This window comes from Streptomyces sp. NPDC029164 (assembly GCF_055563995.1).
This window is the reverse complement of record NZ_JBVHWW010000025.1, coordinates 1-55,671: the sequence shown is the minus strand read 5'-3', so window position 1 is coordinate 55,671 and position 55,671 is coordinate 1. Positions and strand designations below refer to the sequence as shown.

Below are 55,671 nucleotides of genomic sequence, written 5' to 3'. Positions count from 1 at the left end.
GCTGGAGCGCTACCGCGAGGTCATGGACGCGTACCTGGCGGGCCTGGAGAAGGCCAAAGCCGCCGGCCTGGACCTGTCCCTGATCCACTCGGTCGCCTCCTTCTTCGTGTCCCGCGTGGACTCGGAGATCGACAAGCGCCTGGACGCGGTCGGCACCGACGAGGCGAAGGCCCTCAAGGGCAAGGCGGCGCTCGCCAACGCCCGTCTGGCCTACGAGGCCTACGAGGAGGTCTTCTCCTCGGACCGCTGGACCGCCCTGGAGCGCGTCGGAGCCAACAAGCAGCGTCCGCTGTGGGCCTCGACGGGCGTCAAGGACCCGGCGTACAAGGACACCCTGTACGTGGACGACCTGGTCGCCCCGAACACGGTGAACACCATGCCGGAGGCCACCCTGGAGGCCGCCGCCGACCACGGCCGGATCACGGGTGACACCGTGCGCGGCACCTACGAGCAGGCCCGCGCCGAGCTCGATGCGGTCGCGGCGCTGGGTATTTCGTACGACGATGTGGTGCAGCTGCTCGAGGACGAGGGCGTCGAGAAGTTCGAGGCGTCCTGGAACGACCTGCTGAAGTCGACCGAGGCGGAGCTTGAGCGCCTTGCCCCCACGGAGGCCTGAACACCTTGTCTGTGAACGGAGCGAACCCGCTTCGTGACGCACAGGACCGGCGGCTCCCGCGCATCGCGGGGCCGTCCGGCCTGGTCATTTTCGGCGTTACGGGTGACCTGTCGCGCAAGAAGCTGATGCCTGCCATCTACGACCTGGCCAATCGCGGCCTGCTCCCGCCGGGCTTCTCGCTGATCGGGTTCGCCCGCCGCGAGTGGGAGCACGAGGACTTCGCCCAGGAGGTGTACGAGGCCGTCAAGCAGCACTCGCGCACCCCCTTCCGGGAGGAGGTCTGGCAGCAGCTGGTGCAGGGCTGCCGGTTCGTGCAGGGCGATTTCGACGACGACGCGGCCTTCGAGACCCTGAAGGCGACGATCGACGACCTGGACAAGGCGCAGGGCACGGGCGGCAACTTCGCCTTCTACCTGTCGGTCCCGCCGAAGTTCTTCCCCAAGGTGGTCCAGCAGCTCAAGAACCACGGGCTGGCGCAGAAGGAGGGCTCCTGGCGGCGTGCCGTCATCGAGAAGCCCTTCGGCCACGACCTGAAGAGCGCCGAGGAGCTCAACAAGGTCGTTCACGAGGTCTTCCCCCGTGACGAGGTCTTCCGGATCGACCACTACCTCGGCAAGGAGACCGTCCAGAACATCCTGGCGCTCCGCTTCGCCAACACCATGTTCGAGCCGATCTGGAACCGGTCGTACGTCGACCACGTGCAGATCACCATGGCCGAGGACATCGGCATCGGCGGCCGGGCCGGGTACTACGACGGCATCGGCGCGGCCCGTGACGTCATCCAGAACCACCTGCTGCAGCTGCTGGCGCTCACCGCGATGGAGGAGCCCGGCTCCTTCCACCCCAAGGCGCTGGTGGCGGAGAAGCTCAAGGTCCTCACGGCCGTCGAGCTCCCCGAGGACCTGGGCAAGCACACCGTGCGCGGCCAGTACTCGGGCGCGTGGCAGGGCGGCGAGAAGGTCGTCGGGTACCTCGAAGAGGACGGCATCGACCCCAAGTCGAAGACCGACACCTACGCGGCCGTCCGGCTGGAGATCAACAACCGCCGCTGGGCGGGCGTTCCCTTCTACCTGCGGACGGGCAAGCGCCTGGGCCGCCGGGTGACCGAGATCGCCGTGGTCTTCAAGCGTGCCCCGTACCTGCCGTTCGAGTCGGGCGCGACCGAGGAGCTGGGGCAGAACGCGCTGGTCATCCGGGTCCAGCCGGACGAGGGCGTCACGGTCCGCTTCGGTTCCAAGGTTCCGGGCACCTCCATGGAGGTCCGGGACGTCACGATGGACTTCGCCTACGGCGAGTCCTTCACGGAGTCGAGCCCCGAGGCGTACGAGCGGCTCATCCTCGACGTGCTCCTCGGCGACGCGAACCTCTTCCCGCGTCACCAGGAAGTCGAGCTGTCCTGGAACATCCTCGACCCGATCGAGGAGTACTGGGACAAGCACGGCAAGCCCGCGCAGTACCCGGCGGGCACCTGGGGTCCGGTCGAGGCGGACGAGATGCTCGCACGAGACGGACGGAGCTGGCGCCGGCCATGAAGATCGACCTCACGGAGACCAACTCCAGCAAGATCAATGCCGCGATGGTGCAGGCACGCCGGGACATCGGCACGCCGGCCATCGGCATGGTCCTCACGCTGGTGATCGTGACCGACGAGGAGAACGCGTACGACGCGCTCAAGTCGGCGAACGACGCGTCCCACGAACACCCCTCGCGGATCGTCGTCGTCATCAAGCGGGCCAGCCGCTCGCCGCGCAGCCGCCGCGACGCCCGGCTCGACGCGGAGATCCGCGTCGGGGCGGACTCCGGCAGCGGTGAGACGGTCGTGCTCCGCCTTCACGGCGAACTGGTCGACCACGCCCAGTCGGTGGTTCTCCCGCTGCTCCTGCCGGACGCCCCGGTGGTCGTCTGGTGGCCGGACGGTGCACCCCAGGACCTGGCGGGCGATCCGCTGGGGACGCTGGGCCAGCGCCGGATCTCGGACACGTACTCGTGCGAGAACCCGATCCGGGAACTCAGCGCCCGGGGGGCGTCGTACGCCCCGGGGGACACGGACCTGTCCTGGACCCGCATCACCCCGTGGCGCTCCATGCTGGCCGCCGCACTGGACCAGCAGAACCTCTCGGTCGCCTCGGCGACCGTCGAGGGCGAGGACGAGAACCCGAGCTGCGAGCTGCTGGCCATGTGGCTGGCGGACCGGCTCAACGTCCCGGTCACGCGCACGCTGTCCTCGGGCCCCGGCCTGACGGCGGTACGCCTGTCGACCAAGGACGGCGACATCGTCCTGGACCGCGCGGACGGGGCCCTGGCCACGCTGTGCATGCCGGGGCAGCCCGACCGTGCGGTGGCGCTCAAGCGCCGCGACACGGCCGAGCTCCTGGCGGAGGAGCTGCGCCGGCTGGACCCGGACAACACGTACGAGTCCGCACTGAAGTTCGGCGTGGCGAAGCTGCAGCCGTCGGCTGCGCCGGCTCCCCCGGCCCAGGCCGAAGCCCCCGCCAAGGCGGAGGCCGAGGCCAAGCCGGAGGCCCCGAAGCCGGCGGCCAAGCCGTCGAAGAAGGCCGCGAACAAGTAACCGGGCCCTGCGGGGCTCTCCCCCACCCCGCCCTTTCACCGTTTCCCGGTGCTCCGCCCCAGACCCCGGTCCTCAAACGCCGGACGGCTGGAAGATTCAGCCTCGCCGGCGTTTGAGGCGCGGGGGTCCGGGGCGGAGCCCCCGGTTTCGGGAAGGGGCGGGGTGGGGGAAAGGCTCCGCGCAGCGGCACCCCGCCCCGCCCACCCGCACTACCAAAGAAGGCGGCAGCACATGGGTATGACGACTCCCCAGGTCGTCGTCCACCGGGACAAGGAACTGATGGCCCAGGCCACCGCGGCCCGGCTCATCACGAAGATCGTGGACGCGCAGGCGGCCCGCGGCACGGCGTCCGTGGTCCTCACCGGCGGGCGCAACGGCAACGGCCTCCTCGCCGCACTGGCCGCCGCCCCCGCCCGCGACGCCGTCGACTGGGCGCGCCTGGACCTCTGGTGGGGCGACGAGCGGTACGTCCCCGCCGACGACCCCGAGCGCAATCACACGCAGGCCCGCGAGGCCCTCCTGGACTCGGTCCCGGTGGACCCCGCCCGCGTGCACGTGATGCCGGCCTCGGACGGCCCGTACGGGGCCGACGTCGACGCGGCCGCGGCCGCCTACGCGGCCGAGCTGGCGAAGGCGGCAGGCCCCGAGGACCACGGCCCGGTGCCGCGCTTCGACGTGCTGATGCTGGGCGTGGGCCCGGACACGCACGTGGCCTCGCTCTTCCCGGAGCACCCGGCGGCCCGCGAGAGCGAGCGGACGGTGGTCGGCGTCCACGGCGCCCCGAAGCCCCCGCCCACCCGCATCTCGCTGACGCTCCCGGCGATCCGGGCGGCCCGTGAGGTCTGGCTGCTGGCGGCCGGCGAGGACAAGGCCGGCGCGGTGTCCATCGCCCTCGGCGGGGCCGGCGGGGTGCAGGCCCCGGCCGCGGAGGCGTACGGCCGCTCCCGCACCCTGTGGCTCCTGGACCGCGCGGCGGCGGCGAAGCTCCCGACCGGGATGTACCCCCCGGCCTCTTCCTGACCCCGTACGACCCGAAGGGCCCGCCTCTAAGGCGGGCCCTTCGGTCGTCCGGCCGTCAGCTGCGGCCGCGCAGCTTCCGGTACGTGGCCACGAGGGCCTTCGTCGAGGCGTCGAGACCCTCGACGTCCACGCCCTCGGTCAGGGCGGGCTCGACGCGCTTGGCGAGCACCTTGCCGAGCTCGACGCCCCACTGGTCGAAGGAGTCGATGTTCCACACCGCGCCCTGGACGAACACCTTGTGCTCGTAGAGCGCGATCAGCTGGCCCAGCACCCCGGGGGTGAGCTCGGTCGCCAGGATGGTGGTCGTCGGGTGGTTCCCGTGGAAGGTCTTGTGCGGGACCAGCGATTCCGGGGTCCCTTCGGCGCGCACCTCGTCCGCCGTCTTGCCGAAGGCCAGCGCCTGGGTCTGCGCGAAGAAGTTGGCCATCAGCAGGTCGTGCTGGGCCGCCGGGGCGGCCGCCAGCTCGGCCACCGGCTTCGCGAAGCCGATGAAGTCGGCGGGGATCACCTTCGTGCCCTGGTGGAGCAGCTGGTAGTAGGCGTGCTGCCCGTTGGTGCCCGGCGTGCCCCAGACCACCGGGCCCGTCTGCCACTCCACCGGATTGCCGTCGCGGTCCACGGACTTGCCGTTTGACTCCATGTCCAACTGCTGCAAGTACGCGGTGAAGCGCGAGAGGTAGTGGCTGTACGGGAGCACGGCGTGCGACTGCGCGTCGAAGAAGGCGCCGTACCAGATCCCCAACAGGCCCATCAGGAGCGGCGCGTTCTCCTCCGGCGGCGCCGTGCGGAAGTGCTGGTCCATCAGGCGGAAGCCGGCCAGCAGGTCGCGGAAGGCGCCGGGACCGATCGCGATCATCAGGGAGAGGCCGATGGCCGAGTCGAAGGAGTAGCGGCCGCCGACCCAGTCCCAGAACTCGAACATGTTGGCCGGATCGATGCCGAAGTCGGTGACCTTCTCGGCGTTGGTCGACAGCGCCACGAAGTGCCGTGCCACGGCCGCCTGGTCGCCGCCGAGGCCGGCCAGCAGCCAGCCGCGCGCGGAAGTGGCGTTGGTGATGGTCTCGATGGTGGTGAAGGTCTTGGAGGCGATGATGAACAGCGTCTCGGCCGGGTCCAGGTCCCGCACGGCCTCGTGCAGGTCGGCGCCGTCGACGTTGGACACGAAGCGCACGGTCAGCGCGCGGTCGGCGAAGGCGCGCAGGGCCTCGTACGCCATGGCCGGACCGAGGTCGGAGCCGCCGATGCCGATGTTGACGACGTTCCTGATGCGCTTGCCGGTGAAGCCGGTCCACTCCCCCGACCTGACCTGGTCGGCGAAGGCCGCCATCTTGTCCAGGACGGCGTGCACGCCGGGGACCACGTCCTCGCCGTCCACCTCGACGACGACGTCCCTGGGCGCGCGCAGGGCGGTGTGCAGGACCGCCCGGTCCTCGGTCGTGTTGATCTTCTCGCCGCGGAACATCGCCTCGCGCAGCTCGGCCACGCCGGTGGCCGCGGCCAGTTCGCGCAGGAGCGCGAGCGTCTCGTCGGTCACGAGGTGCTTCGAGTAGTCGATGTGCAGGTCCCCGACCCGCAGGGTGTAGTCGGCGCCGCGGCCGGGATTCTCCTCGAACAGCTCCCGCAGATGCGTCTGCCCGAATTCCTCCCGGTGCTTGCCGAGTGCCAGCCACTCCGGCGTCCGGTTGAGCTTCGTCCTGCTGTCTGCGTTCATCTCGGACATCAACCCGTTTCTTCCGTCCTGTCGTGCCCCGCCGTTCTCCAACCTAAGGGATCAGAAGCGGCGCAACGCACACAAAGAGGCCCGGCTCCGCAGGAGATGATTCCTGGGGGCCGGGCCTCACGTCACACATTCGGGGCGGTGTCAGATCTCGCCGCGGAGTTTGGCGAGCGCCTCGGCGAGGATCGCCTCGCCGTCGGCGTCGGAGCGCCGTTCCCGTACGTACGCCAGGTGCGTCTTGTACGGTTCGGTGCGCGGCGGCGCGGGCGGGTTGTCCCGGTCCTGGCCGGCCGGGAACCCGCAGCGCGGGCAATCCCAGGTGTCCGGCACCTGCGCGTCGCTGGCGAAGCTCGGCTGCGTCTCGTGCCCGTTCGAGCACCAGAAGGAGATGCGCAGGCGGGGCGCGGACTCGCCGCGCTCTGCCTCACCCATCGGCCCCGCTCCGACCCGGCTACCACGGATCGCGTTGCCACTTGCCACGGTCGTAACTCCCTGCGTGATGGTGCCGCGGAGTGTGAGTGGAATTTCCGCCGCGGAGCGCCCAAGTCTACGTAAGGCCCAACGCACGTCCAGTGAGCGGAGTTACTGATTCCGCGCTATGAACGCCGGACCTCATGATAGGCCGGGCACCACCGACAGGACTGCCGGAATGGCCAGAACGGTCAGCTGCTCGACTTCATCAGCAGACCGAGCGCGACGATGCACGCGAACCACAGCAGACCCACGACGACGGTGATGCGGTCCAGGTTGCGCTCCGCGACGGAGGAACCGCCGACCGACGACTGCATTCCGCCGCCGAACATGTCGGAGAGGCCGCCGCCCTTGCCCTTGTGCATCAGCACGAGCAGCATCAGCAGGGCGCTGAAGACGATCAGGGCGATCGAGAACCCCATAATCACGGCTGATTCCTACTTTCTGGCTTTTTCAGGCTTTCCGGCTTTGCGGGATGTGCGCGGGGGCCAGTGGCTGATGGTTCAGCCTCTGGCCCCCGCAAGGGTACGACGGATCCGCCCTACCGCATACTCACTGGTCGCGGAAGCGGACGATCTTGACGAACTCCTCCGCGTCCAGCGCCGCGCCGCCGATCAGGGCGCCGTCGACGTCGGGCTGCGCCATGATCGCCGCGATGTTCCCGGCCTTCACCGAGCCGCCGTACTGGATGCGGACCTTGTCGGCCAGCTCCTGCGAGTACAGCTCCGCGAGGCGGGTGCGGATCGCCCCGCAGACCTCCTGGGCGTCGTCGGGGGTGGCGACCTCGCCGGTGCCGATGGCCCAGACGGGCTCGTAGGCGATCACGATGGACTCGACCTGCTCGGCCGGGACGTCCTTGAGGCCGCCGTCGAGCTGGCTCAGCGTGTACGGGACCTGCCGGCCGGCCTTGCGGACGTCCAGGCCCTCGCCGACGCACAGGATCGGGGTGATCCCGTGCCGGTAGGCGGCCTTGACCTTGGCGTTGCAGATCTCGTCGGACTCGCCGTGGTACTGGCGGCGCTCGCTGTGGCCGACGGCCACGTACGTGCACTTCAGCTTCGCCAGCATGGAGCCGGAGATCTCGCCGGTGTAGGCGCCGGAGTCGTGCGCGGACAGGTCCTGGGCACCGTACTTGATCTTCAGCTTGTCGCCGTCGACCAGGGTCTGGACCGAGCGCAGGTCGACGAAGGGCGGCAGGACCGCGACCTCGACGGCGTCGTAGTCCTTGTCGGCGAGGGCGAAGGCGAGCTTCTGGACGTGGGCGATGGCCTCGAGGTGGTTGAGGTTCATCTTCCAGTTGCCCGCCATCAGCGGGGTACGGCCGTTTACGGCGTCAGACATAAGGGGTCAGCCCTCCAGGGCGGCGAGGCCGGGGAGCGTCTTGCCCTCGAGGTATTCGAGGGAGGCGCCGCCACCGGTCGAGATGTGGCCGAAAGCATTCTCGTCGAAGCCGAGGATGCGGACCGCGGCGGCGCTGTCTCCGCCGCCGACGACGGTGAAGGCACTGCTGTCGAGCAGGGCCTGGGCGATGGCCGTGGTACCGCCGGCGTAGGCGGGGTGCTCGAACACGCCGACCGGGCCGTTCCAGAAGACGGTCTTGGCGTCGGCGATCTTCGACGCGTACAGCTCGCGCGTCCTGGGACCGATGTCCAGGCCCTCCTTGTCGGCGGGGATCTTGTCCGCGTCGACGGTCTCGAAGGTCGCCGGAGCCTTGGTCTTCAGGTCCGGGAAGTCCGCGGAGACCAGCACGTCGACGGGGAGGACCAGCTCGACGCCGGTGTCCTCTGCGCGCTGCATGTACTCCTTGACGACGTCCACCTGGTCCTTCTGGAGCAGGGAGATGCCGACCTCGTAGCCCTTGGCGTACAGGAAGGTGTAGGCCATGCCGCCGCCGATGAGGATGCGGTCGGCCTTGCCGAGCAGCTCGTCGATCACGTCCAGCTTGTCGGAGACCTTGGCACCGCCGAGGACCACGACGTACGGGCGCTCGACCTCGGCGGTGAGCTTCTTCAGGACGCCGATCTCGGTGGCGATGAGGTAACCGGCCGCGTGCGGGAGGCGCGCGGGCAGGTCGAAGACCGAGGCGTGCTTGCGGTGGACGGCGCCGAAGCCGTCGCCGACGTAGACGTCGGCGAGCTCGGCGAGCTGGTCCGCGAAGGCGCCGCGCTCGGCGTCGTCCTTCGAGGTCTCACCGGCGTTGAAGCGCAGGTTCTCGATGACGGCCACCCGGCCGTCGGCGAGGGCCGCGATGGTCTCCTTGGCGGAGGCCCCGACGGTGTCGGTGGCGAAGGCGACGTCCGCGCCGAGCAGTTCGCCGAGGCGGGTGGCGGCGGGGGCCAGCGAGAAGGCCGGCTCGACGCCGGTGCCCTTCGGGCGGCCCAGGTGCGAGGCCACGATGACGCGGGCGCCGGCGGCGGCGAGCTTCGCGATCGTGGGCTGGACGGCGCGGATGCGGCCGTCGTCGGTGATGGTGCCTTCGGCCAGCGGGACGTTCAGGTCCGCGCGGACGAAGACCCGCTTGCCCTTGACGCCCTCGGCGAGGAGTTCATCGATCGTCTTCATGTGTACCTACTCCTTTGTGCCCTTCGCTCGAAGGGCGAGGAAGGGAGAACGAGGCAAGCAACAGGGCCCGTGCGGCGCTTCGTCGCGCTGCTCGGACCCTGTGCTCACATCGTGGTGCCTTGCCTATGTGCTTAGAGCTGACCGCCGACGAAGACGGTGAGGTCGACGAGACGGTTGGAGTAGCCCCACTCGTTGTCGTACCAGCCGACGACCTTAACCTGCGTGCCTTCCTGGACCATGGTCAGGGAGGAGTCGAAGGTGCAGGACGCGGGCCAGTTCACGATGTCGGAGGAGACGATCGCGTCCTCGGTGTAGTCGAGGATGCCCTTCAGCTGCCCCTCGGCGGCCTTCTGGAAGGCCGCGTTGATCTCTTCCACCGTGGTCTCGCGGGAGAGCTCCAGGACCAGGTCGGTGACCGAACCGGTCGGAACCGGGACGCGCATGGCGATGCCGTCCAGCTTGCCCTTGAGCTGCGGCAGGACCAGGGCGGTGGCCTTGGCGGCGCCGGTGGAGGTCGGGATGATGTTCTCGGCGGCGGCGCGGGCGCGACGCAGGTCCGAGTGCGGGAAGTCCAGGATGCGCTGGTCGTTCGTGTACGCGTGGACCGTCGTCATCATGCCCTTGACGATGCCGAAGTTCTCGTCGAGGACCTTGGCCATCGGCGCCACGCAGTTGGTGGTGCAGGAGGCGTTGGAGATGACGTGGTGGTTGGCCGCGTCGTACTTGTCCTGGTTGACGCCCATGACGATGGTGATGTCCTCGTCCTTGGCCGGAGCCGAGATGAGGACCTTCTTCGCGCCGGCCGCGATGTGCTTGGCGGCGTCGGCCTTCTTGGTGAAGATGCCGGTCGACTCGATGACGATGTCGGCGCCCAGTTCACCCCAGGGGAGGTTCGCGGGGTCGCGCTCGGCGAAGGTCTTGAAGGTCTGGCCACCGACGGTGATGCTGCTGTCGGTGTGGCTGACCTCGTGCTTCAGCCGGCCCAGGATGGTGTCGTACTTGAGAAGGTGCACCAGGGTGGCGTTGTCAGTCAGGTCGTTGACACCGACGATCTCGATGTCCGCTCCCTGCTCCAGGAGCGCCCGGAAATAGTTGCGGCCAATGCGGCCAAAACCGTTGATGCCTACGCGGATCGTCACGAACCGATCTCCTCGTTGGTGCGCCGGTTAGTGCGCCGGCGAGCTGAAATGGGATGTCCCCGACCGCTTACGACCCTACCTCTCCGTGAGCTTTTGGGTGACATCGGTCGGAGCCTGACACTCCCCCCACTTCGTGGGGGACCCCCGCTCCGGTCCCGTTCCTGACGCTCCGGAACGGGACCGGGGGACTTTGGTCCCGGTCACTCAGGGTGAGTGACGAACGGGCCTTCGATCAGCGGTTCAGCGTGCGCAGCGCCTTACCGACGAGTAGGGCGCGGTCCGCCGCGGCGGGCACGTGCTCCAGCCCGAAGCCCAGCAGGACGGTGTCACGGGTAGTGACCGCCGCATAGGACTTGAACAGCTCGCCGGACCGGGACCAATCGCCGGGAACATCGGGACTTCCGGCGGGTGCGCCCTGTGCCGTCCAGACACCGAGGGACGACTCGAAGCCCTCGACGGCCTGTTCCGCGCCGCCGACGGACAGCCGCGCCTCGTCCGCGAAGACGCCGCGGCCGCCCGAGCCCGGGTCGGTGATGTAGGAGAGCGAGACCTCGACGGTCTTGCCCGCGTACGCGCTCAGGTCGAAGGAGACCTGCTTCCAGCCGCCGGAGGAACCGGTGAAGCTGTTCCACGCGCCGCTGGTGCCCTGGGCGGTGCAGCCGCCGGAGTCCAGGGTGAGGTAGCGCCGCAGGAAGGGGTGGCCGTTCATGAAGAACCCGGCCGCGCACTCCTCCGGCACCGTGGTGCTGCTCAGGCCGCCCTTGTCGGGCAGCGTGGTCCAGTCGTCGCCGCCGGCCGTACGGGCCTCCAGCGCGGCGTGGTCGTAGCCCTCCTCGGTGTGCCAGTTGAGGGCGAGCTTCAGCTGCGGCTGGTCGGCCGCGGTGACCCCGGTGAGGTCGATCGTGCGGACGAGGCGCTTCCAGTCGTCGTCCGCGTGCAGGGCCGAGGCCATCCCGGTGCCCGCGTAGGGGGCGTACGGGTTCACGACCCCGGTGAACCGGCCGGCCTGGACGCTCGTGAACTGCGGGAACTGCGCGGGGGCCAGGCTCTCGGAGGTGACGGTGTAGGCGCCGGGGGCGTTCAGCGGGTTGCCCTCGGCGTCGCCGAGGCCGCCCTGCGCCCCGGTCAGGGAGCCGGCGCCGGTGAAGCCGCTCGCTCCGGGCGTACTGATCCGGCTGTACGCGCCGAGCCAGTACTGGCTGAAGTCGTTGGTCACGGCGCGGCCGACCTGGGCGTTGCCTCCCGCCAGCTCACCGGCCTCGATCAGCTTGCCGCCCTCGTTCAGGAAGTCGCGCACCGCGAGCTGGGTGTCACCGCCGGGGGTCTTGGCCCCGGTGTAGTGAACGGCCGTACGGAAGTGCGAGAGCACGCCCAGATGGTGCGGGGCGCCCTGCGTCGCCACGTCCCAGACCGCCGCGGACTTCCCGTTGGCGCGCAGGGCGTCGACGTAGCTCTGGGCGTGCTGGGCCTTGGCCCCCTCCTCGGCGATCACCAGGACGTCCGCGCGCGGCCGCTCGGCCACGGTGTACGTGAAGTGCTCACTGGAGACCTGCTTGCCGGAGCGGTCGCGGCCGGTGAACCAGACCTCCACCTTGTCGCCGGGCCTGGCGCCGTCCACCTTGGCGCGGTACTCGTCGAACCAGTTGTTGTCCTCGCCGCCGTAGGTCTCGCCGCCCTTCCAGGCCTTGAGCTCCTCGTCGTGCGTGCGGCCGCCGTTGATCCGGAAGTTGAGCTCCTTGTCCTTCAGCGCCTTGCGGGCCGTGACGGAGACCGTCTGGTCCTCGCCGCGGGCGACGTAGGAGGTGGTGAAGGGGTCGACGGTGAAGTCGGCGGCCTTCAGGCCCAACGAGGACTTCGGCTGGTCGGGGTGCTCGGCGCTCTCGGCCACGGACAGGGCGAAGGGGACGTTCTTGGCGAACTCCGCCTGGATGAGCTTCTCGTCGTCCGGGAAGTTGAAGCCGGAGGCGCAGTCCTCGGGCTTCCACTGGTCGTTCGGGTCGGCCGCCGAAGCGGTCTGACAGGTGGTCATCTCCGGCGTGAACATCATGACGCCGTTGACGTTGGAGGCGTGGCCGTCGGCCTCGCCGTTCGTGGTGTAGAGCTCGGAGGAGAGCTGCGGGTAGTAGCCGGGGACCGCGGGGTTCTCCGGGGTGCCGGCGAGCGCCTCGTAGGCGACGTCGTCGGGGGTGGGCGTGGCCACCTGCCAGCCCACGCCGTAGAGCAGCAGCTCGGCGGCGGAGTGGTAGTTGATGGCGTAGTCGAAGCCGATGCGCCTCTCGAAGGCGTCGAGGGCGGTGGTCTCGGGCTCGGAGGAGGCCTTCGGGCCGCGGTAGGTCTCGCTCGCCTGGTTCGGCGAGGAGCCCTCGTTGTCGTAGCCCCACTTGAAGGCGAAGTTGCGGTTGAGGTCGATCCCGTCGCCGGCGGTGATCTTGCCGTCGCCGTTGTTGTCGCGCAGGTTCTTGCGCCACAGCCGCTCGCCGTCCGGCGCGTGCGTGAAGTCGTACCCGTCCGGGTTGGCCGAGAGCAGGAACCACAGCTCGGTGGAGTCCACCAGCCGGGTGATCCGCTGGTCCTTGCCGTAGTTGTCGATCGTGTGGTGCATCAGCCGCCGGGTCATCTCGGGGGTGATCCACTCACGGGCGTGCTGGTTGGACATGTAGAGCACGGAGGGCTTGGCGCCGTCCTTGGTCCTCTTGGCGTTCTTGCTGACCTTGAGGGCGAGGATGTCCTTGCCCTGGACGGTCTTGCCGATGGAGACGACCTTGGTGAGCGCCGGGTTCTCCTGCGCCGTGCGCAGGATCTCCTCCTGGAGACCGCCCTTGCCGCTGTACGGACGGAACACGCCCTCGCCGGCGGCCTTGGCACGGGCCAGCCCCTGGGCGCCGATCTTCCGCTCGGCGAGCTTGACGCCCTGGGCGGCGAGCTCCCTGGCCTGGCCGCCGGTGAGGAAGAGCTCGACCCGGGCGGTCCCGCTCTCCGGGGCGCGCTCGCTGAGCTCGTGGGCGTCCTGGCCGGCGGCGAGGACGAGCGGGACCTGTTCGCGGGTGATGTCGGCGTCGTAGACCCGCACCTCGTCGGCCCCGGACGCGGTGCCGGAACCGGGCTGGGCCTGGGCCGCCGCGGGCAGCGCGGCGAGTGTGGTTGCGAAGACGAGTGCGCTTGCGGCGAGGATCGATCTCGCACGGTGCCTCATATGCCCCCCTGGGCGTCGTCTGCCACGAAAGCGTTTGGACGCCAGACTCAAGACCGGCCCATGCTCATGTCAATGGGGCCTACGGCAAAGGGGCCCGCACGAGTGATCGCGCGGGCCCCTTTGCCGTACGGGGAGCGTCGGCTAACCGGCCATGTTGTCGGCCATCTCCTCGCTGAGGTCGAGGTTCGACTCGGTGCCCGGGATGCCGAGGTCCTGGGCCCGCTTGTCGGCCATCGCCAGGAGGCGGCGGATCCGGCCCGCGACGGCGTCCTTGGTCAGCGGCGGATCGGCGAGCGCGCCCAGCTCCTCCAGGGAGGCCTGCTTGTGCTCCATGCGCAGCCGGCCGGCCGCGGCGAGGTGCTCGGGGACCTCCTCGCCGAGGATCTCCAGAGCGCGCTGCACGCGGGCTCCGGCGGCCACCGCGGCCCGCGCCGAGCGGCGCAGGTTCGCGTCGTCGAAGTTGGCGAGGCGGTTGGCGGTGGCGCGCACCTCGCGCCGCATCCGCCGCTCCTCCCAGGCCAGCACGGACTCGTGGGCGCCGAGGCGGGTCAGCAGGGCGCCGATCGCGTCGCCGTCGCGGACGACGACCCTGTCGACCCCGCGCACCTCGCGCGCCTTGGCGGCGATGGAGAGCCTGCGTGCGGCGCCCACCAGGGCCAGGGCGGCCTCCGGGCCGGGGCAGGTGACCTCCAGGGAGGAGGACCGGCCCGGCTCGGTGAGCGAGCCGTGGGCCAGGAAGGCGCCGCGCCACGCCGCCTCGGCGTCACAGGTGGCCCCCGAGACCACCTGCGGCGGAAGGCCCCGGATGGGGCGCCCGCGGCCGTCCACGAGGCCCGTCTGGCGCGCCAGCTGGTCGCCGCCGGCCACGACGCGGACCACGTAGCGGCTGCCGCGGCGCAGTCCGCCGGGGGCCATCACCACCAGGTCCGAGGAATGGCCGAAGATCTCCAGGATGTCCTTGCGCAGGCGTCTGGCCGCGATCCCGGTGTCGAGCTCCGCCTCGATGACGATGCGGCCGCTCACCAGGTGCAGGCCGCCCGCGAACCGAAGGATCGCCGAGACCTCCGCCTTCCTGCAGCAGGTCCGGGTGACGGGGAGGCGGGAGATCTCATCCTTCACCGCGGGCGTCATCGCCATGGGCCGATCCTTCCATGCATCCGAAAAATACGGTCGTACGCGGCGGCCAGCAGCTCCGGATCGTGCTTCGGAGAACCGTCCTGCCTGGCCACGGGCGCCAGCTCGACCGCGGCACCGAACCGTTTCGCGGCATCGGCGAGGGACTCGCGGTCGGGCACGGCGGCCTCGTCGGCCAGCACCACGTCCAGGGCGAGTTTAGGGGCGTGTCGGGCCAAAACCTCCAAATGACGCTGCGGAGAGAAGCCCTCTGTTTCGCCGGGCTGCGGCGCGAGGTTCAGCGAGAGGACCCGCCGGGCCTTCGTCTCGACCAGCGCGTCGAGCAGTTCCGGCACCAGCAGGTGCGGAATGACGGACGAGAACCAGGACCCCGGGCCGAGAACCACCCAGTCGGCGTCCAGGACCGCCGCGACGGCCTCCGGCACGGCCGGCGGGTCGCTGGGCACCACCTGTACGGAGAGCACCTCGCCCGGGGTCAGGGCCACGGTGGCCTGCCCGCGGACGGTGTCCACGTCCTCGGGTCTGGCCGGATCGTGGCCCCTGACCAGGGCCTGGAGCTCCAGCGGCACCGCCGACATCGGCAGCACCCGGCCCTGGGCACCGAGCAGCCTGCCCACCAGGTCGAGGGCCTGGACGGGGTCGCCGAGCTGTTCCCACAGGGCGACGATCAGCAGGTTGCCGACGGCGTGCCCGTGCAGGTCGCCCTCGGACTGGAAGCGGTGCTGGATGACACGGGCCCAGGTCTGGCCCCAGTCGTCGTCCCCGCACAGCGCGGCCAGCGCCTTGCGCAGGTCCCCGGGTGGCAGCACGTCGAGCTCCTCCCGGAGCCGGCCGCTGGAGCCTCCGTCGTCGGCGACGGTGACCACCGCGGTGAGGTCACCGGTGATCCGGCGCAGGGCGGCGAGGGAGGCCGACAGGCCCTGGCCGCCGCCGAGCGCCACCACCTTGGGAGTGGCGCCGCGCCGGCGGCCGGAACGGCCGGAACGGCCCGCGCCGTCCTCGCCCCGCGGGGTGAGGCGGCGCAGACGGCTCAGCCGCGGGGTCCGTGCGGTCACTCGCGCCCCATGTCCCGGTGGACGACGACGGTCTCGACTCCCTCGGAGGCGAGGCGGGCGGCGAGCTTCTCGGACATGGCCACGCTGCGGTGCTTGCCGCCCGTGCAGCCGACCGCGATGGTCACGTACCGCTTGCCCTCGCGGCGGTAGCCGGTGGCGATGAGCTGGAGCAGCTCGGTGTAGCGGTCGAGGAACTCCTTGGCGCCGGGCTGGCTGAAGACGTACCCCGACACCTCCTCGTTGAGCCCGGTGAAGGGGCGCAGCTCCGGGACCCAGTGCGGGTTCGGGATGAAGCGGCAGTCGACGACGAGGTCGGCGTCGACGGGGAGGCCGTACTTGTAGCCGAAGGACATGACGGTGGCCCGCAGCTCGGGCTCCTCGTCCCCGGCGAACTGGGCGTCCATCTTGGCGCGCAGCTCGTGCACGTTCAGGCTGGAGGTGTCGATCACCAGGTCGGCGTCGCCGCGCAGCTCGCGCAGCAGGTCGCGCTCGGCTGCGATGCCGTCGGTGATGCGCCCGTCGCCCTGGAGCGGGTGCGGACGGCGGACCGACTCGAAGCGGCGGACCAGTGCGTCGTCGGAGGACTCCAGGAAGACGATGCGGCGGGTGACGCCCTTGCTGTCGAGGTCGGCGAGGGACTCGCGCAGGGCGTCGAAGAACTGGCGGCCGCGGACGTCGACGACGACGGCGATGCGCGCCACGTTGCCCTGGGAGCGGGCGCCGAGCTCCACCATGGTCGGGATCAGCGCCGGCGGGAGGTTGTCGACGACGAACCAGCCGAGGTCCTCCAGACACTTGGCCGCCGTGCTGCGGCCGGCCCCGGACATGCCGGAGATGATCACCAGCTCGGGGATGGCCGCCTCGGCGGTCTCGCCGGGCTCCACTGTCGTGCCCGTACTCACCTGTGCTCCGTCTCGGTCGTGCGTGGTCTCGTGCTCGGTCATTGCTCGGTCCCCCGTTCGGACGATGGCTCCCGGCTGCCGCCGGGAGGTGCCCCCACCCGCGGGGGCGGGGTCTCATCCTCAATGATCTCTCCTGTCGCCGTGTTGACGGCAGGGCCGGCGGGGACCGCCCCGGCGAGGGCCGCGGCCACGGTCTCGGCCGTCTTGCGTCCTATGCCCGGGACCTCGCAGATCTGGTCGATTGTCGCCTGTCTCAGCTTCTTCACCGAACCGAAGTGCTTGACCAGGGCTTGTTTGCGACTCTCGCCGAGGCCGGGCACCTCGTCGAGGGGGCTCGACTTCAGGCGCTTGCCGCGCTTGTTGCGCTGGTACTGGATGGCGAAACGGTGGGCTTCGTCACGCACCCGCTGGAGCAGGTAGAGGCCCTCGCTGGTGCGGGGCAGCACGACCGGGTCGTCCTCGCCGGGCAGCCAGACCTCCTCCAGCCGCTTGGCCAGGCCGCACACGGCGACGTCGTCCACCCCGAGCTCCTCCAGGGCCCGCTTGGCGGCGGCGACCTGCGGCTGCCCGCCGTCGACGACGACGAGCTGCGGCGGGTACGCGAAGCGCTTGGGCCGCCCGTCGTCCTCGGGCACCGCGCCCTCGCCCTCCTCGGCCTCCCACTCGCCGGTCTTCAGCTTCTCCTGGAGGTAGCGGCGGAAGCGCCGCGAGACCACCTCGTGCATGGAGCGGACGTCGTCCTGCCCCAGATGCGACTTGATCTGGAAGCGCCGGTACTCGCTCTTGCGGGCCAGCCCGTCCTCGAACACCACCATCGACGCGACGACGTCGTCCCCTTGCAGGTGGGAGACGTCGAAGCACTCGATGCGCAGCGGGGCGCTGTCGAGCTCCAGGGCCTCGGCGATCTCCTCCAGGGCCCGCGAGCGGGTGGTGAGGTCGCTGGCACGCTTGGTCTTGTGCAGGGCGAGGGACTGGAGCGCGTTGCGGTGGACGGTCTCCATGAGGGCCTTCTTGTCGCCGCGCTGCGGTATCCGCAGGCTGACCTGGGAGCCGCGGCGGTCGGCGAGCCACTGGCTCAGCACCGGCGTGTCCTCGGGGAGCGCCGGGACCAGCACCTCCTTGGGGACGGCCTCGCCCTTCTCCTCGCCGTACAGCTGCTGGAGGGCGTGCTCGACGAGCCCGGCGGTGTCGACGGCCTCCACCTTGTCGGTGACCCAGCCGCGCTGGCCGCGGACGCGGCCGCCGCGCACGTGGAAGATCTGCACCGCCGCTTCGAGCTCGTCCTCGGCGACCGCGATCAGGTCGGCGTCGGTGGCGTCGGCCAGCACGACGGCGTTCTTCTCCATGGCCCGGCGCAGCGCCCCGATGTCGTCGCGCAGCCGGGCGGCCTTCTCGTACTCCATCTCCTCGGCGGCCTCGTGCATCTCCTTCTCCAGGCGGGAGAGGTACGTCCCCGTCCGCCCGGCCATGAAGTCGCAGAAGTCCTCGGCCAGTTCGCGGTGCTCATCGGGGGTGACCCGGCCGACGCAGGGCGCGGAGCACTTGCCGATGTAGCCGAGCAGGCAGGGGCGGCCGATCTGGGCGGAGCGCTTGAACACTCCGGCGGAGCAGGTCCGCACCGGGAACACCCGGAGCATCAGGTCGACGGTCTCGCGGATGGCCCAGGCGTGCCCGTACGGACCGAAGTAGCGCACGCCCTTCTTCTTGGGCCCGCGCATGACCTGGACCCGGGGGTACTCCTCGTTCATGGTCACGGCGAGGGAGGGGTAGCTCTTGTCGTCCCGGTACTTGACGTTGAACCGGGGGTCGAACTCCTTGATCCACGAGTACTCCAGCTGGAGCGCCTCGACCTCGGTGGACACCACGGTCCACTCGACGGAGGCGGCCGTGGTCACCATGGTGGCGGTACGGGGGTGCAGGCCGGCGACGTCCTGGAAGTAGCTGGCCAGGCGCTGGCGCAGGCTCTTGGCCTTCCCGACGTAGATCACCCGGCGGTGTTCGTCGCGGAACTTGTAGACCCCGGGGGAGTCGGGGATCTGCCCCGGCTGGGGGCGATAGCTGGAAGGGTCGGCCATGCCAACCACCCTACTGGCGCGGTCCGACAACCCGCCGTAGCCCTCCGGGCCCGGTCTGCGGCTCCGGGTGATCCGCTGCGCGCGGCTCCCCGGGCTCCGCCCGGACCCGAAAGACCGGGACTCCGCCCCGGACCCGCGCCTCAAACGCCGGCGGGGCTGACTTCAGCCCGTCCGGCGTTTGAGGACCGGGGTCCGGGGCAGAGCCCCGGGAGCTACGCCACGACGGCGCGACGGCGGCGGAGGGCCAGCACCCCGGTTCCGCCCAGCGCCAGCGCCGCGGCGCCTCCGGCGAGCACCTCCACCGGGGTGCCGGCGGCCTCGGCCACGGCCGGCTCGGCGTAGCCGCCCGCCACGCCCCGCGCGGCATACGCGGAGCCCGGCAGCTTGTCCCCGTACGCGGCGGCCACCCGGGCCCGGTACCCGTCCAGGCTGGCACCCCCCGCGCCCACGGCCCGCACCCCGTCCTCGTCCAGCGGCAGCACCCGACCGCCCCCGGCCACGTACCACGCGTCGATCTGCGGCTCCCGGAACACCGTCCCGCCGGGCAGTTTCTCCGCGCCCTGCCGCGCGTAGCGGAATTCGTCGTCGCCGGTGGCGATGTTCACCACCTGCCAGCCCGCCTCCGTCCGCGCCGTCCACAGCGCGGCCTGCCGGCCGTCGGAGGAGACCGCCTTGCTGGCGAGGAACTCCAGGCGGGCGACGGACGCCCCCGCCCGGCCCGCGACGAAGTCCGGGGAGAGGTGGTTGACCGGTATCGCCTCGCCCTCGATCCGGGGCTGCGCGGCCGCGAGGGAGACCTTGCCCTCGCGGGCGAAGAAGCGGGAGAGGATGGCGAGGGTGTCGGGTGCGGCTGCCGCCTTCGTGGCGGCGGCCCGGTTCTCGGCGGTGGCGGCCTCGGGCTGCGGTACGGGTCCCCCGGGGGCCGCGGCTGCGAGCGGGGCGAGCCCGAGGAGGGCGGTGGCGGCGAGGACCGCGGCGGCGGTGGCGGTGACGCGAAGGGTCATGGCGGTCACGTCCCGATCCGGTAGAGCGAGTGGGTCCAGGAGAAGGTGCTGTTGTTCACGTACCAGGCGTGCGAGGCCCAGTTGTAGCGGTCGCTGGAGGGCCAGGGGTCGCCCCAGTACACCCAGTTGCTCGCGGTGTCGTAGCCGTAGACGACGTGCATGTGGCCGCCGCCGTTCGACCACTGGATCCGGGTCTCGATCGGCCGGTTGGCGTTGATCTCGGTCTGGACGGTGGAGTACTGGAGCCAGCCGTTGACGTACGAGCCGGGGTTGATGCCGGCCCAGCGCAGTCCGGTCTGGACGTTGCCGAGGGTGGCCTGGTTGTTGGGGCATTCGCTGCCCTGCTGGCGGTTGAAGGCGGCGTTGCAGAACTGGTTCTGGGTGTGGTTCCGGCCGAACCACGTGGCGATGGTGTTGCCGCCCGCGGCCCAGCACCAGTTGGTCTTCTGCTGCGCCTGCATGGTGATGTTCAGGCGCTTGTAGGCAAGGGCGGATTCGGTGCCGGTCTCGGCTGCCGTGGCGGTGGCGGTGCCGACGGGCAGGGTGAACAGCACGGTGGTGAGGAGGGCGGCCAGGGAAAGCCGCCCGTTTCGGTTGCGCATCGCGTTCCTCCCAGTGTGGGGATTGGGGGGTGGAGGAGCGCGTCCGGACGCTGTTCAGGAGCATCAAGCAGTTGTCGCGATCAGGTCAACACGCTTCAATACGCGGTGACGTTGCAGTGTGAACGGTGGGGCTGTGGTGTGAACGGTTGCTGTCGTTCCACCTGGTCCTCCGGAGCCTCCGGCGCGATCCTCCGCGCCGACGCGTGTGAACGTTCACAGAGGAGTCGCGATGGCGCCGACCGGGGACACGGCCGAACTCGGCCGGTTACTGCGCGGCGGCCCCTTCCACCTCGCTCTGCGCGCCGCCCTCGCCGCGCGCGGACTGCCCCTGCACCGGATCCAGCACCGGCTGGCGGCCCGGGGCATCAAGGTCGGTGTCACGAGCCTCAGTTACTGGCAGCAGGGCGCCCGGCGGCCGCGTCACGCGGAGTCGCTGCGGGCCGTCACCGCCCTGGAGCAGATCCTGGAGCTGCCCGACGGCGCCCTCCTGCGCCTGCTCGCCGCGCCGGAACCCGGCCCGGGGCCGGCCCGTCCGGCCACCCGCTCGTACCGGGCCCTGTTCAGCATGGGCGGCACGGTGGAGCGGCTGCTGGACGGGATGGAGCTGCCGCCGGACGGCGGACTGCACACGCTCGGCCACCACGAGCGGGTCCGCATCGGCCCGGCGGGCGAGCTGCGGGTCCGCGCGTCGCAGCAGATCGTCCGGGCGCACCGCGACGGGGTCGACCGCTACCTCGCCGTCCACCACGGCGACCCGGGCTGCGACGTCTCCCGGATCCGCGTGGCGGCGTACGAGAACTGCCGTACGGGCCGGGTGCGCTGCCATCCGGAGGCCGGGGTGGTGGTCGCGGAGCTGCTCTTCGACGCGCGGCTGCGCCGCGGGGACACCTACGTCTTCGGCTACGGCATCGAGGACGGTACGGGCGCCCGCAGCCGCGAGTACGTGCGCGGCTTCAGCTACGCGGGCGGCCAGTACATGCTCCAGGTCCGCTTCGACGAGGCGGCCCTGCCGGTGCGCTGCCGGCGCTTCGCCCGCACCGGGCCGAAGGCCCCGCGCACGGGCCTCGTGGACCTGACGCCCGGCGGCCGGCACCGGGCGGTGCACCTGGTGGAGCAGACGGTGCGGCGCGGGATCCTCGGGATCACATGGGACTGGGAGTGACCTGCGCGGGGTCAGCCCGCGATGAGCTTGCCGTTCTCGGCCCGGACCGGGACGGCGGGCAGCGGGGAGGAGGCCGGGCCGCGCAGGACCTCGCCGGTGGCCACGTCGAAGCGGCTGCCGTGGCAGGGGCAGTTGCCCTGACCCTCGACGATCTTGTCGAGGACGCAGCCGGCGTGCGTGCACTGGGCGCTGAACGCCGTGTACCGACCCTCCGCCGGGCAGCTGACGATCAGCTTCCGCTCCCGGTACAGCTTGGCGCCGCCCACCGGGACGTCGGCCGCGGCGCCGAGCTCCACCGGCGCGGTGGGCGTGGCGGGGGTGTTGCCCCCGCTGTTGGTCTCGGTGGAGCAGGCCGCGAGCGTCACTCCGGCGCCGGCGGCCCCGGCGAGCGCGGCGGCGCCCTTGAGGACGGTACGGCGGGCGGCTGACTGCGGCGCGGGCATGCGGTTCTCCTGGGGTACGGGCACGGTGGGCGGGGTACGGGCACGGGCCGTGGCGCGGGCCGGGGCACCGGCCGGGGCACCGGCCCACCCGACGATACCGCCGCCGCATGGGATACCTTCCCCCGCGTGATCGTCGTCGGCGGAGAAGCCCTCATCGACCTGGTGCCCGCGCAGCGGCCGCCGGGCGCGCTGCTGCCCCGGCCGGGCGGCGGACCGTACAACACCGCGCTCGCCCTCGGGCGGCTCGGCGCCGAGACGGCCTTCTGCTCGCGGGTCTCGGCGGACGGCTTCGGCGAGAGCCTGCTGGCCGGGCTGCGCGCGGCCGGGGTGGACGTGTCGCTGGTCCAGCGCGGACCGGAGCCGACCACCCTCGCCGTGCCCTCGCTGGCCCCGGACGGCTCGGCCTCGTACGGCTTCTACGTCGAGGGCACGGCGGACCGGCTGTTCACCCTGCCGCCCGCCCTCCCCGACGGGGTACGGGCCCTCGCGCTCGGCACCTGCTCGCTGGTCCTGGAACCGGGCGCGAGCGCGTACGAGGCCCTGCTGCGCCGGGAGTCGCGGCGCGGGCTGCTGACCCTGCTGGACCCCAACATCCGGCCGGCGCTGATCGCGGACCCGGCGGCGTACCGCGCGCGCTTCCTGGAGCGGCTGCTGCCGAGCACGACCGTCCTCAAGCTGTCCGAGGAGGACGCGGCCTGGCTGGGCGGCGGGGTCCGCGACTGGCTGGCGGCGGGACCGTCGGCGGTGGTGCTGACCCGGGGCGCGGCGGGCCTGACCGTCTGGACGCGGGAGGGTGCGGAGCACTCGGTGGCGGCCCGCCGGGTCGCGGTGGCCGACACGATCGGGGCGGGCGACACCGTCAACGCCGCGCTGCTGCACCGGCTCGCCGGGGCGCCGGGGCAGCCGGTGGACTGGCCGGACGTCCTCGCCTACGCCGCCCATGCGGCGGCCCTGACCTGCACGCGGGCGGGCGCGGAGCCTCCGTACGCGGCGGAGCTCAGCGGATAGCGGCCCACACGGTCCCGGCCACGGCCGGACTCCTCCACCGGCTGCACCACTTGGGCGCGGAGAAGTGCAGGAAGAAGGCCCGCTGGGTGCGGCGCTCAAATGCCGGCGGGGCCACATCGAGCCCCGCCGGCGTTTGAGCGGCGGTTACGCCTTGCGGGTCCGCGCAGCCGCCTTCTTCGCCGGAGCGGCGGCCTTCTTCGCGGCAGCAGCCGTCTTGGCGGCAGCGGCCCTCTTCGCCGGGGCCTTCTTGGCCGACGCCTTTACCACCGCCGCAGACGCCCCGTCGTAGATGCGGTCCGGCCCCAGGATGTCCCGCAGGAACTTGCCCGTGTGGCTGGCTCCCACCGACGCCACCTGCTCCGGCGTGCCCTCGGCCACCACCAGGCCGCCGCCGTAGCCGCCCTCCGGGCCCATGTCGATGACCCAGTCCGCGGTCTTGATGACGTCCAGGTTGTGCTCGATGACGATCACCGAGTTCCCCTTGTCCACCAGCCCCGACAGCACCTTGATCAGCTTCGAGATGTCCTCGAAGTGCAGACCCGTCGTCGGCTCGTCCAGCACGTACACCGTCCGGCCCGTCGACCGCTTCTGCAGCTCGGAGGCCAGCTTCACGCGCTGCGCCTCACCACCCGACAGCGTCGGCGCCGACTGGCCGAGGCGGACGTAGCCCAGCCCGACCTCGTTCAGCGTCTTCAGGTGGCGCGCGATCGTCGGTACCGCCTCGAAGAAGCCCAGCGCCTCCTCGATCGGCATGTTCAGGACCTCGGCGATGGACTTGCCCTTGTAGTGGACCTCCAGCGTCTCCCGGTTGTACCGGGCGCCGTGGCACACCTCGCACGGGACGTAGACGTCCGGCAGGAAGTTCATCTCGATCTTGATCGTGCCGTCGCCGGAGCAGTTCTCGCACCGGCCGCCCTTCACGTTGAAGGAGAAGCGGCCCGGCAGGTAGCCGCGCACCTTCGCCTCCATCGTCTCCGCGAAGAGCTTGCGCACGTGGTCGAAGACACCGGTGTACGTGGCCGGGTTCGACCGCGGCGTGCGGCCGATCGGCGACTGGTCGACGTGCACGACCTTGTCGACGAGGTCGTCCCCGTCCACCCGGGTGTGCCGCCCCGGCACCGAGCGGGCGCCGTTCAGCTCGCGCGCCAGGTGCGTGTAGAGGATGTCGTTGACCAGCGTCGACTTGCCCGAGCCGGACACGCCCGTCACGGCCGTGAGCACGCCCAGCGGGAAGGACACGTCGATGTCCCGCAGGTTGTTCTCCTTGGCCCCGTGGACGGTGAGCCTGCGCTCGCCGTTCACGGGCCGGCGCACGTCCGGGATCGCGATGGAGCGCTGGCCCGACAGGTACTGCCCGGTCATCGACTCGGTGTTCTTCAGCAGGTCCTTCAGCGAACCGCTGTGCACCACCTTGCCGCCGTGCTCACCCGCGCCCGGACCGATGTCGACGACCCAGTCGGCCACCTTGATGGTGTCCTCGTCGTGCTCGACCACGATGAGCGTGTTGCCCATGTCCCGCAGCCGTACCAGCGTCTCGATCAGCCGGTGGTTGTCCCGCTGGTGCAGGCCGATGGAGGGCTCGTCCAGCACGTACAGCACGCCGACCAGGCCGGAGCCGATCTGCGTGGCGAGCCGGATGCGCTGGGCCTCGCCGCCCGACAGGGTGCCGGCGGCCCGGTTGAGCGAGAGGTAGTCGAGACCGACGTCGACGAGGAAGCGGAGCCGCTCGTTGACCTCCTTCAGGACGCGCTCGGCGATCTTCTTGTCGCGGGCGTCGAGCCGCATCCGGCCCAGGAAGTCCGCGCACTCGCTGATCGACATGGCGGCGACCTCGGCGATGGACTTCTCCATCACCGTCACGGCGAGCACGATCGGCTTGAGGCGGGTGCCCTCACAGGTCGGACAGGGCACCTCGCGCATGTAGCCCTCGAAGCGCTCGCGGCTGGCGTCGCTCTCCGATTCCGCGTGCCGCCGCTTGACGAACGGCACGGCGCCCTCGAAGGCCGTCGTGTACGCCCGCTCGCGCCCGTACCGGTTGCGGTAGCGGACCTCGATCTGCGTCTTGTGCCCGTAGAGCAGGGCCTTCTTCGCGCGCGCCGGCAGCCCGGCCCACGCGATGTCGGTCCGGAAGCCGAGCTCCCCGGCGAGCGCGCCGATCAGCCGCTGGAAGTAGTCCTTGGTATGGCCGAGCGACCACGGCGAGACCGCGCCCTCGTCCAGGGACTTGTCCTCGTCCGGAATGATCAGCTCGGGGTCGACCTCCATGCGCGTGCCGATGCCGGTGCACTCGGGGCAGGCGCCGAAGGGCGAGTTGAAGGAGAAGGAGCGCGGCTCCAGCTCCTCGAAGGAAAGGTCGTCGTACGGGCAGTAGAGGTGCTCGGAGTACATCCGCTCACGCTCGGGGTCGTCCTCGGCGAGGTCGACGAAGTCCAGGATCACCATGCCGCCGGAGAGGCCGAGGGCCGTCTCCACGGAGTCGGTGAGCCGGCGCTTGGCACTGTCCTTGACGGTGAGGCGGTCGATGACCACCTCGATCGTGTGCTTCTCCTGCTTCTTCAGGGTGGGCGGCTCGGAGAGCTGGATGGTCTCCCCGTCCACCCGGGCCCGGCTGTAGCCCTTGGTCTGCAGGTCGGCGAAGAGGTCGACGAACTCGCCCTTGCGCTCGCGCACCAGCGGCGAGAGCACCTGGAAGCGGCTGCCCTCGGGGAGCGCGAGCACCTTGTCGACGATCGCCTGCGGCGACTGGCGCGAGATGGGGCGGCGACACTCGGGACAGTGCGGCTTGCCGATGCGGGCGAAGAGGAGGCGCAGGTAGTCGTAGACCTCGGTGATGGTGCCCACGGTCGAGCGCGGGTTGCGCGAGGTCGACTTCTGGTCGATCGAGACGGCCGGGGAGAGGCCCTCGATGAAGTCGACGTCGGGCTTGTCCATCTGCCCGAGGAACTGGCGTGCGTACGACGAGAGCGACTCGACGTAGCGGCGCTGACCCTCGGCGAAGATCGTGTCGAAGGCCAGGGAGGACTTGCCCGAGCCGGAGAGTCCGGTGAAGACGATGAGCGAATCGCGGGGCAGGTCGAGCGAGACATTCTTGAGGTTGTGCTCGCGAGCGCCACGAACGATGAGACGGTCGGTCACGCCGGTCCGCACCTTTCTTGAGAGAGCGGGGGCACGGGCCCCCGTCCCAGGGTATGGGGGGCGCCTCTGCGGTGGAGATGGAGTCTGGACTTCGAGCGTATAGCACGCACATTCGATTTACGGCACTCCGGAGACCTCTTCACCCGATCGTGTGGCCGAAGTCCCAGGACCACTAGGCTCGACTCATGACTGATCATGTGCACGACCTGCGATCTGTACGTGAAGCCACGGACCGGCTGCTGACCGCAGTCGCGAAAATGGACAACGCAGCCCTCGCCGAGGAGTCACATCTCCCCGGCTGGACCCGCGGCCACATCCTGGCCCACCTCGCGCGCAACGCCGACGCCCTCGTGAACGTCTTCGAGGGGCGCCCGATGTACGAGAGCGCCGCCACGCGCGACACGGACATCGCACGCGACGCCGGCCGGCCCCTGGAAGAACACCTCACGGACCTCCGTGATTCCGGGGCCCGCTTCCTCGCCACCACGGAGCCCGACCAGGACTGGTCCCGCACCGTCGAACTGCGCAACGGCATCACCGACCTCGCCGCCAACGTGCCCTTCCGCCGCTGGGTCGAGGTCGACCTGCACCACGTCGATCTGAACATCGGCTACGAGCTCGACGACCTGCCGGCGGAGTTCACCGACCGCGAGATCACCTTCCTCGCCGACCGCTGGTCCGCGCGTCCGGAAGTGCCGCCGACGGCCCTGGCCACGCCCGACGGGCGCACCTGGCGCACCGGCTCCGCCGGGGAACCTGTCGTGACCGTGTCCGGCACCGCCGCCGGACTGCTGGCCTGGCTGGCCGGCCGCGGCGACAAGGGCGCCTCCCTGACCACCACGGGCGGCCCCCTGCCCGAGCTCCCGCCGCTCTAGGATCAAGACATGACGTACACCGGAGAGGTCAAGGTCGGCGGTCCGGCCGACGTGCACGAGCTCGCGGACCTGATGATTTCCAAGGTCGCGGTGGGCCCCATGAACAACAACGCGTACCTGCTGCGCTGCCGGGCCACCGACGAGCAGCTGCTCATCGACGCGGCCGCCGAGGCGGGCACACTGCTGAACCTGATCGGCGACGACGGCATCGCGTCCGTGGTCACCACCCACCGGCACGGCGACCACTGGGGCGCGCTCGCTCCCGTCGTGGAGGCCACCGGAGCGCGCACGTACGCGGGCGCCCTCGACGCGGAGGGCATCCCCGTCGGCACGGACGTCCTGGTCGGCGACGGGGACACGATCACGGTCGGGCGGGTCAGGCTGACCGCCCGCCACCTGGTCGGACACACCCCCGGCTCGATCGCCCTGATCTACGACGACCCGCACGGCCACGCGCACGTGTTCACCGGCGACTGCCTCTTCCCGGGCGGCGTCGGCAACACCCAGGGCGACCCGAAGGCCTTCGCGAGCCTGATCGACGACGTGCAGCACAAGCTCTTCGAGCAGCTGTCGGACGAGACCTGGGTCTACCCCGGCCACGGCAACGACACCACGCTCGGCGCGGAGCGGCCGCACCTGGCCGAATGGCGCGAGCGCGGCTGGTAGCCGGGGCAGCGCGTCAACTTCGGTACGCGGCGCACTCCTTCCGGTCGTTGACGGCCGAACGCACGTCCTGAGGGGCGGGGAACGGGTAATTGGTGCACCATGCACCAAGACCCAGCCCCGCCCCTCGCGTCCTCCCCCGTCCCCCTTCCCTCCCCCGCCTCCCCCGCCACCGCCACCGCCGCGTCCGCCACCGCCCGGCCGGCGGAGACGGAGACGGAGGCCGAGGACTCGACCCGCCCCGGCATGCTGCGGCTCGCCCTGGCCTCGCTCGCAGGGACCGCGATCGAGTTCTACGACTTCTTCGTGTACGGAACGGCCGCCGCCCTCGTGCTCGGCCCGCTCTTCTTCCCTTCCTTCTCCCCGCTCGCCGGGACCCTCGCCGCGTTCGGCACCTTCGGCGTCGGCTTCCTCGCGCGCCCGCTCGGGTCGGCGGTCTTCGGCCACATCGGCGACCGCTACGGCCGACGCCCGGTGCTCCTCGCCTCCCTGCTCCTCACCGGCCTCGCCACGGTCGCCGTGGGCTGCGTGCCCACGTACGGCTCGATCGGCGTCGCCGCGCCCGTGCTGCTGCTCCTGCTGCGCTTCCTGCAGGGCCTCGGGCTCGGCGGAGAGTGGGGCGGCGCGGTGCTGCTGACCGCCGAGCACGCGCCCGAACAGCGGCGCGGACTGTGGTCGAGCTTCCCGCAGATCGGCCCGCCGGTGGGCTTCCTGCTGGCCAACGGCCTGATGCTGGGGCTGTCCGCGGCACTGACCGACGCGCAGTTCACCTCGTGGGGGTGGCGGGTGCCCTTCTGGGCCGCCGGACTGCTGGCCCTCGCCGGTCTGTGGCTGCGCCGCTCGGTGGAGGAGACCCCGCAGTTCAAGGCGCTGACCGAGACCGGGCGGCGGGCCGAGGCGCCGCTGGCCGAGGTGGTCCGCGGCCACTGGCGACTGCTCCTGCTGACCGGCGGGGCGCTCGCCGCGGCCTACGCCGTCTTCTACGCGGTCACCACCTGGGCCCTCGCGTACGCCACCGAGCGCCTCGGCCTGGGCCGGACGGTGGTGCTGGCCTGCATCATGGGCGCCGTGGCGCTGATGGGCCTGGTGACCCCGCTGGTGGCGGTGCTCGGCGACCGGTACGGCCGCCGGCCGCTGTGCCTGGCCGGGTGCAGCGCCTGCGCCCTGCTGATGTTCCCGCTGGTGGCGCTGCTCGGTACGGCAGATCCGCTGCTGATGACGCTGGGCTTCGCGGCGGCGCTGCTGGGCATGGTGACGATGTTCGCGGTGGTGGGTGCGTACCTGCCGGAGCTGTACGCCCCGCGCATCCGCTGCACCGGCGCGGCCGTCGGCTACAACCTGGGCGGGGTGCTGGGCGGGGGGCTCACCCCGATCGTGGCGACGGCGCTGGCGGACGGCCCCGGTCCGCCGTGGGGCGTCGCGGTGTACCTGACCGGGATCGCGCTGCTGAGCCTGGGCTGCTTCGCGCTGCTGCCGGAGACCAGCCCGCTGGTGGTAGGGGCGGGCTCGGACGCCGGCAGGGAAACGGAAGCGGGGGCGGCCGAAGCGGCCGCCCCCGCGTAGCTCCGTAGCCGCGGTTACGCGTCGATGCTCTCCTGGCGGGCGGCGGCCTCGGCCGCCGCCTGCTTCTTCGAGGCCATCAGGCTGGTGATCGTGGTGATGACCAGGACACCGCAGATGACGCCCAGGGAGACCGGGATCGAGATCACCGGGACGTGCACCCCGTTCTCGTGCAGGGCGTGCAGCACCAGCTTGATGCCGATGAAGCCCAGGATGATCGACAGGCCGTAGCTGAGGTGGACCAGCTTCTTCAGCAGACCGCCGATGAGGAAGTACAGCTGGCGCAGGCCCATCAGGGCGAAGGCGTTGGCGGTGAAGACGATGTACGGATCCTGGGTGAGGCCGAAGATCGCGGGGATCGAGTCCAGGGCGAACAGCACGTCGGTGGTGCCGATGGCGAGCATGACGACCATCAGCGGGGTCAGCACGCGCTTGCCGTTGTTGATGATGAAGAGCTTGGTGCCGTGGTACTGGTCGGCGACGCCGAACTTCTTCTCGACGGACTTGAGGAGACGGTTCTCCTCGAACTCCTCGTCGTCCTCGTCCTTGCGGGCCTCCTGGATCAGCTTCCACGCGGTGTAGATCAGGAACGCGCCGAAGATGTAGAAGACCCAGGAGAAGTTGGCGATGACCGCGGCGCCGGCGGCGATGAAGACCGCGCGCAGGACCAGGGCGATCAGGACGCCGATGAGCAGCACGCGCTGCTGGAGGTGGGACGGCACCGCGAACTTCGCCATGATCAGGACGAAGACGAAGAGGTTGTCGACGCTCAGGGACTTCTCGGTGATGAAGCCGGCGAAGAACTCCTGCGACGCCTGGGGGGTGCCGAAGAACCACAGGCCGAGGCCGAAGAGTGCGGCGAGGACGATCCACACGACCGTCCAGGTGCCGGCTTCCTTGATCGACACGTCGTGCGGCTTGCGGCCGATGAAGAAATCGGCACCGATGAGGAGGGACAGACCAAGAATGGTCGCGGCCCACAGGGCCCAGGAAACTTCCATGGTGAACACGCCTCCGGCGGATGGCTCAGGACTACGTCAGCGTCATCGCTGCCGGAGGTCTCTTCCACCCGGGCGGCCTGGAGGCCGTGGGCCGACGCCCCGGGACCGACTGCGCGCACGATCGCCGCAGTGGTCCGTATTGACGGGTACGCCGTAGCAGGAAAGCAGGAATACTCCCCTCCGCACACACGAGCATACCCATCAAGGGCCGAAAAGGTAAAGGGAATGCCAAGTGATGGTCACGGGCGGGTAGTGCGCCGGGCCTCCGCCACCCGGTCCAGTGCCTGTTCGAGGACTCGGCTGCCCTGCGGCGGAAGGTCCGGTTCGAAGGTCCAGGCGTGGTGGACCCAGGGATCGGCGAGGTGGCTGTCCGGAACCGGCGACAGCCGCATCAGCGAGCGCCACAGCGGGTCCAGCAGCGGCCCGTAGGCCGAGGCCTCGTCGCGGTCGGCGACCATCAGCAGGTGCACGCCGACCGCCGGCCCCTCGTCCGCGAGGTACCGCAGCTGGGTGACGGCGCGGTCGTCGAAACCGTGCGGGAAATCGTGCACGACCAGCAGCTGCTCGGCCGTGTCCACGTCCGGGGGCAGGTCCTCGGGCGCGCCGGCCCGCAGCGCCATCTGTACGAGGTCCACCCGCCGGGTGAGGCGGGCCAGGGTCTCGGTGACCCCATGGGCCCCCGCGGCGGGCGGTCCGGCCAGCACCCCCGCGCGGACGAGGGGCGCCAGGGAGGCGGTGCCCGCCCCGGCCGCGTCGATGACGTGGACGGAGAACCGGTCGGCGGGGTGGACCGCGAGCAGCCGCACCGCGTGCGCGACGGCCATGTCCATGGCTGCCCGGCGCAGCCGGTCGGTGTCCATGGCCATCGCGGCCTCGGAACCGGTACGGCCGTTGTCGATCCAGATCCCGCGCTCCAGCGGGACCCTCATCAGCATGGGGATCCGCAGGTCGGGGCGCTCGGGCAGGTAGAGGTCGCCCAGGCGCAGGGCCAGCGGGTTCTCCTCGGGCGGCGCGGTCGCCCGGCTGTCGTGCCAGACCGGGTTGCCCCAGCGGGCGTACGCGGCCGGCAGCGCGGGCTCGACCACCTCGGACTCGGCGATCAGCTGGGCGAGGTCGCGGTCGAGGACGGCCTGGGCCTGGGCGACGAGCTCCTCGCGGCGGGCCCGGGCGGTGTCGCGGGCGGCGTTGCCGGAGCCGCCGAGGCGGTGGCGCGGGTCGGAGAGGGCCTCGTCGAGCTCACGGTCCATGCGGGAGTCGGCGAATTCCACGGCGCTGCGGTAGGCGGCCAGCGTGCGGGCCAGGTCCTCGAACATGCCCCAGACCTGGTTGTAGAGCCGCTCCTCCATGGACCAGCCGCTGGCGTCACCGGCGACGGGCCGCGGCGGCTGTCCGGGCTCCTGCGGCGCGGCGGCCCGCGGCGCCGGCTCGGGCGGCTCGGTGCTGGTGCGGCGGCGCCGCGGGTGGGCGTAGTCGATGGTGGGCGGCGAGCCCCCGGTGTCGCCGGCGGGCGCGGGCCCGGGCGTACCGGCGTACGGGACCCCGGAGACGGGGATCTGGTCGGACGGCTCGGGGGCGGCCGCGGGGCCCTGGGCCGGGTTCGGGGCCGGGTTCTGGCCCGGGTTCTGCGGGGCGCGCAGGTCACCGGCCAGGGTCCGCAGGGCCGCGAGTGTGGCGTCGCCCTGCGCGGCCGGGTCGGCCGTGCTCAGCGCGGCGGCGGCCAGGGCCGCGGCGTCCGCCGCGGGCAGTCCGCCGTCGGTCAGCAGGGCGCCGAGGCCGTCGGCGTAGCCCTGGCCCACGGCGCGGACCTTCCAGGCGCCCTGGCGCCGGTACAGCTCCATGGCGACCACGGCGGTCTCGGCGTCCAGCCCGGTCAGGGTGTAGCCGGCCAGCTCGGCGCCCGCCGGGTCGGCCACGGCCACGTAGGAGGCCGGGACGGAGCCGAAGCGCACCGGGCCGCCGGGCGGCAGGACGAGCAGCACGCCGACCCGGTGGACGTCCGCCGCGACCTCGTCGAGGTCGACGGCGAAGGTGTGCCGGTCGGCGAGGTTCCCGGGCGCCTGCACGCCGGGGAGGGACCTGGCCCCCGGGTGGGCCAGTACCGCGTCGCCGGCGAACCGGCCCTGTTCGTCGGCGAGCGAGGCCAGGGCGAGCACGGCTGTGCCCGCCGAGACCCTGATCTCCACCCGGCTGTGGGACACGGGGTGGTTCTGCCCCCGGACCAGTTCGGCCGTCATCGTGCAGCCCCTCCCCCGTGCCTTCTTCTCTCGTGCTTCGTCTCGTCCCGGTACTGCTACAGGTGCGGCAGGATCGCCGGCATCAGGTCCTGGAAGGTGCGGCCGTTGGCCGGGTTTCCGAGGGCCGTCATCTGCCAGCCGGCGCCCAGGCGGGACACCTTCGCCATGATCTGCGCGGTGTACTGACCGCCGCCGTCGAGGGTGTAGCGGGCCAGCTCCTGGCCGTTGGTCTCGTCGACGATGCGGCAGAACGCGTTCTGCACCTCCTGGAACGTCTGGCCGGTGAAGGAGTTCACCGTGAAGACGATCTGGTCGATGTGGACCGGCACGCGCTGGAGGTCGACGAGGATCGCCTCGTCGTCCCCGCCCTGGCCGACGCCGCCGACGAGGTTGTCACCGGTGTGCCGGACGGAGCCGTCGTCGCTCTGCAGGTGACGGAAGAACACGACGTCCACCGGCTGCTTGTCGGCGAAGAGCACGGCCGAGGCGTCGAGGTCGATCTCCCGCGTCCGCGAGCCGAACAGTCCGCGGCGCTTCGCCGCCTGCCAGCCGAGGCCCATCCGGACCGCGGTCAGCGTGCCCCCGTCCGCCTTCTGCAGACTGATGGCCTGACCCTTGGTCATATTGACCGTCACGTGCTGTCCCCTCTCCATGGCCCGCCCCATTAACGGGCGCGCAGGGTGTACCTGCGGCTGTGATTCAACCCTACTGACCCGGTCCGGGTCAGGCGAGGCCCGCTTCCTTCATCTGCCGCAACTCCTTCTTCAGCTCGCCCACCTCGTCCCGGATCCGGGCGGCGACCTCGAACTGCAGCTCCGCGGCCGCCCCGCGCATGCGCTCGGTCATCTGCTCGATGAGCGCGGCCAGCTCCTCGGCGGGCCGGTCGGTGAGCACCTCGGTGCCCTTCGCGCCCTTGGCGGCCTTCGCGCCCTTGCCGCCCGCCTTGGTCTGGGCGGCCCGGCCGCCGAGCGCCGGCACCGGCGCCTTGGCCCCCTTGCCGTCCTTGGCCTGCCGGTATCCGGTGCCGAGGAGCTCCTCGGTGTCGAGTTCCTCGCGGGCGATCGTGGCGACGATGTCGTTGATCTTCTTGCGCAGCGGCTGCGGGTCGATGCCGTTCGCCGTGTTGTAGGCGATCTGCTTCTCCCGGCGCCGGTTGGTCTCGTCGATGGCCTTCTCCATCGCCGGGGTCATCTTGTCCGCGTACATGTGGACCTGGCCCGAGACGTTGCGCGCCGCACGGCCGATGGTCTGGATCAGGGAGGTCCCGGAGCGCAGGAAGCCCTCCTTGTCGGCGTCGAGGATCGCCACCAGGGACACCTCGGGCAGGTCGAGGCCCTCGCGGAGCAGGTTGATGCCGACCAGGACGTCGTACTCGCCGGCCCGCAGCTCGCGCAGCAGCTCGATGCGGCGCAGGGTGTCCACGTCGCTGTGCAGGTAGCGGACCTGGATGCCGAGCTCCAGGAAGTAGTCGGTGAGGTCCTCGGCCATCTTCTTGGTGAGGGTGGTGACGAGGATCCGCTCGTCCTTCTCCACCCGCTGCCGGATCTCGTGGACCAGGTCGTCGATCTGCCCCTCGGTGGGCTTGACCACGACCTCGGGGTCGATGAGGCCGGTGGGGCGGATGATCTGCTCGACGAAGCCGTCGCCGCGCGAGAGCTCGTACTTTCCGGGGGTCGCCGACAGGTAGACGGTCTGGCCGATGCGCTCCTGGAACTCCTCCCACTTCAGGGGACGGTTGTCGAGGGCGGACGGCAGCCGGAAGCCGTGGTCGACCAGGGTCCGCTTGCGGGAGGCGTCACCCTCGTACATGGCGCCGATCTGCGGCACGGTCACGTGCGACTCGTCGATGACCAGGAGGAAGTCCTCCGGGAAGTAGTCGATGAGGGTGTTCGGCGCGGAGCCGCGCTCGCGGTCGTCCATGTGCAGCGAGTAGTTCTCGATGCCGGAGCAGGACCCGATCTGCCGCATCATCTCCAGGTCGTACGTGGTGCGCATGCGCAGCCGCTGCGCCTCCAGCATCTTGCCCTGCTTCTCCAGCTCGGCGAGGCGCTCGGCCAGCTCGGCCTCGATGCCGTTGATCGCCTTCTCCATGCGCTCGGGGCCGGCGACGTAGTGGCTGGCGGGGAAGACGTACAGCTCGCGGTCCTCGCTGATGACCTCGCCGGTCAGCGGGTGGAGGGTGGAGAGGGCCTCGATCTCGTCGCCGAACATCTCGATGCGGACGGCCAGTTCCTCGTAGACCGGGAAGATCTCGATGGTGTCGCCGCGCACCCGGAAGGTGCCGCGGGTGAAGGCCACGTCGTTGCGCGTGTACTGGATGTCGACGAAACGGCGCAGCAGCTGGTCCCGGTCGATCTCCTCGCCGACCTTGAGGGAGACCATCCGGTCGACGTACTCCTGCGGGGTGCCGAGGCCGTAGATGCAGGACACGGAGGCGACGACGATCACGTCGCGCCGGGTCAGCAGCGAGTTGGTCGCGGAGTGGCGCAGCCGCTCCACCTCCTCGTTGATCGAGGAGTCCTTCTCGATGTACGTGTCCGACTGCGGTACGTACGCCTCGGGCTGGTAGTAGTCGTAGTACGAGACGAAGTACTCGACGGCGTTGTTCGGCAGGAGCTCGCGGAACTCGTTCGCCAGCTGGGCGGCGAGCGTCTTGTTCGGCGCCATGACCAGGGTGGGGCGCTGAAGCTTCTCGATCATCCAGGCGGTGGTCGCCGACTTGCCGGTGCCTGTCGCACCCAGCAGGACGACATCCTTCTCACCTGCGCGGATGCGCTTCTCCAGGTCGGCGATGGCCGCCGGCTGGTCGCCGCTGGGCTGGTACGGGCTGACGACCTCGAAAGGCGCCACCGTGCGTTCGATCTTCGATACGGGCCGCATGAGTCAACCGTACGACCCCCCACTGACACTCACGCGTCCCCGCCCGGCCGCGGCGCCCTCCGGCGGGTCCGGACGCCCGGGAGCCCCGTCATTCGTTCTGGTCCGTTTGTCGTAGTTCGGTGGCGGCTCGGTGATCTTCAACCCCATGATCGCCGTGAAGTGCATCGCCACAACGTCTGCCGCTCCGCACCCGTCTGACGCAGGAACAGGGCTCACGACCCGAGGAGAACGCACATGTACGTCCGACCCGCCGCCGCGGCCGCCGCCGCATTCCTGGGCTTCACCCTCACCCTGCTGGGCGGGACGGCCTCGTACGCCGCCACCGGGCCCGGATCCGCCACCGACCGGGCAGCGCTGGGGGAACCCGTCGTGTACGCCCACCGGGGGGCCTCGGCGTACGCACCGGAGAACACCCTGGCCGCGATCGACCTGGCCATGCGGCTGGGCTTCGACTGGGTCGAGAACGACGTGCAGCGCACCATGGACGGCGAGCTGGTGGTGATCCACGACGACACCCTGGCCCGGACGACGAACGTCGAGCAGGTGTTCCCGGGGCGCTCCCCCTGGAAGGTCAAGGACTTCACGGCCGCCGAGATCGCCCGGCTGGACGCGGGCAGCTGGTTCGGCGAGGAGTACGCGGGCGCCCGCGTGCCGACCCTGCGCCAGTACCTGGGCCGGGTGCAGCGCAACCAGCAGAAACTGCTGCTGGAGATCAAGAAGCCGGAGCTCTACCCGGGGATCGAGGAGCAGACCCTGAAGGTGCTGGGCGACGCCGGCTGGCTCGACGAGCGGCACGTGACGCAGCGCCTGGTGGTGCAGAGCTTCAGCGCCGACTGCGTGCGCATCGTGCACCGGCTGCGCCCGGACCTGCTGACGGCCTTCCTGGGCACCCCCACCGTGGCGGACCTGCCGCGGTACGCGGAGTTCACCGACCGGATCAACCCCTGGCACACCACGATCTCGGCCGACTGGGTCGCGGCGGTGCACGGCCTGCTGGGGGCCCACGGCAAGGCCATGGAGGTGGACACCTGGATCGTGGACGACGCGGCGACCGCCCGGAAGGTCCAGGACATGGGTGTGGACGGGATCATCACCAACGCCCCGGACGTGGTGCAGGAGGCGGTCGACGGGTTCTGAGTCCGCCGCCGTGCCGCGGCGGGCGTGTGTGGCGGGTGATGTGGTTCATGCGGTTGATGCGGGTGATGTGACCGAAGCGGCCGGCGTTGTCAGGGGGGAGCCGTACGGTGGGGGCGTGGACACCACCGAGCCGCCCCGCGGGCCGCACCTCGAATGGACCGTCGTCGCCAGCGACATCGGTCCCCTGCTCCTGGCCGCCACCCCGGAGGGTCTGGTCCGGGTCGAGTTCCATGCCGCCCCGGACCGGGTCGAGAAGATGATCGGCCCGCTCGTCTCCCGGCTGGGCGCCGACGCCCGCCGCCCCGCGCCGGGCGAGGAGGTGCTGCTGGCCGAGCCCATACGCCAGCTCAAGGCGTACTTCGCCGGCACGCTGCGGCGCTTCGAGCTGCCGCTGGACTGGCGCCTCAGCTCCGGTTTCAACCGGCAGGTGCTCCAGGAGCTGGACCGAACCGTGCCGTACGGATCGGTCGTCGGCTACGGGGAACTGGCCGCCCGCGCCGGACAGCCCGGCGCCGCCCAGGCCGTGGGCAACGCCATGGGTTCGAATCCGCTGCCGCTGGTGGTGGCCTGCCACCGGGTCGTGGAGAACGACGGGGGCATCGGGGGATTCGGCGGCGGGGTGGAGACCAAGCGGCAGCTGCTCGCGTTGGAAGGCGTGCTTCCGCAGCCGCTGTTCTGAGGGAGGTCCGGCCTTCGGGCCGCAGTGCGGTACCGGCTTGCGGGCCGGCCGGCACGCAGGGACGGTTCCGCCGGGCAGTAAGGGGTGGCACACTGCGGCGGTGACTACTGCCGCCGCCGCACCCGGCTCCCCCGCGCCCTCCGGGCCCCGCGTCACGCACCCGCGCAAGCGGGGCGCGGCATGACGGCCTCCCCCGGCACGGACCGGCCGGCTCCGCCGCTCGGTCTCCCGGACGTGGCGCGGCTGCAGCGGCGCACCTCCCGGGTCCTCATCGCCGGCCAGATCCTCGGCGGCCTCGGCGTGCCCATCAGCATCGCCCTGGCCCCCGTGCTCGCCACCGAGATCAGCGGCACCGAGGCCCTGTCCGGCCTCGCCTCCACCGCCGCGGTGATCGGCACCGCCCTGGTCTCGCTGCCGCTCGCCGCCCTGATGACCGCGCGCGGGCGACGCCCCGGCCTGGTCCTCGCCTACGCGATCGGCGCCGTCGGAGCGGGACTGGTCGTCCTCGCCGCGACGATCCGGAACTTCCCGCTGCTGCTGCTCGGCATGGCCGCCTTCGGCGCCGCCTCCTCCGCCAACCTCCAGGCCCGGTTCGCCGCCGCGGACCTCGCCGCCCCGGACCGCCGGGCCCGGGCGATCTCCGTCGTCGTGTGGGCGTCCACCCTCGGCGCGGTGCTCGGCCCCAACCTCTCCGCGCCGGCCAGCCGCAGCTTCGCCGGGACCGCGATACCCGAGACGGCGGGGCCCTTCGTATGGGCCGCCGCCGTCTTCCTACTCACCGGCACGCTGATCGGCGTACTCCTGCGCCCCGACCCGCTGCTGACGGCCCGGGCGCTCGCCGCTCCGGCGGAGCAGACGCGCGAGGGCCGCTCGCTGCGCGCCGGGTTCGCCGCCGTCAAGGCCTCCCCGCGGGCCCGCCTCGCGCTCGTCACCGTCGCCGTGTCGCACACCGTCATGGTCTCGATCATGGTGATGACCCCGATGGACCTGGGCCACCACGGCGCCGGCCTGGAGCTCGTCGGGCTGGTCATCAGCATTCACATCGCGGGCATGTTCGCCTTCTCCCCGCTGATGGGGTGGCTCGCGGACCGGCTCGGACGGCTGTCCGTGATCGGCCTGGCCGCCGGGCTCCTGTCGGTCGCCGCGCTGCTCGCGGGGACGGCCGGGCCCAGCCACGGCCGGAGCATGCTCGGGCTCTTCCTGCTCGGACTGGGCTGGTCCGCCGGGATGGTGTCCGGCTCGGCCCTGCTGACCGACTCGGTGCCGCAGCCCGCGCGGGCCGCCGTACAGGGTCTGAGCGACCTCACGATGAACGCGTCCGCGGGGGTGGGCGGCGCGGCCGCCGGCCTGGTCATGTCCCAGGCGGGCTACGGCTGGCTGAACGCCGTCGGCGCCGCGCTGCTGCTGCCGATGGCGGCGCTCGCCCTGTTCACCGCGCGCCGCCACCCCGTCGCCGCGAAGGGCGTCACCGGCTGAGGGCCTCGGCCTCAGTAGCTGATGTGGTAGGCCTTGCGGAGCGTCTCGTGCACGGTCCAGGTGGTCTTGTCGCCCTCCCGCAGGACGCAGGCGGAGCCGGGACCCACCTCCAGGGTCTCGCCGCCCTCGACGTCGACGGTGGCGCGGCCGCTGACCACCACGAACAGCTCGTTGGCCTCGGTGTCGGTGACCACGCCCGGGGTGATCTGCCAGATCCCGCGCACCTGGCTGCCGTCCGGCGACTCCCAGAGCACCTTGCCCGTCACGACGGGCTCCCCCGAGACGATCTGGTCGGGGTCGAGGTCCTCGGGCTCCAGTTCCGCGTCCGCGACGGAGACGGAGAAGGAGGCGGGGGCGGCGGAGTGATCACTGGTGCTCATGGCGCGCCAGCCTAGACCGGCCCGCCCCCGCGGCGCGGTGACCACAGCGTCCAGGAACGGCCCGGCCCATGAGTCACCCTGTCCAGTCGGACCCGGGCGGCGGGCGGTGGGCGGTGAGGACCGGCTGGTGGAACCCGGTGTCCGCCGGTGCGTGCCAGACCGGATCGCGCAGCCCGGCCTCCCGGGCGAACGCGGCGGTCCGCTCCTGTGGCAGTGCCCAGTACGTCGCGCTCGACGTCCGCGTGGTCCAGGTGTCGCCGTTCGGCAGCAGCTGGAAGAGCTCCAGGTCGTAGCGTTCCCCGTCGGCGTGCCAGTGCCACAGCTGGAAGGTGATGGTCCGCCCGTCGGGGCCGGTGCGCACGTGCGGGGCCTCGCTCTGCGGGCGGGCCCGGCGCAGTTCCCCGTACGGGCGGGTGGAGAGCAGCAGCGGTCCGCCGGGGCGCAGGACCCGCCGGGTTTCGGCCAGCGCGGCGCGCACGTCCTGAGCGGTGAGCAGGTGCGGCAGCGCGTTGTCGGCGCAGACCACGGCGTCGAAGGAGGCGTCCGCGAAGGGCAGGGCTCGCATGTCGGCGGCCGCGACGGGCAGGTCGAGTCCCCGGCCGGCGGCCTCCCTGGTGGCGCGGGCCGCGGAGGCGGGGCTCAGGTCGGTCCCGGTGACCCGATGGCCCAGGGCCGCGAGGCCCAGGGCCTGGGTGCCGATGCCGCAGGCGTTGTCGAGGACGCTGTGCGGTCCGGGGCCCAGCGCGGCCGTGAGGAGGGCGTCGAGGGCCCGGCCCTGCCGGGCGGCGGAGGCGTCCCAGTCCGCGTACAGGAGGTCGTACCGGTCGGCCAGGTCGTCGTAGAACCCGCGCGTGTCCATGGGGGAACGCTACTCGGACAGGTGGGGACGGGTGTGGCGGGAGTGCGTTTGGGGCCGTCCATCCCGTGCCATGGATGGGGACATGTCACAGCACACAGCAACTGCACCCTTGTCGGGCGGACCGGTCCTGTCGGAAGAGGTACGCGACGCACTCGCCCGGGGCAAGCCCGTGGTGGCCCTGGAGTCGACGATCCTCGCGCACGGCCTGCCCCGCCCCCGCAACCTGGCCGTGGGCCTCGAACTGGAGGCGCTGGTCCGCGCGGAGGGCGCAGTTCCGGCGACGGTGGCGGTCGTGGACGGGGTGGCGTACGCGGGCCTGGACAAGGCGCAGCTGGAGCGGATCGCGGGCGGCGACGGCGTGCGCAAGCTCGGCCACCGGGACCTGGCCCCCGCGCTGGCGACGCGGGCGACCGGGGCGACGACGGTGTCCGCGACGGCCTTCCTGGCCGCGCGGGCGGGCCTGCGGGTCTTCGCCACGGGCGGACTGGGCGGCGTACACCGGGAGTGGGCGCAGACGCAGGACGAGTCGGCGGACCTCGCGCTGCTGGCGCGGACGCGCATCACGGTGGTGTGCGCGGGGGTGAAGTCGATCCTGGACGTGCCGGCCACGCTGCAGCGGCTGGAGACGCTGGGGGTGGGGGTGCTCGGGTACGGGACCGACCGCTTCCCGGGGTTCTACCTGGCCGATTCCGGCGAGCCGGTGGACTGGACGGTGCACCGGCCCGAGGAGGTCGCGGCGGTGATGGCCGCTCAGGACGCGCTGGGCGGGGTGGAGTCGGCGCTGCTGGTGGCCAATCCGGTGGCCGAGGCGGAGCAGCTGGACCCTGAGCTGCACGACCGGGTGCTGGCGGAGGCGCTCGCGGAATGCCGTGAGCGGGGGATCACGGGGCAGGCGGTGACCCCGTTCCTGCTGGGGTTCCTGGTGCGGGCCACCGATGGCGCCTCGCTGGAGGCCAACCTGGCGGCGGTACGCGGCAATGTGCGGCTCGGAGCGCGGATCGCGGGGGCCTGGGCGGCGCGGGCATGACCGCGCCGGGAGCGCTGGTCGTCGTCGGGGACGTGGTGACGGATGTGGTGGCGATACATCCGGAACCACTCGCCCCGGCCACGGACACGGCCGCCCGCATCCGCACCCTGCCGGGCGGCGCCGGAGCCAACGCCGCCTGCTGGGCGGCCCGTACGGGGGCCGCGGAGGTACGCCTCCTGGCGCGGGTGGGCAGCGAGTCGGCGCGGTGGCACGAGCGCGCGCTGGTGGACGCGGGGGTGCGGCCGCGGCTGGTGATCGACCCGGAGGAGCCGACCGGGACGGTGGTCGCGCTGGTCGGCAAGGACGCGGAGCGCACCTTCCTGACCGACAGCGGGGCCTCGCTGCGGCTGTGCCCCGCCGACTGGGCCCCGTCGCTGCTGGACGGGGCGGCCCACCTCCACCTGTCCGGCTACCTGTTCTTCGCCGACAGCAGCCGGGCGCTGGCCCTGGTCGCGCTGCGGGCGGCCCGGACCCGGGGGGTGCCGGTGAGCGTGGACCCCGCCTCGGCCGGATTCCTGGCCGCCCTGGGCCCGCGGCGCTTCCTGGACGCGGTGGCGGGGGTGGAGGTGCTGCTGCCCAACGAGGACGAGGCCCGGCTGCTGGCCGGGCTGCCGGAGCCGGCCGGGGTGGCCCGCGCGGCGGTGGAGCTCAGCCGGCGGATACCGCTGGTGGTGGTGACGTTGGGCTCGGCCGGCGCGCTGGTCGCCGAGCGCGGCCGCATCACCGCCGAGGTCGCGGCCGAGCCGGCCGAAGCGGTGGACTCCACGGGCGCCGGAGACGCCTTCACCGGCGGCTTCCTCGCAGCCCGCCTCCAGGGCGCGGACCCCGCGGAAGCCGCCCGAGCCGGCTGCCGCACGGCCGCCCTCTCGGTAACCCACCCGGGCGGCCGCCCGTAGCCCCCGCAACAGCCACACCGACCCATCCAGCCCCGCCGACCCATCCCACCCCACCGGCAATTCCGGCCCCGCTGGCGTTTGAGGCGCGGCGTCCGGGGCGGAGCCCCCATTTGAGGCGCGGCGAACGGGTCGGAGCCCCGAACTTGAGCCGCACCGGCAACTCCAGCCGCACCAGCCCACTCCAGCCCCGCCGCACCATCCAACCCCCGCCGGCAATTCCAGCCCCGCCGGCGTTTGAGGCGCGGGGCCTGGGGCGGAGCCCCGATCCTTCAGCCGCACCGGCAACTCCAGCCGCACCAGCCCACTCCAGCCCCGCCGCACCATCCAACCCGCGCCGGCAATTCCAGCCCCGCCGGCGTTTGAGGCGCGGGGCCTGGGGCGGAGCCCCGATCCTTCAGCCGGGCCGGGCAACTCGGCCCCGCCCGCCCGGGGCCCACGTCACCGCCCGCGCACCCCCGTCCAGGCGGGATGCCTGGAGTCATCGGCCCGGACCACCACATCCGCCCCCGCCCCCGGATCCACCTCCGCCTCGTACCGCGCGAACGCCGCCACCGTCCACCGCTGCGACTCCTCCGTCCGACGGCCCAGCGCCCCCGGCGACAGCCGGATGTGGACGCTCAGGTCGAAGGGGAACCACTGCCCGAGCAGCAGCGGACCGTGCACCAGCAGCACCCCGCCGGCCGGGAGTTCGGCGTACGGGCTGCGCGTCGCCCGGTCGGTCACCGGGTCCCACAGGTCCGGCAGCACCCGCCCGCTCCCGCCGGGGTCCGTCGGGCCGAACACCTCCCGCCAGAGCGCGCCCGTGTCGTACCAGCCGCCGAGGTACGCGTCCACGTCCTGCCGCCCGAACTCGAAGCGGAGGGAGGCGGGCCGCAGGAACCCGTCGGTCGCCACCACCAGCACCGGCCGGCCGCGCCTCCGCAACGCCTCCGCGAGCTCCTCCGCGAGCACGCCGGTCCCGGCGGCCGGCGCTCCGTCAATGCCCACCCGCTGCCAACTGCCCTGCTCGGGCAGGTTCTCGGGGTCGTCGAGGTGACCGGCGAGCCGCTCGGCCATCCGCTGCCATGTGATCGCTTCCCACTTCACCGGCCCATTGTCAGTGGTGGGACTTAGCGTTTTTCACGAGGGATCACCGGCGGAAACGGAGCCGGCGGCCCGGCCTTCGGGGAGGGGTTTGTCATGGCTCGGGAGACGACGTATCTGGAGCTGTCGCAGGACGGCGGCGGGGCGCACAAGTTCTACGAGGTGACCGTCGACGGCACGGCCGTCTCCGTGCGGTACGGACGCATCGGCGCGGACGGCCAGTTGCAGAGCTCCTCGTTCCCGACCGCCGAGAAGGCCCGGGCGGCCGCCGCGAAGAAGATCGGCGAGAAGGTCCGCAAGGGGTACGCCCCGGCGGTGCGGGGGCAGCGCGCGGCCCGCTCGGTGACCCGCCGCCAGGTGACGTCGGCGCCGTCGACGGCGCGGGCGGTGGCTCCGGTGCTGTGGCGCTTCCGTACGGGCTCCTCCGCCTTCGGGATCCACGTGGACGAGGACCGCTGCTGGGTCGGCAACCAGGCCGGGGACGTCTACACGCTGAGCCACGCCGGTGAGGTGCTGGCCCGCTATGCGCTGCCGGACGGGGTGAAGTGCCTGGTGGCGGACGAGTTCTGGATATACGCGGGCTGTGACGACGGCACGGTGTACGACCTGTCGTCGAAGGTTCCCTTCGGTGCGTACGACATCGCGGAGGACGTGGACATCTTCTGGCTCGACATCCGCGAGGGCGTCCTGAACGTCTCGGACCGCAACGGCGGGCTGACGGTCATCGACCACGAGGACGAGTTCCAGTGGTCGAGGCGCTCGGCCGGCTCCAACGCGTGGATGGTCCGGGCGGACGCGGACGCCGTCTACCACGGGCACAGCAAGGGGGTGACGGCGTACGCGCCGGACGGCGGCCGGGAGCTGTGGCACACCGCGACCAACGGATCGGTGCTGTTCGGCTGGCAGGAGGACCACGCGGTGTACGCGGGCACCGGGCGGAACACCGTGCAGCGGCTGTCGAAGGCGACGGGCGCGGTGGAGGCCACCTACCGGTGTGACGCGGCGGTGTACTCGTGCGCGACCTCACCCGACGGGCGGCACGTGTTCGCCGGCGACCTCTCCTCCTCGGTGTACTGCTTCGACGCCGACGGGCAGCGGCTGTGGAAGCTGGGCACGGGCAGCGGGGCCGCGCTGTCCATGCAGTACCTCGACGAGCGGCTGTACCTGGTCACCACGGACGGTTCGCTGGTCTGCGTGGATGCGAGCGAGCAGGCGATCGCGGCGGCCCAGCAGGGCTCGGTGCCGGCTCCGGTGGACGTGAAGTCGGCGGCGGCGCTGCCGGTGTTCACCCCGGCCGCGTCGGCCTCGGCGGTCGCGACGGTCTCGATGGCCGTGGTGGCCTCGGAGCCGGCCGGCGGTGTGGTGGTGGAGTGCGTCCGGCAGGGCGGCCGGATCCGGGTGCAGGTGGTGTCGGACGGCTTCGAGCCCTCGTGGAACGTGCAGTTCCCGCACGGGATACGGGAGCCGGGCGCCCGGTACGTGGTGGAGGGGCTGCACGCGGCCTCAGGTGGCTTCTACCGGGTCCGTGGAGAAATACGACGGCTGGTGTGAGCGGCAGGTCGAGGAGTTGGCACCGGTCGGGGCCGGGGTGGGTATCGCGAAGGGCGTTCCCTCGGGGAGCGCGGGGGTCACGTAGAGCACGACCGGTTCGGTGCCGAGGTTGTGGCCCAGGTGGATGTGTCCGATGCCCGCGGGTTCCACGAAGGTGGTCCCGGTCCGGTGCACCTCGACGGTGCTGTCGTGCAGGACCCGGGTCAGGGTCCCCGCCAGCACCACGGCGTCCAGCCGGACCCGGTGGAAGTGCCAGCCGGTGCAGCCGCCGGGCGGAATGACGATCCTCCGGCCCGACGGGGCCGGGGCACCACGTGCCCTGCCCGGCCGTGCCGTCGTCGCCTGCCGTCCACCCATGTGCCCTCCTCCGTGGACCGGCCCCCGGCCCACGGCCCACCGTAGAAGGCGTCCCGGTATCCAGGAAGAGTTGGTGAAACATCAACCGCCCCTTCCCACCAGGTGATATGAGGCCCCTAAGGCGGTATCACACCTGTATGAGCCTGGTGGTGTTCGAGTCCTTGAAGCAGATCCACTGCGCCGAGTGCCGGCAGGGCCCGCTCCGGCACCTCGTGCGCGAGGCGGGCGTACCGCGCTGTCTGGACTGCGCGGATCTGGGGCACCTGGTCTACCTGCCCCGCGGGGACGCCGCGCTCACCCGCCGTTCGCGTGAGGCCAGTTCGCTCTCGGCCGTCGTCGTCCGCTTCCACAAGCGCCGCCGCCGGTACGAGCGTCTGGGGCTCCTCGTCGAGGACGCCGCCCTGGCCCGGGCGGAGCGCGACTGTCTCGCGGACGCCGAGGCACGGGCGCGCCGGCGGGAGCGCGACCGGCTGCGCCGCGCGGCCGAGGACACCCGGTTCACGGCGGCCTTCGCCGCCGAGATAGTGCGGCTGTTCCCCGGGTGTCCGGCCGACCGGGCGGTGGCGATCGCCCTGCACGCCTCGCTGCGCGGCAGCGGCCGGGTGGGCCGCACCGCGGCCGGCCGGGCCCTCGACGAGTCGGCGGTCTCGGTCGCGGTGCGGGCGGCGGTGCGGCACACCGACACCGAGTACGACGCGCTGCTGATGGCGGGCGTCCCCCGGTTCGCGGCCCGTGCCCGGCTGGCCGCGCGGATCGACGCCGTCCTGGACGGGTGGCGTACAGCGCCTAGTTGAGGCGGAAGCGGCGGTAGAGGAGGACGCCGCCGAGCAGGAGCGCTCCGCTGCCGGGCAGCAGGTATCCGAGGCCGTCGGCCCCGGTGTGGGCGAGGGCCTCGGTGTGGCGCGGCGGTGCGGGCAGGGTGACCGGCCGTTCGGTGACGGGCGGTTCGGTGACGGGCGGCTGGGCGGGCTTGCCACCGGTGGGCTCCTCGCCGTTGACGGAGGTGTTGCCGTGCGAGGAGTTGCCGACACCGACGGCGCTCACGGAGTTGCCGCTGAGGTTCAGCGGGAGCTCGACGGGAAGCTGCAGGCCGTTGCCGGACAGCACACCGGGCGAATCCTTTCCGCGCCCTTCCGCCACGGCCCCTCCCCCGTTTCCCGCTCCCGGTTTCGACGGATGTGAGGCCCTCGGCCCGGGATGCCCGCCACCGCCTCCCGGTGCCTCGTTGGCACAGCGGTTCCCGGCGGCCGAGTTGAGCACGCCTACCACGCTCACGGTGTTCCCGCACACGTTCACCGGGACGTGCACGGGCAGCTGCACCAGGTTCCCGGACAGCAGCCCGGGCGAGCCTTCGGCCCGGCCGCCCGCGTCCGCGTCGGCGTAGGCGAAACCGCTCACGCCCGCGACCGCCAGTCCACCTCCCGCAACCACCGCCGCGATCAAGCCATTCCGACGACTGTGACGCATGAGTTTCCCTGCCTTCCGGAGGATTCAGCGGGTGCTGCACCCGCACCGGAGATAACGCGGTAAACCCATTCGGGTTATAGAGCCGGTAGGCATTTCACTCCATCGTGTACTGGGTAGTGCCTACTTCATGACTGATCGACCGCTGCTCCTCCTCGACGTGGACGGACCGCTCAATCCCTTCCGTTCGCCCCTCGCCGGCCTGCGCGGCTACCGGAGCCACCGGATGCGGCCGGACGTCTGGCTCTCCTACCGCGACCCGGAATCGCGCAGCGCCCGGCGCGGCGCGCGGGTCCGCCTCCACCCGTCCCACGGGGCCCGGCTGTTGGCCCTGCCCTTCGAGCTCGCCTGGGCCACCGCCTGGACGCACCAGGCCAACACACTGATCGCCCCGCACATCGGACTTCCCGGAGACCTGTCCGTCATCGACTGGCCGGAACTCTTCGTCGAGGACCCCGACGGGCTCTCCTGGAAGACCCGGCATCTCGTCGAATGGGCGGCGGGCCGCCCCTTCGCCTGGGTCGACGACATGATCAACCCCCGCGACCGCGCCTGGGTCGCCGCCCGCTACCCGGCCCCGGCCCTCCTCCTGCGCATCCACCCCCGCCACGGTCTGCGGGACCGCGACTTCACCACGTTGACGCGCTGGGCCGCCGGGCTCAGCCCAGCAGAGCGGTGACCGGGTCCGCGGAGGGACGGCCCCTCGGCCACCAGTCGTTGTCCCCCAAGCGGTCCTCGTAGCAGTACCAGAGGCCCTCGCGGCCGAGGCGGAGCTGGCGGGTGTGGATCGTCAGGCGGTTGCGGTCCGGGCGGAAGGAACCCTGGCCCGCGGCGAGCAGGGCCGGCCGGGCCCGGTCGAACGGGCCCGCCGGCGGGTCCCAGGGCTCTTCGAGGGCGGCCAGTGCCGGGCGGCCGCCCTGGCGCCACGCGGCGGCGGCCCGGGCGAGCTCGGTGGTGGTACGGCCGGTGGCGCGGGCCAGGTCCCGGTAGAGGGTGCGGGCCGTGCCCGTCAGGCCCGCCGTGGGGTGCGCGGAGGCGAGCCTGACCGCGTCCTGCCAGAGGCCGAGCCCCGCGATCGGGTCCTCGCCGGTGGTGAGGAGGGCCAGGGCGCGGGCGGCCGCGTCGCAGGCGAGCTGGTCCAGGGCCAGCGGGTCCGGGGCCGCCGGATCGGCCGGGTACGCGGGCGGGAGGCCCGCGGCGGCGGGCGCCGGGAGCGGCGCGGGCAGCGGCGGCAGACCGGTGCGGGCGAGCGCCTCTCGGGCCGGCACACCCGGGAAGTCCGGCGCCGCGTCGGGCTGTTCGCGCGCGGCGTGGGCGGCGTTGCGGCGGGTGAGCTCGTCGAGGAGCTCCCGCTCGCCCCGGCCGCGCAGGAGCAGCAGGACGAAGGGGTCCTCGTCGAGGAGGCGGGCCGCCCGGTAGCAGAGGGCCGCCGCGTGCTTGCACGGCGGACGCCCGAAGTCCGGGCAGGAGCAGTGCGGGACGAGCTCGCCCGCGCCGGGCAGGACGGTCTGTGCGAGTGACTGCGGAACCTCCCGCTCCAGCAGGGCGGCGAGCGCGGCGGGGTCGGCCGCGACCGCCTCCAGGAGCTCGTTCCACTCCGGGTCCGCGAAGGCGGGCAGGGTCAGCTCGGTGCGGTACGGGCGGGCCCGGCTGCCCCGGACGTACGCCACGATCCGGCCGGGGGTGACGGTCACCGCGTCGACGTGCCCGTCCTCGGCGTACGCACGGCCCCGGGCCAGCCGGGCCGTGTCATGGGAGACCTCCTCCAGCGCCGTCACCCAGGCCCGGCCCCACCAGCTCACCGCCGCCGCCCCGGCGGGCACGGTCTCGAAGGTGCGGCGGCGGTCGTCCCGCGCGGTGATCATGCGGGCCTCCGCAGGGAGACGAGGTCGGCCAGCTCGCGGTCGGTCAGCTCGGTCAGCGCCGACTCGCCCGAGCCGAGCACGGCGTCGGCGAGGGCCCGCTTCGCCTCCAGCATTTCGGCGATGCGGTCCTCGACGGTGCCTTCGGCGATGATCCGGTGGACCTGTACGGGCTGGGTCTGGCCGATGCGGTAGGCGCGGTCGGTGGCCTGTTCCTCGACGGCCGGGTTCCACCAGCGGTCGAAGTGGACGACGTGGCCGGCCCGGGTGAGGTTCAGGCCCGTGCCCGCCGCCTTCAGGGACAGCAGGAACACGGGCACCTCGCCCGCCTGGAACCGGTCGACGAGCTCCTCCCGGCGCGGCACCGGCGTCCCGCCGTGCAGCAGCTGGTGGGAGATCCCCCGGGCGGACAGGTGCCGTTCGATCAGGCGGGCCATCGTCACGTACTGGGTGAAGACGAGGACCGAGCCACCCTCCGCCAGGATCGTGTCCAGCAGCTCGTCCAGCAGGGCGAGCTTCCCCGAGCGGTGTCCGATCCTGGGCTGCTCCTCCTTGAGGTACTGCGCCGGGTGGTTGCAGATCTGCTTGAGCGAGGCCAGCAGCTTCATGATCATGCCGCGTCGTTCCATGCCCTCGCTCGACTCGATCACGGCCATCGCCTCGTCCACCGCGGCCTGGTAGAGCGAGGCCTGCTCCCGGGTGAGCGAGACGGGGTGGTCGGTCTCCGTCTTCGGCGGCAGCTCGGGCGCGATGCCGGGGTCGGACTTCTTGCGCCGCAGCAGGAACGGCCGCACGAGCGCGGACAGCCGGGCGACCGCCGCCTCGTTGCCGCCGTCCTCCTCCGTCTGGTGCTCCACCGGGCGGGCGTGGCGGGCCCGGAAGGCGGTGAGCGGCCCCAGCAGACCCGGCGTGGTCCAGTCGAGCAGCGCCCACAGCTCGGAGAGGTTGTTCTCCACCGGGGTGCCGGTCAGCGCCACCCGGGCCGGCGCCGGCACCGTGCGCAGGGCCTTCGCGGTCGCCGAATGCGGGTTCTTGACGTGCTGCGCCTCATCGGCGACGACCATGCCCCAGCTCTGTGCCGCCAGCAGGGCGGCGCTGGCGCGCATCGTGCCGTACGTGGTGAGCACGAACCCGCCCTCGCAGGACGTCAGGTCCTCGATGCTGCGGCCGCCGCCGTGGAAGCGGCGCACGGGCGTGCCGGGGGCGAACTTCTCGATCTCCCGCTGCCAGTTGCCCAGGAGGGACGCGGGGCACACCACGAGCGTCGGCTCGGGCCGGTCCCGGTGCAGGTGCAGCGCGATCAGGGTGACGGTCTTGCCCAGGCCCATGTCGTCGGCGAGGCAGCCGCCGAGACCGAGGGAGGTCATCAGGTCCAGCCAGGCCAGGCCGCGGGCCTGGTAGTCGCGCAGGGTGGCCTTGAGGGCGGAAGGCTGCGGGAGCGGGGCCAGCTCCCCCGTCAGCCGTTCCCGCAGGGCGGCCAGGGCCCCCACCGGCACCGCCTCGACCGGCTCGCCGTCGATCTCGGCCGTCCCCGACAGCGCGACGGCCAGCGCGTCCACCGGGTCCAGCACGCCCAGCTCCCGCTTGCGCGCCTTGCGCACCAGCTCCGGATCGACCCGCACCCACTGGTCCCGCAGCCGCACGACGGGCCGGTGGGCCTGCGCCAGCGCGTCCATCTCGCCCGGGGTGAGCCGGTCCCCGCCCAGCGCCAGCTCCCAGGAGAAGGCGAAGAGGTGCTCGGCGTCGAAGAAGGCGGTGCCGTCGGTCGCGGAACCGGGCGCGGTGGACCGTACGACGGCGGTCGCGGACAGCGTACGGGCCAGCTCGCGCGGCCAGTGGACCAGGACCCCGGCGGCCGCCAGCCGGCTCGCGGCCATCCCCAGCAGGTCCTCCAGCTCCGGGTCGGACAGGGCGAGGGCATCGGGCACGGGCTGGTCCAGCAGCCGCAGCAGGGGCGGCCAGACCCGAGCGGCCCGGCGCAGCGCGAGCACGGCGTCGATCCGGGCGCGCGGGCCGAACCCGGCGGCGGCCGTGCCCGCCCACAACCGCGCCGCGTCGGTGATCAGGGTCGGATCGGCGAGGCTGTGCACCTGGACGACTGCGGCCCCGGCGCGCCGGACGTCCTCGCCCTCGGCTTCGTCGAAGAGGCGGAAGGAGGACAGGTCGAGCCGCAGCGAGATCCCGACCCCGGCGTCGGCTCCGGCCGCGACCTGCGCGGCCCAGTCCCGTATCCCGGGCACCCGCTGCGCCTCCCGCGCGGCGAACGGCCGCCCGGCGGCCACGGCCGCGGCCGGGGTGCGGGGCAGGCTGTCGGCGACGGCGTCGAGGAACGCGCGGACCAGCGCCTCCGGTTCGGGCAGCTGGAGCGGACGGCGGCCGGCCAGGGGCGTCGCGTACCCCTCGTGCGGGAGAGCCGCGGCGACCGCACGCAGGTGGTCGATGTCGGCGGCGTCGAGCGGCCCGGCGCGCCAGGCGTCCATGCCCTCGGGAGTGAGCCCGGGAAGCAGCCGGCCGCGGGCGGCCAGGGTGAGCGCCTGCGTGGCGGCGGTCCCCCAGGCGCGGGTGGCGGGGTGCGCGGCGGGGCTGCGGGGCGCCGCCGCGAGCAGGGGCAGGGCGGAGGCGACGGAGAAGGTCACGGCGGGCACGGTCCGGCTGCGGACCCCGTCGCCGTGCGGGCGTACGACGGTGAGCGGCGCCGGCGTACCCACCTCGGGCAGCTCGTCCCCCTCGGGCGCCCAGAAGGCCACCCGCCCCTCGCGCGGGACGGCGGCGGGCAGGAACACGGCGGCGTGGCGCAACAGCGCGGCTGCCCGCGGCTGCGACCCAGACTGCTGCCCAGACTGCGGCTGCGGCTGCGGCTGCGGCTGCGGCTGCGGCTGCGGCTGCGGCTGCGGCTGCGACCCCGACTCCCACTGCGGTGTCACGTGTTCCCCTCCCCCGTCTTTCCCGTCGATCTGCTTGCGGATCTGCTGACATCCTCTGCCGACGAGTCTAGGCGCGACCACCGACAACACCTCTGACCTGCGGATCAGCGCCCCCAGCGGCCCTGCTCCGTCGCGTACCCGTACACCGGCCGGCCAGGGGCGGCGCTCGTGCGCAACGGCCGCCCGTCATCGTCGATGCGCAGGGTGCCCGAGCCGGACGGCCCGGACCACCGGAGGTCGAGGGACCAGTCGCAGTCGCAGCCCGTGGTGACGGCCTCGACCCGCAGGACGACCGGTTCGGCCGCCGAGACGCGCATCGGGAAGGCGGGCGCGGCCAGCGGGCTCCCGGCGTCGTTGCCGGCGACCGGGCGGGCCAGCGGGCGCGGCGCGTCCAGGTTGACGGCGAAGACGGCCGGGGTGAGTGCCCCGCCGCAGCCCTGCGACATCTGGTAGACGTTCCAGGCCGGCGGGGTGCGGCGGCCCGCCACGCGGACCTCCAGGTCCTCCAGGACCACGGCTCCCGGGGCCGTCCCGTGCAGGGTGACCTCCACGATCTGCGTCCCGGCGTGCACGGCGCGCAGTTGCGACGCCCAGGCGGGCGCGTCCGCCTCCACGGGCGGCGGGGGCACCGACCCCGGACCCCGCTCCGACAGATAGGCGTGATCGCAGCCCGCGGTCCACACGTGCGAGCGCACCGCCGCCCTCAGGGGTGCTGCCGGGGACGGGGAGGGGAGCGCCCGTGACGAGGTGGAGGGCGCGGCGGTCGCCGGGCCGGAACCACCGGCCGGTGACGCGGGTTCCAGTGCGGCCGCGGTCCCGGCGGCCGAGGCCGTCGCCGTTCCCGGGGCGGATGCCGTTCCGGAGGCACCAGCGGATGCCGCGGGTGCCGTCGTACCCGGTCCCGGCCCCGTCCCCCCACCCGTCCACGCTCCGGCCCGCGGCGCTCGGGGCTCGGGGCCGGCGGCCGCCAGCAGAGCCACGGCGACGGCGCCCGCCGCCACCCCCGCGGCGGCGACCACGGCCGCCCGCCTCCGGTACCAGGGCCTGCCGACGACGGCCGGCTCCCCCACGACGACGACGGGCTCCGCCACCGGCTCCGACTCCGACTCCGGCGCCACCACCGGTTCCGACACCGCCACCGGCTCCGGCTCGGGCTCCGGTGGCACCCCCGCCCGCCGCCGCGCGTCGGCCAGCAGCCACGCCCGGTGCAGGTCCACCGCCGCCCCCGGCGACGCCCCGCAGGCCCGTGCGAAGCGGTCCACCACCGCGAACTCCGCGGGCAGCGCATCCCCGTTGCAATAGCGGTGCAAGGTCGACGTGCTCGTGTGCAGGCGGCGCGCCAGGGCGCCGTAGCTCAGCCCGCCACGTTCCTTCAGCTCCCGCATCAGCCGCGCGAAATTCTCGGCCTCGCTCACCGCGTTCCCCCGTCCAGCGTCCAGCGTCCCGTGACTGCGTTCCATGCCTGAGGTGTTCCCCCAGGTGACAGCCCGTACGGCCGTTCCAGCGTCCCGAATTCGCCCCAAACCGTGGCCGGCCGGGCGGCCCGGGGAACAGGCTCGTCAGGCACACCGAACCACTCACGGGGAGACCGTTCATGTTCCGACGCACCGACACCCTCGCCACGCTCGCCACCGCGCTCGTCGCGGCGGCCGCCGCACTCGTCCTCACCGCCTCGACCTCCGCCACGGCCGCCACCGCGACGCCCGTCCCGCCCGGCTTCCTGGCCGGCACCGACCTGCCGCCGCACCCCGGCTCGGCCTGGTACCCGGGCAAGATCACCAAGGGGCTGCCCGAGTTCGCGCCCTTCTGCCTGGACGGCGTGCTTCCGGCGGCGGGCAGCTGGCACCGCACCTTCGGCACCGAGTTCGACACCGGCGCCGTGCAGGTCTCCGTACGGTCCGCCTCGCCCTCCGCGGCCGCCCAGCTCGTCGGCACGCTGGAGCGCAAGGTCGCGGCCTGCGCCGCCGACTGGCTGCGGACGACCCCGGGCGGCACCGCCTCCTGGGATGACTACGGGACGCTCCCCGTCGAGGAGGGCGCGCACGTCTACGGGGTCCACGCCTCGATCCCCGAGTCGGAGCCCGGCGTGCACCTGTTCGGGATCGGACGCGACGGCTCCACCGTGACCGTCGTGCAGTGGGGCGAGATGGGTGACCTGTCCCACGCCCCGGTCGCGGCGTTCAAGAAGACGACGACGACGGCCGTGAACAAGCTCAACCCGTAGCCGGGAGCCGGGGCCGCCCCCGGCAGCCGGAGCACCGGAGTGGGACCATGGACAGGAGAGGCGATGACCATGCGTTCCGGGAATGAGCCGGTGACCGCGCGCAGCCCGCTGCGGCTGCGGTTCTGGCTGGGTGTCTGGGGGCTGATCTGGGCCGCCGCCGGGACGGCCGCCTTCTCGCTGGCGGGCCGTCCCGGATGGGCGGCCGCCTGCGGGGCCCTGGCGGTCATCGTGGCGGTGGACCTGGCCATGATCGTGCGCCACATCCGGCAGGGGCCGCACTACCAGCCGGGCCAGGACGTCCCGCCGTACGAACCGCCGCGCGACCGGTGAACCGGCGGCCGGTGGGCGCCGGTGGGCAGCCGGACCAGGTGGCTAGTCCTGGTCCTCGAAACGGGCCGCCGCGAGGTACTCGGGCTGCGGGTCGAGGGCGGCTGCCAGGCGGAAGTGCTTGCGCGCCTGCTCCGGCCGGCCCGCGCGCTCATGGGTACGGGCCAGCGCGAAGTGGGCGAAGGCGTTGTCCGGCTCCCGTTCCAGTACCAGCTCGAACTCCAGCTCCGCCGGGCGCAGTTGGGCGGCCGCGAAGAAGGCCCGGGCGCGCAGCAGCCGGGCCGCCGTGTTCTCCGGGTGGGCGGCTATGACCGAGTCGAGCAGCTTGACCGCGCCGCGCGGGTCGCGCGCGGCCAGCAGCTGCTCGGCGGCCCGGTAGTCGATGACGTGGGTTTCCGGGCTGGACGGCGTGGGGCGCGTGGTCTCGGACACGGTCTGGATCCTTCCCTCTACGGGCGCGTTCAACGCCCCCACTACGGCCGGTATTCCATGCACACGTCACGGGGTGCCGGCGGCGGCCCGCGCCGTGAGCTCCTCCCACACCTTGCGCACCTGCGGCTCCAGCGCCTCCAGCGGCCCGTCGTTGTCGATCACGAGGGTCGCCACGGCGAGCCGCTGCTCCCGCGTGGCCTGCGCGGCCATCCGGGCGCGCGCCTCCTCCTCGGCCATCCCGCGCAGGGCGGTCAGCCGCGCCAGCTGGGTCTGCGGCGCCGCGTCCACCACGACCACCAGGTCGTAGAGCGGTGCCAGGCCGTTCTCCGCGAGCAGCGGTACGTCGTGCACCACGATGGCGTCGGCCCCCGCGGCGGCTTCCAGCTCGGCCGATCGGGCCCCGACCAGCGGGTGCACGATCGCGTTGAGCGTCCGGAGCTTCGCCGGGTCCGCGAACACGATGGACCCGAGCTTCGGCCGGTCCAGTACCCCCTCGGCCGTCAGCACCGACTTCCCGAAGGCCGCCACGACGGCCGCGAGCCCCGGCGTCCCGGGCTCCACCACCTCGCGCGCGATCCGATCGGCGTCGACGACGATCGCCCCGTACCCGGCCAGCAGCCGCGAGACCTCGCTCTTGCCGGCGCCGATTCCGCCCGTCAATCCTACTTTCAGCATGCCCGCAGCCTAGGCCCTGTCCGGGCGGCCTTCGCGGACCCACGGCCTGATCCACGAAGACCGCCCGGACAGAACCCAAGCCCTGTCCGGGCGGTCTTCGCCGGGCTGCGGCGTCAGTTCTCGCCCTCGCGCTCCGCCAGGAACCGCTCGAACTCGCGGCCGATCTCGTCCGCCGACGGAATCTCCGCGGGCTCGGCGATCATGTTGCCCCGGGTCTCGGCTCCGGCGGCCGCGTCGTACTGGTGCTCCAGCCCCTGCACCAGGGCGACCAGCTCCTCGTCGCCCTCCCGGATCTGCCGGTCGATCTCCGTCTGCGTGCGGTGCGCCTCGGTCCGCAGCGCGTGCGCCACGGCCGGCAGGACCAGCCCGGTCGCCGCCGTGATGGCCTCCAGCACCGTCAGCGCGGCGTCCGGGTACGGGGAGCGCGCGACGTAGTGCGGTACGTGCGCGGCGACACCCAGCACGTCGTGCCCGGCCTGGGCCAGGCGGAACTCCACCAGGGACTCCGCGCTGCCCGGCACCTGGGCCTCGTCGAAGGGGCTGCGGTGCCCCGGCATGAGGTCGGTCCGGTTGCCGTGCGGGGTGATGCCCACGGGACGGGTGTGCGGAACGCCCATCGGGATGCCGTGGAAGTTGACCGCGAGGCGGACCCCGAGGCGCTCGACGATCTGCCGGACGGCGACGGCGAAGCGCTCCCACTCCACGTCCGGCTCCGGGCCGGACAGCAGCAGGAAGGGCGCACCCGTGGCGTCCTGGACCAGCCGGACCTCCAGCCGGGGCTCCTCGAACTCCGTCCAGTGGTCGCGCTGGAACGTCAGCAGCGGGCGGCGCGCCCGGTAGTCCACCAGCCGGTCCGCGTCGAAGCGGGCGACCACCTGGTGGGGCAGCGTGTCCAGCAGCCGCTCGACGATCTGCTCGCCGGCCTCACCGGCGTCGATGTACCCCTCGAAGTGGTACAGCATGACCAGCCCGGCCGAGTCCTGGGCGACCGCCAGGTCGGCCACCGCCAGGCCCTTGGCATCCCATTCGTACAAACCCTGTGGATCAAGCACCGCCACCACTCCTCCTCGCCGCGTTCTCTGCCAAGAACGTCCAAGACGGCGCCACCATTCCCCAGTTGGCCGCATTCACGGGAACGCAACGGATCAACGAACGGTTCAGCGCCGGTCCGGGGGCGGGGAGGGGGGGGGGGGGGGGGGGGGGGGGGGGGGGGGGAGAAGGGGGGGGGGGGGGGGGGGGGGGGGGGGGGTTCCCCGGGGGGGGTTCTGGGGCACCGCGGTCAAGGACCCGGCCGCCGG

Annotated in this window: 49 protein-coding genes (1 of these 49 only partly in view); 19 read left to right on the top strand and 30 right to left on the bottom strand. The window is 72.4% G+C overall.

The window, feature by feature from the left end; all coding sequences use genetic code 11:
- From tal to pgl, 4 genes are all read left to right on the top strand, one after another.
- Positions 1-616: the 3' portion of a transaldolase gene (gene tal / locus ACZ4VT_RS23745; RefSeq protein ID WP_467952457.1), read on the top strand. Its footprint begins 503 nt before the window's first position; the window shows 616 of its 1,119 coding nt (coding positions 504-1,119); its start codon lies beyond the left edge, outside the window; it ends in the stop codon at positions 614-616.
- Positions 617-621: 5 nt separating this feature from the next.
- Entirely contained in the window at positions 622-2,148 is a 1,527-nt protein-coding gene (zwf, locus tag ACZ4VT_RS23740) for a glucose-6-phosphate dehydrogenase (RefSeq protein ID WP_376614137.1), read from the top strand.
- Entirely contained in the window at positions 2,145-3,185 is a 1,041-nt protein-coding gene (gene opcA / locus ACZ4VT_RS23735) for a glucose-6-phosphate dehydrogenase assembly protein OpcA (RefSeq protein WP_467952454.1), read from the top strand. Before zwf ends, opcA begins: the two co-directional genes overlap by 4 nt.
- A gap of 237 nt (positions 3,186-3,422) precedes the next feature.
- Complete coding sequence (pgl, locus tag ACZ4VT_RS23730) at positions 3,423-4,205, top strand: 6-phosphogluconolactonase (RefSeq protein WP_388836163.1); 783 nt, start codon at positions 3,423-3,425, stop codon at positions 4,203-4,205.
- A 55-nt stretch (positions 4,206-4,260) separates the two neighbouring features.
- Here the strand turns inward: pgl and pgi are convergent, their stop codons facing one another.
- The 13 genes from pgi to ACZ4VT_RS23665 form a co-directional block, all read right to left on the bottom strand.
- Positions 4,261-5,916 (bottom strand): glucose-6-phosphate isomerase, encoded by a 1,656-nt coding sequence (gene pgi / locus ACZ4VT_RS23725; RefSeq protein ID WP_467952566.1) that lies wholly within the window; start codon positions 5,914-5,916, stop codon positions 4,261-4,263.
- 150 nt (positions 5,917-6,066) lie between these two features.
- The gene (locus tag ACZ4VT_RS23720; RefSeq protein ID WP_010352468.1) at positions 6,067-6,402 is read right to left on the bottom strand and encodes an RNA polymerase-binding protein RbpA; all 336 of its coding nucleotides are present in this window, start codon (positions 6,400-6,402) and stop codon (positions 6,067-6,069) included.
- A gap of 182 nt (positions 6,403-6,584) precedes the next feature.
- A complete protein-coding gene (secG, locus tag ACZ4VT_RS23715; RefSeq protein ID WP_030388924.1) occupies positions 6,585-6,815 on the bottom strand; it encodes a preprotein translocase subunit SecG in 231 nt (76 codons plus the stop codon).
- Positions 6,816-6,945: 130 nt separating this feature from the next.
- On the bottom strand, positions 6,946-7,734 hold the full coding sequence (gene tpiA, locus ACZ4VT_RS23710; protein WP_467952452.1) for a triose-phosphate isomerase: 789 nt from the start codon (positions 7,732-7,734) through the stop codon (positions 6,946-6,948).
- Between the two features lie 6 nt (positions 7,735-7,740).
- On the bottom strand, positions 7,741-8,955 hold the full coding sequence (locus ACZ4VT_RS23705; protein WP_467952451.1) for a phosphoglycerate kinase: 1,215 nt from the start codon (positions 8,953-8,955) through the stop codon (positions 7,741-7,743).
- Between the two features lie 131 nt (positions 8,956-9,086).
- Positions 9,087-10,094, bottom strand: a complete 1,008-nt coding sequence (gap, locus tag ACZ4VT_RS23700) for a type I glyceraldehyde-3-phosphate dehydrogenase (RefSeq protein WP_351291391.1) — start codon at positions 10,092-10,094, stop codon at positions 9,087-9,089.
- 232 nt (positions 10,095-10,326) lie between these two features.
- Complete coding sequence (locus tag ACZ4VT_RS23695) at positions 10,327-13,287, bottom strand: M14 family metallopeptidase (protein WP_467952449.1); 2,961 nt, start codon at positions 13,285-13,287, stop codon at positions 10,327-10,329.
- A 141-nt stretch (positions 13,288-13,428) separates the two neighbouring features.
- On the bottom strand, positions 13,429-14,424 hold the full coding sequence (gene whiA, locus ACZ4VT_RS23690) for a DNA-binding protein WhiA (RefSeq protein ID WP_030009075.1): 996 nt from the start codon (positions 14,422-14,424) through the stop codon (positions 13,429-13,431).
- Positions 14,415-15,476 (bottom strand): gluconeogenesis factor YvcK family protein, encoded by a 1,062-nt coding sequence (locus ACZ4VT_RS23685; RefSeq protein WP_467952448.1) that lies wholly within the window; start codon positions 15,474-15,476, stop codon positions 14,415-14,417. The genes whiA and ACZ4VT_RS23685 overlap by 10 nt, the downstream gene beginning before the upstream one ends.
- Positions 15,473-16,420 carry an RNase adapter RapZ gene (gene rapZ, locus ACZ4VT_RS23680; protein WP_030720410.1) on the bottom strand — a complete coding sequence of 316 codons (948 nt, stop codon included), beginning with the start codon at positions 16,418-16,420 and terminating at the stop codon, positions 15,473-15,475. Before rapZ ends, ACZ4VT_RS23685 begins: the two co-directional genes overlap by 4 nt.
- Positions 16,417-18,453 (bottom strand): excinuclease ABC subunit UvrC, encoded by a 2,037-nt coding sequence (gene uvrC / locus ACZ4VT_RS23675; protein ID WP_467952446.1) that lies wholly within the window; start codon positions 18,451-18,453, stop codon positions 16,417-16,419. The genes rapZ and uvrC overlap by 4 nt, the downstream gene beginning before the upstream one ends.
- A gap of 212 nt (positions 18,454-18,665) precedes the next feature.
- Positions 18,666-19,457, bottom strand: a complete 792-nt coding sequence (locus ACZ4VT_RS23670) for a hypothetical protein (RefSeq protein WP_467952564.1) — start codon at positions 19,455-19,457, stop codon at positions 18,666-18,668.
- Positions 19,458-19,462: 5 nt separating this feature from the next.
- On the bottom strand, positions 19,463-20,059 hold the full coding sequence (locus ACZ4VT_RS23665) for a papain-like cysteine protease family protein (RefSeq protein WP_467952445.1): 597 nt from the start codon (positions 20,057-20,059) through the stop codon (positions 19,463-19,465).
- A gap of 229 nt (positions 20,060-20,288) precedes the next feature.
- Between ACZ4VT_RS23665 and ACZ4VT_RS23660 the strand changes: the two genes are divergently transcribed.
- Positions 20,289-21,221, top strand: a complete 933-nt coding sequence (locus ACZ4VT_RS23660; protein ID WP_467952443.1) for a hypothetical protein — start codon at positions 20,289-20,291, stop codon at positions 21,219-21,221.
- Positions 21,222-21,232: 11 nt separating this feature from the next.
- On the opposite strand, the gene ACZ4VT_RS23655 is transcribed toward ACZ4VT_RS23660, so the two are convergent.
- The gene (locus tag ACZ4VT_RS23655; RefSeq protein ID WP_467952442.1) at positions 21,233-21,664 is read right to left on the bottom strand and encodes a Rieske (2Fe-2S) protein; all 432 of its coding nucleotides are present in this window, start codon (positions 21,662-21,664) and stop codon (positions 21,233-21,235) included.
- 126 nt (positions 21,665-21,790) lie between these two features.
- On the opposite strand from ACZ4VT_RS23655, the gene ACZ4VT_RS23650 reads away from it, so the two are divergent.
- Positions 21,791-22,672, top strand: a complete 882-nt coding sequence (locus ACZ4VT_RS23650; protein ID WP_467952440.1) for a carbohydrate kinase family protein — start codon at positions 21,791-21,793, stop codon at positions 22,670-22,672.
- A gap of 144 nt (positions 22,673-22,816) precedes the next feature.
- On the opposite strand, the gene uvrA is transcribed toward ACZ4VT_RS23650, so the two are convergent.
- Entirely contained in the window at positions 22,817-25,807 is a 2,991-nt protein-coding gene (gene uvrA, locus ACZ4VT_RS23645; RefSeq protein WP_467952439.1) for an excinuclease ABC subunit UvrA, read from the bottom strand.
- Between the two features lie 185 nt (positions 25,808-25,992).
- Between uvrA and ACZ4VT_RS23640 the strand changes: the two genes are divergently transcribed.
- From ACZ4VT_RS23640 to ACZ4VT_RS23630, 3 genes are all read left to right on the top strand, one after another.
- Positions 25,993-26,682 (top strand): maleylpyruvate isomerase family mycothiol-dependent enzyme, encoded by a 690-nt coding sequence (locus ACZ4VT_RS23640; RefSeq protein ID WP_467952438.1) that lies wholly within the window; start codon positions 25,993-25,995, stop codon positions 26,680-26,682.
- 9 nt (positions 26,683-26,691) lie between these two features.
- Positions 26,692-27,348 (top strand): MBL fold metallo-hydrolase, encoded by a 657-nt coding sequence (locus ACZ4VT_RS23635; RefSeq protein ID WP_467952437.1) that lies wholly within the window; start codon positions 26,692-26,694, stop codon positions 27,346-27,348.
- Positions 27,349-27,447: 99 nt separating this feature from the next.
- Positions 27,448-28,908: an MFS transporter gene (locus ACZ4VT_RS23630; protein WP_467952436.1), complete on the top strand. Its 1,461-nt coding sequence runs from the start codon at positions 27,448-27,450 to the stop codon at positions 28,906-28,908.
- A gap of 14 nt (positions 28,909-28,922) precedes the next feature.
- On the opposite strand, the gene ACZ4VT_RS23625 is transcribed toward ACZ4VT_RS23630, so the two are convergent.
- The 4 genes from ACZ4VT_RS23625 to uvrB all read right to left on the bottom strand — a co-directional run bounded on the left by ACZ4VT_RS23625 (position 28,923) and on the right by uvrB (position 35,020).
- On the bottom strand, positions 28,923-29,906 hold the full coding sequence (locus tag ACZ4VT_RS23625; RefSeq protein ID WP_362809130.1) for a TerC family protein: 984 nt from the start codon (positions 29,904-29,906) through the stop codon (positions 28,923-28,925).
- Between the two features lie 239 nt (positions 29,907-30,145).
- Positions 30,146-32,140, bottom strand: coding sequence for a TerD family protein (locus ACZ4VT_RS23620; RefSeq protein WP_467952435.1), 1,995 nt, complete (start codon positions 32,138-32,140; stop codon positions 30,146-30,148).
- Positions 32,141-32,196: 56 nt separating this feature from the next.
- Positions 32,197-32,775, bottom strand: coding sequence for a TerD family protein (locus tag ACZ4VT_RS23615; RefSeq protein WP_351298444.1), 579 nt, complete (start codon positions 32,773-32,775; stop codon positions 32,197-32,199).
- 88 nt (positions 32,776-32,863) lie between these two features.
- The gene (gene uvrB, locus ACZ4VT_RS23610) at positions 32,864-35,020 is read right to left on the bottom strand and encodes an excinuclease ABC subunit UvrB (RefSeq protein WP_467952433.1); all 2,157 of its coding nucleotides are present in this window, start codon (positions 35,018-35,020) and stop codon (positions 32,864-32,866) included.
- 234 nt (positions 35,021-35,254) lie between these two features.
- Here uvrB and ACZ4VT_RS23605 point away from each other — a divergent pair, with 234 nt between their 5' ends.
- From ACZ4VT_RS23605 to ACZ4VT_RS23595, 3 genes are all read left to right on the top strand, one after another.
- Positions 35,255-36,157 (top strand): glycerophosphodiester phosphodiesterase, encoded by a 903-nt coding sequence (locus ACZ4VT_RS23605; protein WP_467952432.1) that lies wholly within the window; start codon positions 35,255-35,257, stop codon positions 36,155-36,157.
- A gap of 115 nt (positions 36,158-36,272) precedes the next feature.
- Positions 36,273-36,836: a methylated-DNA--[protein]-cysteine S-methyltransferase gene (locus tag ACZ4VT_RS23600; protein WP_467952431.1), complete on the top strand. Its 564-nt coding sequence runs from the start codon at positions 36,273-36,275 to the stop codon at positions 36,834-36,836.
- 180 nt (positions 36,837-37,016) lie between these two features.
- On the top strand, positions 37,017-38,312 hold the full coding sequence (locus tag ACZ4VT_RS23595; RefSeq protein ID WP_467952430.1) for an MFS transporter: 1,296 nt from the start codon (positions 37,017-37,019) through the stop codon (positions 38,310-38,312).
- Between the two features lie 11 nt (positions 38,313-38,323).
- Here the strand turns inward: ACZ4VT_RS23595 and ACZ4VT_RS23590 are convergent, their stop codons facing one another.
- Positions 38,324-38,692 (bottom strand): cupin domain-containing protein, encoded by a 369-nt coding sequence (locus ACZ4VT_RS23590; RefSeq protein WP_467952429.1) that lies wholly within the window; start codon positions 38,690-38,692, stop codon positions 38,324-38,326.
- 73 nt (positions 38,693-38,765) lie between these two features.
- Positions 38,766-39,551 (bottom strand): class I SAM-dependent methyltransferase, encoded by a 786-nt coding sequence (locus tag ACZ4VT_RS23585; protein WP_467952427.1) that lies wholly within the window; start codon positions 39,549-39,551, stop codon positions 38,766-38,768.
- Between the two features lie 82 nt (positions 39,552-39,633).
- Here ACZ4VT_RS23585 and ACZ4VT_RS23580 point away from each other — a divergent pair, with 82 nt between their 5' ends.
- Both ACZ4VT_RS23580 and ACZ4VT_RS23575 read left to right on the top strand, forming a co-directional pair.
- Positions 39,634-40,578, top strand: coding sequence for a pseudouridine-5'-phosphate glycosidase (locus ACZ4VT_RS23580; protein ID WP_467952425.1), 945 nt, complete (start codon positions 39,634-39,636; stop codon positions 40,576-40,578).
- Positions 40,575-41,474: a carbohydrate kinase family protein gene (locus ACZ4VT_RS23575; RefSeq protein ID WP_467952423.1), complete on the top strand. Its 900-nt coding sequence runs from the start codon at positions 40,575-40,577 to the stop codon at positions 41,472-41,474. Before ACZ4VT_RS23580 ends, ACZ4VT_RS23575 begins: the two co-directional genes overlap by 4 nt.
- A gap of 438 nt (positions 41,475-41,912) precedes the next feature.
- Here the strand turns inward: ACZ4VT_RS23575 and ACZ4VT_RS23570 are convergent, their stop codons facing one another.
- The gene (locus ACZ4VT_RS23570) at positions 41,913-42,560 is read right to left on the bottom strand and encodes a nucleoside/nucleotide kinase family protein (RefSeq protein ID WP_467952421.1); all 648 of its coding nucleotides are present in this window, start codon (positions 42,558-42,560) and stop codon (positions 41,913-41,915) included.
- A 93-nt stretch (positions 42,561-42,653) separates the two neighbouring features.
- Here ACZ4VT_RS23570 and ACZ4VT_RS23565 point away from each other — a divergent pair, with 93 nt between their 5' ends.
- Positions 42,654-44,108: a WGR domain-containing protein gene (locus ACZ4VT_RS23565; RefSeq protein WP_467952419.1), complete on the top strand. Its 1,455-nt coding sequence runs from the start codon at positions 42,654-42,656 to the stop codon at positions 44,106-44,108.
- Here ACZ4VT_RS23565 and ACZ4VT_RS23560 read toward each other — a convergent pair.
- Positions 44,061-44,465: a cupin domain-containing protein gene (locus ACZ4VT_RS23560; RefSeq protein ID WP_467952417.1), complete on the bottom strand. Its 405-nt coding sequence runs from the start codon at positions 44,463-44,465 to the stop codon at positions 44,061-44,063. The genes ACZ4VT_RS23565 and ACZ4VT_RS23560 overlap by 48 nt on opposite strands.
- Positions 44,466-44,602: 137 nt before the next feature.
- Between ACZ4VT_RS23560 and ACZ4VT_RS23555 the strand changes: the two genes are divergently transcribed.
- A complete protein-coding gene (locus ACZ4VT_RS23555) occupies positions 44,603-45,259 on the top strand; it encodes a DUF2293 domain-containing protein (RefSeq protein WP_467952416.1) in 657 nt (218 codons plus the stop codon).
- Here ACZ4VT_RS23555 and ACZ4VT_RS23550 read toward each other — a convergent pair.
- On the bottom strand, positions 45,252-45,863 hold the full coding sequence (locus tag ACZ4VT_RS23550; protein WP_467952414.1) for a chaplin: 612 nt from the start codon (positions 45,861-45,863) through the stop codon (positions 45,252-45,254). The two genes, ACZ4VT_RS23555 and ACZ4VT_RS23550, sit on opposite strands and share 8 nt — an antisense overlap.
- Positions 45,864-46,059: 196 nt before the next feature.
- Between ACZ4VT_RS23550 and ACZ4VT_RS23545 the strand changes: the two genes are divergently transcribed.
- Positions 46,060-46,608, top strand: coding sequence for a hypothetical protein (locus ACZ4VT_RS23545; RefSeq protein WP_467952412.1), 549 nt, complete (start codon positions 46,060-46,062; stop codon positions 46,606-46,608).
- On the opposite strand, the gene ACZ4VT_RS23540 is transcribed toward ACZ4VT_RS23545, so the two are convergent.
- The 3 genes from ACZ4VT_RS23540 to ACZ4VT_RS23530 form a co-directional block, all read right to left on the bottom strand.
- Positions 46,589-47,794, bottom strand: a complete 1,206-nt coding sequence (locus tag ACZ4VT_RS23540; protein ID WP_467952411.1) for an SWIM zinc finger family protein — start codon at positions 47,792-47,794, stop codon at positions 46,589-46,591. The two genes, ACZ4VT_RS23545 and ACZ4VT_RS23540, sit on opposite strands and share 20 nt — an antisense overlap.
- Positions 47,791-50,592 (bottom strand): DEAD/DEAH box helicase, encoded by a 2,802-nt coding sequence (locus ACZ4VT_RS23535; RefSeq protein WP_467952563.1) that lies wholly within the window; start codon positions 50,590-50,592, stop codon positions 47,791-47,793. The genes ACZ4VT_RS23540 and ACZ4VT_RS23535 overlap by 4 nt, the downstream gene beginning before the upstream one ends.
- 227 nt (positions 50,593-50,819) lie before the next feature.
- Complete coding sequence (locus ACZ4VT_RS23530) at positions 50,820-52,175, bottom strand: helix-turn-helix domain-containing protein (protein WP_467952409.1); 1,356 nt, start codon at positions 52,173-52,175, stop codon at positions 50,820-50,822.
- Between the two features lie 134 nt (positions 52,176-52,309).
- Between ACZ4VT_RS23530 and ACZ4VT_RS23525 the strand changes: the two genes are divergently transcribed.
- Together ACZ4VT_RS23525 and ACZ4VT_RS23520 are read left to right on the top strand one after the other, a co-directional pair.
- Positions 52,310-52,939 carry a hypothetical protein gene (locus ACZ4VT_RS23525; RefSeq protein WP_467952404.1) on the top strand — a complete coding sequence of 210 codons (630 nt, stop codon included), beginning with the start codon at positions 52,310-52,312 and terminating at the stop codon, positions 52,937-52,939.
- 69 nt (positions 52,940-53,008) lie between these two features.
- Positions 53,009-53,269, top strand: coding sequence for a DUF6343 family protein (locus ACZ4VT_RS23520; protein ID WP_467952561.1), 261 nt, complete (start codon positions 53,009-53,011; stop codon positions 53,267-53,269).
- Positions 53,270-53,311: 42 nt separating this feature from the next.
- Here ACZ4VT_RS23520 and ACZ4VT_RS23515 read toward each other — a convergent pair whose 3' ends face one another.
- From ACZ4VT_RS23515 to ACZ4VT_RS23505, 3 genes are all read right to left on the bottom strand, one after another.
- Complete coding sequence (locus ACZ4VT_RS23515) at positions 53,312-53,698, bottom strand: tetratricopeptide repeat protein (protein WP_467952401.1); 387 nt, start codon at positions 53,696-53,698, stop codon at positions 53,312-53,314.
- Positions 53,699-53,764: 66 nt separating this feature from the next.
- Positions 53,765-54,373, bottom strand: a complete 609-nt coding sequence (gene coaE, locus ACZ4VT_RS23510; protein ID WP_467952399.1) for a dephospho-CoA kinase — start codon at positions 54,371-54,373, stop codon at positions 53,765-53,767.
- Between the two features lie 113 nt (positions 54,374-54,486).
- The gene (locus tag ACZ4VT_RS23505) at positions 54,487-55,425 is read right to left on the bottom strand and encodes a PAC2 family protein (RefSeq protein WP_351303133.1); all 939 of its coding nucleotides are present in this window, start codon (positions 55,423-55,425) and stop codon (positions 54,487-54,489) included.
- Positions 55,426-55,671 lie beyond the last annotated feature (246 nt).

Excerpts from the sequence above, each read along its gene's own strand:
- opcA (WP_467952454.1), top strand. The coding sequence starts at position 2,145 with ATGAAGATCGACCTCACGGAGACCAACTCCAGCAAGATCAATGCCGCG.
- pgl (WP_388836163.1), top strand. The coding sequence starts at position 3,423 with ATGACGACTCCCCAGGTCGTCGTCCACCGGGACAAGGAACTGATGGCC.
- pgi (WP_467952566.1), bottom strand. The coding sequence starts at position 5,916 with ATGAACGCAGACAGCAGGACGAAGCTCAACCGGACGCCGGAGTGGCTG.
- secG (WP_030388924.1), bottom strand. The coding sequence starts at position 6,815 with ATGGGGTTCTCGATCGCCCTGATCGTCTTCAGCGCCCTGCTGATGCTG.
- tpiA (WP_467952452.1), bottom strand. The coding sequence starts at position 7,734 with ATGTCTGACGCCGTAAACGGCCGTACCCCGCTGATGGCGGGCAACTGG.
- ACZ4VT_RS23705 (WP_467952451.1), bottom strand. The coding sequence starts at position 8,955 with ATGAAGACGATCGATGAACTCCTCGCCGAGGGCGTCAAGGGCAAGCGG.
- ACZ4VT_RS23695 (WP_467952449.1), bottom strand. The coding sequence starts at position 13,287 with ATGAGGCACCGTGCGAGATCGATCCTCGCCGCAAGCGCACTCGTCTTC.
- whiA (WP_030009075.1), bottom strand. The coding sequence starts at position 14,424 with ATGGCGATGACGCCCGCGGTGAAGGATGAGATCTCCCGCCTCCCCGTC.
- rapZ (WP_030720410.1), bottom strand. The coding sequence starts at position 16,420 with ATGACCGAGCACGAGACCACGCACGACCGAGACGGAGCACAGGTGAGT.
- uvrC (WP_467952446.1), bottom strand. The coding sequence starts at position 18,453 with ATGGCCGACCCTTCCAGCTATCGCCCCCAGCCGGGGCAGATCCCCGAC.
- ACZ4VT_RS23670 (WP_467952564.1), bottom strand. The coding sequence starts at position 19,457 with ATGACCCTTCGCGTCACCGCCACCGCCGCCGCGGTCCTCGCCGCCACC.
- ACZ4VT_RS23665 (WP_467952445.1), bottom strand. The coding sequence starts at position 20,059 with ATGCGCAACCGAAACGGGCGGCTTTCCCTGGCCGCCCTCCTCACCACC.
- ACZ4VT_RS23660 (WP_467952443.1), top strand. The coding sequence starts at position 20,289 with ATGGCGCCGACCGGGGACACGGCCGAACTCGGCCGGTTACTGCGCGGC.
- ACZ4VT_RS23655 (WP_467952442.1), bottom strand. The coding sequence starts at position 21,664 with ATGCCCGCGCCGCAGTCAGCCGCCCGCCGTACCGTCCTCAAGGGCGCC.
- ACZ4VT_RS23640 (WP_467952438.1), top strand. The coding sequence starts at position 25,993 with ATGACTGATCATGTGCACGACCTGCGATCTGTACGTGAAGCCACGGAC.
- ACZ4VT_RS23635 (WP_467952437.1), top strand. The coding sequence starts at position 26,692 with ATGACGTACACCGGAGAGGTCAAGGTCGGCGGTCCGGCCGACGTGCAC.
- ACZ4VT_RS23630 (WP_467952436.1), top strand. The coding sequence starts at position 27,448 with ATGCACCAAGACCCAGCCCCGCCCCTCGCGTCCTCCCCCGTCCCCCTT.
- ACZ4VT_RS23625 (WP_362809130.1), bottom strand. The coding sequence starts at position 29,906 with ATGGAAGTTTCCTGGGCCCTGTGGGCCGCGACCATTCTTGGTCTGTCC.
- ACZ4VT_RS23620 (WP_467952435.1), bottom strand. The coding sequence starts at position 32,140 with ATGACGGCCGAACTGGTCCGGGGGCAGAACCACCCCGTGTCCCACAGC.
- uvrB (WP_467952433.1), bottom strand. The coding sequence starts at position 35,020 with ATGCGGCCCGTATCGAAGATCGAACGCACGGTGGCGCCTTTCGAGGTC.
- ACZ4VT_RS23605 (WP_467952432.1), top strand. The coding sequence starts at position 35,255 with ATGTACGTCCGACCCGCCGCCGCGGCCGCCGCCGCATTCCTGGGCTTC.
- ACZ4VT_RS23595 (WP_467952430.1), top strand. The coding sequence starts at position 37,017 with ATGACGGCCTCCCCCGGCACGGACCGGCCGGCTCCGCCGCTCGGTCTC.
- ACZ4VT_RS23590 (WP_467952429.1), bottom strand. The coding sequence starts at position 38,692 with ATGAGCACCAGTGATCACTCCGCCGCCCCCGCCTCCTTCTCCGTCTCC.
- ACZ4VT_RS23585 (WP_467952427.1), bottom strand. The coding sequence starts at position 39,551 with ATGGACACGCGCGGGTTCTACGACGACCTGGCCGACCGGTACGACCTC.
- ACZ4VT_RS23580 (WP_467952425.1), top strand. The coding sequence starts at position 39,634 with ATGTCACAGCACACAGCAACTGCACCCTTGTCGGGCGGACCGGTCCTG.
- ACZ4VT_RS23575 (WP_467952423.1), top strand. The coding sequence starts at position 40,575 with ATGACCGCGCCGGGAGCGCTGGTCGTCGTCGGGGACGTGGTGACGGAT.
- ACZ4VT_RS23565 (WP_467952419.1), top strand. The coding sequence starts at position 42,654 with ATGGCTCGGGAGACGACGTATCTGGAGCTGTCGCAGGACGGCGGCGGG.
- ACZ4VT_RS23560 (WP_467952417.1), bottom strand. The coding sequence starts at position 44,465 with ATGGGTGGACGGCAGGCGACGACGGCACGGCCGGGCAGGGCACGTGGT.
- ACZ4VT_RS23555 (WP_467952416.1), top strand. The coding sequence starts at position 44,603 with ATGAGCCTGGTGGTGTTCGAGTCCTTGAAGCAGATCCACTGCGCCGAG.
- ACZ4VT_RS23545 (WP_467952412.1), top strand. The coding sequence starts at position 46,060 with ATGACTGATCGACCGCTGCTCCTCCTCGACGTGGACGGACCGCTCAAT.
- ACZ4VT_RS23540 (WP_467952411.1), bottom strand. The coding sequence starts at position 47,794 with ATGATCACCGCGCGGGACGACCGCCGCCGCACCTTCGAGACCGTGCCC.
- ACZ4VT_RS23530 (WP_467952409.1), bottom strand. The coding sequence starts at position 52,175 with ATGGAACGCAGTCACGGGACGCTGGACGCTGGACGGGGGAACGCGGTG.
- ACZ4VT_RS23525 (WP_467952404.1), top strand. The coding sequence starts at position 52,310 with ATGTTCCGACGCACCGACACCCTCGCCACGCTCGCCACCGCGCTCGTC.
- ACZ4VT_RS23520 (WP_467952561.1), top strand. The coding sequence starts at position 53,009 with ATGCGTTCCGGGAATGAGCCGGTGACCGCGCGCAGCCCGCTGCGGCTG.
- coaE (WP_467952399.1), bottom strand. The coding sequence starts at position 54,373 with ATGCTGAAAGTAGGATTGACGGGCGGAATCGGCGCCGGCAAGAGCGAG.